Below are 57,671 nucleotides of genomic sequence, written 5' to 3'. Positions count from 1 at the left end.
TCGAGGTCGTTGCATCGGAGGGACCTCCGGCGGCACGAAGTGGTCGCCTTGCCGTGAATCGCGGCGGTCAAATTCCGCTTCAATCTCTCGACGAATGTTTTGTTTGTCCGCGCACCATTTCGGTTCGATCAGATAATTGGGCGGTGCGTCGCCACTGACCCGTTCGACGATCACCTCTGGTGGAATGCGTTCCAGGAAATCGACGACGGTGCGAACGTAGTCTTCACGTTTCATCATCTGAATTTTGCCCGCCAAGACTTCTTCCCCCAGCGGCGTTCCGCGAACGCTGTAGAGATTGTGAAGCTTGATCGCATCGAAACCCAGACGACCGATTTCAACCGCCGATTCCATCATCATCGCGTGATCTTCGCGGGGGACACCCAAGATGATGTGTGAGCAGCATTCAAATCCGCGACCTCGGGAACGGTCGATCGCGTTGATCATATCGGCGTGGGTATGAGCCCGGTTCATCCACTCGAGCGATTCGTCGTGAACGGTCTGCATCCCAAATTCCAGCGACACGTCGTGGTCAACGGCCAGTTCTTGGAGCAGATCCAGGACACTGTCGGGAACGCAATCGGGCCGAGTGCCGACGGCCAAGCCCACGATTCGATCGTCCGAATGCAACGCGAGGTCAAAGATCTCTCGCAATTGCTCGATGGGAGCGTAGGTGTTCGTTGCTGGTTGGAAGTAGGCAATGTAACCACGGACGTCGTTGTAGCGTTTTTGAACGCGGCCGATTTGTTCGCTCAGCTGATCCGCGACGCGCTGCAAACGCACGCGTCGGGAGGGACTGAAGGACCGGTTGTCGCAGAAATTGCAGCCGCCCGTCGTGACCGCTCCGTCCACGTTGGGGCAAGTGAATCCCGCATCGATGCTGACACGCTGAATCCGCCCGCCATGTCGTCGACGAAGCGACTTTCCAAATGCATTGAACCGAGCACCCTCTGCCTGCCAAGCCAACCGGGAGTGATCGAGAACGATCGCCGAATCGAGGGCGGGGGTGGCGGAACGATCGGGGGATGATTGCTCAGAGGGTGATTTCATCGCGGAATTGTACCGTGGAGACGTCGGAAACCAACCGGCGACGCCGAGGGGCATGACAGACGCTTTGCCCGATGATTTTCAGCGTCGACTCGCTGGGCAGCGTCCCTTTCGGTGAAGGTGGGTTCGCTCCCCTGCCCGCTTTGGAGGTCGGGCCGTTTCGAAGTCTTGAATTGCCAGGCGTTTGTCATCACCCTCGCCTTGGGAGGGTCGAGCGAAGCGTGGGGAGGGTGGGGAGGGTGAAGTAAAACTGCACGACCTCTTTCGGGGACGGAAGTTGGTTTTGGGCCAAGCAATCAAATCGCACAACCAAACTTCAAAGCGAACGCGCCGGGGGATGGACGCTGCCAAGTGAAGCGGTCGGTTGAGTCGGTCGCTGACGGCCGTTTCGGAGAATCTTCCATTTTCCGCGAGCCTTCCAATCAGAACAGGCGTCAAAATAGGAAAAGAAAGCCCTGTGATTGCCTTCCAACCTTCCCCGTCGGGGGGCGTGAAGGCTGGCCCGTCGCTCATTGCGAGAATACAATGCAGCGTTTCAAGTCATCATCCCTCCTTCTTTGAAGCTCAACGTCATCATGAGTGCGGAAGACGCCCCTCAATTTGCTGGTGCCTTTGGTCAACTGACGCCTTTGGGCGGCGGGGACCCGATCCCGCTGGTCAAAGACAAATTGCTTTTTGGTCGCCGGCGACACTGCGATATCTGCTTGGACTTCTCCAACGTGTCCAGCCAACATTGCCGAATGACCCTGGAACAGGGGTATTGGTTCATCCGTGACCTGAACAGCCGCAACGGAACCAAGGTCGATGGTCGTGCGATCATGCGCAAAAGAGCGGATCCCAACTGCAAAATCTCGATCGCAAAGCACCACTACACGTTGGAGTATGAACCGCAATTGTTGGGAGCTTATGGGCCACCACCTGCGGATGACGATTACATCGAAGAAGTGATGAAGAGTTCGTTGATGGATCGGGCTGGGATCAGTCGGCGGGATCCCAAGAAGGGGTTCTTCAACCGAAAATCGGAAGACTGATCGCTCGCGACGGGAATCGGCGGCGGTTTTCGCCGTTGATCCGTTCGGATGGCAACACAACAAAAAAGGCACGTGCGAACAATGCTCGCACGTGCCTTTTTTATGAATTGGGCTGTTGTGCTTGGGATCGCCCTCTCGGGCGTTTCCAAGCGAAGCCTTGATCAACCGCGACCCAAGGTGGCGGTGACTCGTTTGATCAGGGAGCGAACGGGCTGAACCGGTTGGTATCCCGTCAACTTGCGGCGACTCCAACGACCGTCTGCCGTTTTGCTGTAGAGGATGATCTGCGGGATCATCTTTTCGCCTTCCATCAACGTTTCGGCGAGTTCTGGTTCCGCATCGCGGTTGACCAAAGCAACACTGACTCCGTCAAGTTCGCCACTGTTTTGCATGTTGGCGATGGTTGTTTTCTTCAACGTTTCGCAAGCGGGGCACCACGGTGCTCCGACCACGACCATCAGTGGTTTGTCTTCCTCGACCGACTTTTTGTAGGCGAGTGTGTAGTTCTGGTCTGGCGTCTGTGTGGACGCATGATGGGTGACCTCGGTCGTAACAGAGCCGTTGGTCGCCATAGCGATTGTGAGACCCAAGAACAGTGACAGCATCCCAAGCTTCCTCATACAACGTGTGAAGCGTCGACGGTTGCGGCACCATGCCGGCATCGAGCTGGGCAAGCGAGTGACTGACAGCCTCAGAGTCCCTGAGGGCGGCAGATCATCCGCAATCCATGTCCTAGCTCAAGAAAAGTTCGATGAGTGGTACCGCCGAAACGCTTGTGCAACGAAACACGCCCAACCCATTTCGAGTTCCTCTCGAAGGCACTGGCGAATTCGCAATAAACGCTGAAAGTCGGCTCCGGTCGATGACATCCTGATCGACGATGGAAATGACCTCGGCCCGAAAGGAAAACGTCTGACGCAGTTCGGTCCCCGTTCAGGGGGGATGGCCAAACTGTGCCGATCGCGTTGACCGGACAGGCTGGGCGGGATTCTAGGACTGCAGCAAATGCGTGCAAGTATCCGCACTCGCCTTTTGGCAATTTCATGGCAGGGGAGGAATGTGGACCGCTATGGGGCGATAAAAGAGTCGCGTGCGACGCTCGTGTGTGAAAATAGGCAAGTCTGGTGAGTGCGAGATGGCACGAGCGAGCGGAAGGTGGCAGTTTTCGCTCGCTGGACGCCTCTCGGGCAGACGTTTCGCGGATTCGCTTTCGAGGCGTTCACACCGCCGTCCCGGACGCTTGTTAATCGCTTTTTCCGTTTCGCGGGTTGAGAAATGGCGGGATTGCTGGCAAGTTCTTCGATTGTTCCGCCGAGTTGTTCTCCCTCATCCACCAGTAGCTCCATGCAACCGCCCGCAGTCCCGGCCGTTCCCCCTGACCACCCCGGCCTCGAAGCGTTGCTTCGGCGGATGGGCGAAGCCGTCGGGATCATGGACGACACGGTTTTTGAGAACGACAAGTTTCTCGGTTTCTTTCAGTCTTTTCGTCCCGATGGACGTGGCTTGGACGGCGTGTTTGACGAGCTGGATTGCGGGCCAGAACTGGGACAGCGCCTGGAACGCTTGTTTGAAATCGCCGGGGATGACCGGCGGCCTCAGGGCGGTCGCGATGCATTCTTCTTGGTTCGATCGCCTGAACCGATCGATCCAGCGGTGGTCGAGTCCAAGGCGGTGGAGTGGACGGAACGCATGGCCGAATTGGCCGACAAGCTGGGGGATCCCGAGGCGGCTGGACGCCTGCGATCGATCACCAAGCACCGGGTTTTGGAAGGCATTGCCCCCAAACACCCTCGGCAAGATCATGAGAAAACGGAGCTGCTGAAAACGTTCCAGAATGTTGTCGAGCAACTGGTCACGCGAATCTCGACGCCTGAACCCTTCGCAGAATCACTTCGTGCTCCTTTTTACTTCATTAGCTGCGACGCTGGTGTTCGTGATCATTTGATGTGGCCGTTGTACCGGGACCACTTGGCGGCAAGTTTGGTCGGTGTGGATCAAGGGGAGCTGGAAGAACCGTTTCAGCCTTACTTTGATCTCTGGTCCCACGGCGTGAAATTTCGCGTCTATCAAGAAAATCAAGTCGACTGGTACATGCCACGTCTATAGTGGGCCCGATGTCACCCTCGTCTTCTCAGCCAACGTTTGCGAGCCCCGGTTCCGCGGTTCCCGACTCGGTCGTCGCTTCCCTGGATGCGGCGGAAGCAGACGCGTTCCCGGACGGTGACATGGGCGCCATCCATGAAGTTGAGCCTCCTTCCGGGAATGGCCCCAGGTCTTCCTCCGGTGACGGTGGTTTCATTCACGCGATTGTTTTCGTGGTTGTGATGATGGCGATGTTCATCAACCCCATCGAACCGAAGACCAGTGCCGAATTCGATCGGGCGACCAGCAGCCTGAATGTGCTGACGCTGGCAAAACTTGCCATCGCCGCGGCCGCCAGCGGTTTGGGAGGAATCGCGTTGTTGGTCAGCCCGCGAACCCGGCTGTTGCTCGGCAGTCTCCCGGGACTTGGACTGCTCGCACTCGGCGGTCTGTTCTGTATCACCAGTCTGTTTGCCATCGAAAGCAACGCGACCATCAGTCGCGCGTCAGCATTGATCTTTGTTGGCTACCTGCTTTTCACCGCGATGGCGCTGGCCACGTTGGGACCACGACGCATGCTGGCGGCGATCGTTGCAGGAACGTCGCTGTACATGTTGGTGACCTGGGGCCTGTTCGTGCTTGTTCCCGAAATGGGGACGTTCGAGGAATACATTAGCGCGACCGAAACGGTCCAGCGAATGGGCGGCACGGGGCACCCGAACAACATCGCGAAAACGGCGATCGCAATTGGGTTGGTTGGCGTGGCCATGTACTTGGGACGCACCGATTCATTGATCTCCGTGGGCGTCCGTGGGCCGTGGCAGCGACTGGTGTTGATCGCCATCATGGTGCTTGCCGCAGCCACGGTCGTGGCAACGCTCAGCCGAACGGCCATGCTGGCGGGGATGGCCGCCGGGGGCGTTTTGCTGATCGATCGTCTTTACGGACGAGGCGGGTTGGCCCTTGGGATCATCGGAATCGCATCTGCCGCGGGGCTGGTTCTGGCGATTTCACTGTTCACCGGAGAAGGCCCTTTCTCGGAGTTCGCGGTCAATGCGGTGACCAAAAGCGGTGATGTGGAAGAACTCACCTCGCTCACCGGCCGAACCACGATCTGGGAAGAAGCCATTGGACTGATCGCGGTGCGCCCGCTCACTGGATACGGGATGGACAGTGCCGCCAGTGTCATGAGCCGCGAAGCAACCGGGACTCACAACTTGTTGTTGCACGTCACCTTTTCCGCGGGAGTCTTCGCCTGCTTGCTGATGCTGTTGATGCTCGGATGGTCGTTGGTGTTTGGAGCGACCTCGCCACAGGAATGGATCCGCACTGTCCTGACCTACGTGTTGGTGTCAGGACTCGTCGAGGACACGATCATCGAGTCGTTTCCAACCACGCTGACCGTCCTTTGGATGGCCGCGTTGTTGGCACCGGCGTTAGCCGGTCGTTCCCAATCCTGACGCGATCGCATTGACGCTCAACAGCAAGGCGGGGAGCAATGCATCGGCTTGTTTGTGCTCGCCCATCTTGTTGTAACTACGCCAGCGCTGCAGCAGGGAGATCTGTTGGCGGTGCAGCAAACGCAGACCCTCGCTTCGCAGTGCGATCATGCGTTGCACGTTGGGACGCTGGGTTTCCAGCGGTCCACCATAAACTGCTTCGACCATCTCGCAAGCCAGCGTCCATTGCGATTCGATGTCGCTGACAAAGTGTTCTCGCAGTGTTTCGTTTTCAACCAGCATCGCGTATTGCTTCATCACTTCAATGTCGACCGCTGTCACGCTGGTCGCCACGTTGCTGATCAAGTAGTGGAGTGGCGCCCAGTCGCGGAGTGCTTCTTTGACGGCCGCGAACTCATCGGGGCATTCGGTTTGCAACTTTTTCAGAGCGGTCCCGACGCCGTACCAACCTGACAGGTAGCAACGGGCTTGACCCCAACTGAACACCCACGGGATGGCTCGCAAGTCATCCAGCGTTTGCTGGCCGGTTCGACGGGCCGGACGCGATCCGATGCGGCTTTGTTCAATTGCATCGATCGGCGTGGCTTCGCGAAAGAACTCGACGAAGCCGTCGCTGTGAAGCAATTCGTGGTAGGTCGATCGAGCCCAGGCGGCCAGTTTCACCAGCGTCGGTTCCAGCGGATGTTCAGGTTCCTCGGATCGCGAATCGGCCAACGATTTTCGCGTGACTCCCGCGAGGAACAGCTCCAGGTTGTAGATCGCGGTCGGTTCGTGAGCGTACTTTTGAGCGATCGTCTCGCCCTGTTCTGTGAGCCGCATGTCACCGCCGATCGTGTGATCGGGAAGACTCTTGATGAACCGGTGCGTTGGCCCGGCACCGCGGCTGATCGTGCCGCCGCGGCCATGAAAGAATCGGGCGCGAACGCCGTGGGAACGAGCCGCCTGAGTCAGTTTTCGCTGAGCGTGACGCAGCCCCACGAGGCTGGCCAGAATCCCGCCATCCTTGTTGCTATCGCTGTACCCAATCATGACTTGTCCGACCGGAGTCGTCGCCCCTTCTCGTTGGGCAATCGCAGCCAAGCTGTTTCGCGTGATCGGGTGTTGAAGGAATCCGTCGTAGATCTCCGGCGAGCGTTCGAGGTCATCGATCGTTTCGAACAACGGGACCACCGGCAGCGGGCAAACCACTCCCGATTCGGTCCGTTGCAACAACCCGACTTCGCGAGCGAGCAAGTAGACCGCCATCAAATCCGATGTCTTGCGGGTCATGCTGACGATCAGCGCTCCCAGTCCATCGGCACCATGTTGCGAGCGATACTCGGTCACCACGCGCAGCGCTCCGAGCACCGCATCGGCTTCTTCGCCAGCGGATGCATCAGGGTGCGTCAGTGGTCGCGAACTGGCTAGTTCCTCGTTCAGGAAAGCCATCCGTTTGTCTTCATCCCAGCTGGCAAATTTCCAGTCTGCCATGCCAGCGGCTCGCAGAAGTTGTTCGATCGCGGTGTCGTGTTTGGCGCTGTTTTGCCGGATGTCCAGCACTGCCAAGTGGAAACCAAACGTTTGAGCGATTCGCATTGTGGGAGCCACAGCACTGGTCGCCACATCGCCCAGATCGACCGCCACCAAGCTTTCGTGCAGGCAACGGAGATCCGCCAGCAATTCGCGTGAACGTTGGTACGTGAATTGTTCCTTGCCGTTTGCCCTCGTCGACTCGGATGGCAAACTGGCTAGCATCAGGTTGATGAACTGACGCCAAGGTTCATTGGGGTTCCGCGAAATTGCGGCGGCTCCGGTGCTGCCCATCGCATGGGCTCGTTCTGCAATGCGGGTGAGGAAATCACTGGTCGGCGGCAACCAATAGGCCGACACGCTGGTCAAACGCGCCAGTTGAACCAGCTCCTCTCGCATCAGTTCGACCGCACCACGGCGAAGCTGCATCAGCGTTTCTTCGGTGACTTCAGGCGTGACCAATGGGTGCCCGTCGCGGTCGCCGCCCACCCAGGTTCCGAACGTCAATCGCGGCAACGCCAAGGGATCTGCGATGGCCTTTTCGCTCAGTCCGACCTCTCGCCAAGCTTGCCGCAAGCGTTGATCAAGTGGTTGCAAGGCTTTGGGGAAGACGACCGTCAAGTAATCCATCACATTGCGGCGTTCGGATTGCAGGTCCGGTTTGTCGAGGTAGATTTCGCCGGTTCGCCACAGGATGCTGAGCACCGATTCAATCGCTTGCTCGTTCTCAGATCGCCGCCATGGGGGAAGGTCTTCCTGGTGTCGAAGTTGGAAACGGCGGAAGAGGCGACGGTGGTGAGCCAACACCGTGGCTCGTTTGGCCTCGGTGGGGTGTGCGGTCAGCACGAGTTCGACTCGCATCGATGGAAGTTCTGCGGCAATCATGTCCGCGGTCCATCCCTGGTCGATCAGTTGTTGCAGGCTCTCGCCCCACAGCGCGGGGAGATCAGCCATGCCGGTCTCAGATTCAATGCGGTCTCGAAACTGAGCGGCAGACCCCTGTTCGGCCATGCTCAACAATTGGAAGGCAATGGAATACGCCTGAGTCAGCTGAACCGAATCAGCCGGAGCTTTTGCGGGATCGAGCTTGCAACCCGGGACCGGCAACAGCTCTGCCAGTTTCTCGTCGCCCCCCCGCTGCAGAACCGTCTGCAGCGCGGACAGCATCCACTGCCAGTCACGATTCAGTTGGTCGACATCAAGGGCGAGAATATTGGCTGATACCATCGGGGCAATTCAATGTGGAGAATAGGAGAATGAGGTCGCGACTCAATTGCATCATCGGGTCTCGTCAATCAAACGAATCGTCGGGTATCTCGCGTTCTTTGCCAATGGTGACAGCGCATAAAAAAACGAGCGCTGTTCGTGAACAGCACTCGCTCTTATTCTCGGTCAAACGTCGATTCCGAATCAGGTTGGGAATCAACGATGTCCGGTGATTCAGTTGCAGCAAGGGGTTGGGCAGCACTTTTTGGCTGCGAAACGAGCCTTGATCTTTGCGAACAAGCCACATTTTGGCTTGGCACATGGGTCGCAGCAGACAGGTGCTGGTTCGCAGCAAACTGGAGCTGGTTCGCAGCAAGGAGCTGGGGCAGGTTCGCAGCAAGGTGCTGGAGCTGGAGCTGGTTCGCAGCAAACGACTGGTGCAGGTGCTGGTTCGCAGCAAACTGGAGCTGGTTCGCAGCAGACAGGTGCTGGTGCTTCGCAGCAAACTGGGGCTGGTTCGCAGCAGCTGTTCTTTTTGAAGCATCCGAACAAGCCAGCTTCGGCTTGTGGAGCAACGGCAACGCTGGAAACAGCGAACAGGGCGACAACCATGATCGATCGAATCATCTAAACTCTCCTAGACTAGGTGGAAATGCCTCAAACACGCGCGGAGGCAATTTGGGCAGAGTTTAGGTCTCACGCAGCTTGCGTCAACCATAGCAATTGCACCGGGAAAAACGATTAAAACGTCTTTTCGGGCAGTTCGCTTGCGGTTTTTGAGCGTTTTTACGCGACTGTGTTCAAATTGGGAACGCAGCCGCGTCAGGATGCCGCACCGGGCCCCTTAGCAAGATTTCCTGCCTCAACCACCCAATTTCAACATTTTGACGCTGATTGAGCCGGTTCACGAGGCAATTTCTACGCTTTTCGACTGAGGGAGGCAGCGAAAATCAAGCCGCACGGCGACCTGGGGTCGCTGTGTCTTCGCGTCGGGTGGGCTGGTCCAAGCGTCGTCGTGGAATCGCCAAGGGGCCCCGTTCATCTGCTCCGGCGTACGAATACCAGGCCCGTTCATCGATCGCGTCCAAGATGGAGCTGGCAACCTTCACGGCGCGAGCCCCGGCGGAACCGTCAACAACCGGTGAGGATCCGCTTTCGATGCTGATGACAAAGTCATGCAGTTCGTCCAGGATCGCGTTTCGAGGTTGCAGTTCGTTGACTTCGCAATGCAGGTGCTCGCTGAACAACGCGTCGGCGTAACCCAGGGGGTTCTCCGTTTGTTCGTTGAGCTCGAATTGTCGAGTCGTGAGCGTTTCGCTGGCGCGAACGGTCGCCAGGGATGGCTTGCCGAAATCGATTTGTGCAAAGCCAGCGGGGCTGAACAGAGTCATGTCGCGAGCAGGCAGTGGGCTGACGCGAGAAGCCTTGAGGTTGGCGACCATGCCGCACTCGAATTCGATGCGTGCTTCCGCGATGTCTTCGTGGTCGCTGACAACCGAAATTCCGCTGGCGGAAATGGATCGGACGGCGGACTGAGTCAGTGACAGGACGAGGTCCAAGTCGTGAATCATCAGGTCCATCACGACGCCGACGTCCAAGCAGCGGCCTGGGAATCGAGAGGCCCGTGTGGCTTCGACGTACTTCACGTCGACACCAAAGTCTTCCAGCGATGTGAACGCTGGGTTGAATCGTTCGACATGGCCGACTTGCAACACGACGTTTCGTGTGGATGCCATCAATGCCAGGCGGCGTGCGTCGTCGGACTCAGCAGCCAGTGGCTTTTCAACCATCAGGTGTTTGCCCGCTTTGATCAGCGTCGAGGCGATCTCGGCGTGATAGTCGGTGGGGGCCGCGATGATGGCGGCGTCGATGTCTTCGATGACATCGCGATAATCAGAGTGAGCTACAACGCCGTGCGTGTCGGCGACTGCCTGGCACGCGGCCTGGACGGGATCGCAGACGGCGACGAGGCGAGCGCCATCGACTTGTGAAATCAATTTCGCGTGGATGCGGCCCAGATGACCTGCACCGATGACGGCGACTCGCAATTCCCGGTTCATGCTGCTTTCTTTCTTCTATCTCGGCCTCGGCCGGCACGACCAAGGCAACTGTTGTCTAAACAATCAAATAGGTGCCGCAACACGGGGCGGATCGGACCTGTCGCAAACAATTCATCGCGAGCGGGTTCCACGCCGATACGTTTCCGATACAGCAAACGAAAAGCCTGTGTCAACACAGTAATGTCATCTTCCGTGTAGTCATGGCGTTTCAGTCCCACTGTGTTGATGCAGCGAGGACGAGCGTCAGCTCCATCGACGATGACAAAGGGAGGCACGTCTTGAAGGATGCGAGTCATCGCACCGACAAAGCTGAGCGTTCCGATCGAAACGAATTGATGCACGCCGGCTCCGCCTGCAATGGTGACGTCGTCAGCGATGTGGGCGTGACCGCCAATCATGCAGTTGTTCGCCAGCACGATTCGCGAACCGATGTTGCAATCGTGCGCAATGTGGGTGCCGGTCATCAGGTAGTTGTGATCGCCGACGCGAGTCACACCGTCTTCTTTTTCGCTGGCGCGGTTGATCGTGACTTGTTCGCGGAAGACGTTGCCGTCGCCGATCTCCACACGCGTGGGCGTGTTCCGATAGCTGACGTCTTGCGGGTTGGTGCCGATCGAAACGTGCGGGAAGATTTGGTTGTCGCAACCGATCGAAGTGACACCATCAAGGGTCACATGATCTCCCACTCGTGTGCGGTCGCCCAACTTGACATTGGGGCCAATGACACAGAAGTGTCCAATTTGGACACCTTCGCCAATTTGCGCACGAGGATCGACCACGGCGGTTTGAGCGATACTAGCACTCATAGTTGGATCCTTGGTGCGTTGTTCTGAGGTTGAGTTGCGAGAGGGAAGTGAGTCAAAGTTCCGAGTTGATCTATCATGCGGCTCGCCGTTGCTGCAGGCCAATGGTTTGATTGGCACGTTGATTCCGTTGTTGTTGCTGAGCAAGTTCAGCCAAGCGAACGGCAACCATGCCGTTGAGTTGGTGCCCACCTCGGACGGAAGAAAACTGTCCTATCAAAGTGACGCCCGCCAAGGAAAGGTCACCGATCAAGTCCAGCGTTTTGTGCCGAGCGCACTCGTTGCGGAATCGATATTCGTTGTCGACCGGTCCTTCGTCGCTGATCACCAAGAGGTCTTGGTGGGTGACGTGGGAGGCGACGCCGGACTGGCGGAGTTGCAAGGCTTGATCGGCAGTCACGAACGTGCGTGCGGAGGCGACTTGTCTTGCGAACGTGTGCGGTGTGGGAACGCAGCGGAAGGATTGCTCCCGAATGGCACTGTCGGGGCCGTAGTCCAGGTGGTATTCGTAAGCGGCTTCGCCTTGCGTGGTGGGCGAAACGTCGATGTACCCGCCACCGTGTTCTGTGCGGAATGAGTCGCGAATGATCAGGGGTTGGGAAGCGGCGGCTTGGATGACCAGGCCTGCTTCTTGCAACGCCTCGACGTAGGGCAGGGAGCTTCCGTCTAACCCAGGGAGTTCCTCGGAGCTGATTTCGACACGGCAGTTGTCGATTTCCAGGCCTGCGAAGGCGGCCAGCAGGTGCTCGACCATTTCAAATTTGGCCGGACCGTTGGCAAGGTTGGTTCGGAACGAAACGCCCGTGGCGAAGTGAGTGTTCGCAGGGCATTCGGGTTCGCCAGGCAAATCGGATCGCACGAGAACGATTCCGGTTCCGGCAGGCGCGGGGCAGCAGGTGACGCGGACGTCCTTGCCGCTCCAGTAGCCGCGGCCGCTGATCGCACAGTTCGAGGCGATAGTGTGTTCGTTGCGAATCCCCATCACGCTGCGAGCCTCCTTGCACGCGAGCGAAGCCTGATTGTCATCAACGGAGTGACGATGTGCCCCATTGGTATTCTTGGAGAGCGTCACGAATCCTTGTGGCGCTCGGTCGGTGGCTCAAGCGATGCTCGAGCCACCTTTCAAATTGTCAGTCAGGGCGACTGGATCACTGGCGGTTTGGCGTTCCGCCAGGCTTGACAGCCAACAGTTTCTTGTCGAGGTAGCTCATGACCGCACCGGTCATGTCCAGTTGCTCGTCGTGATAGACGATGTTTCGCATCACGCCACGGATGACCGACTCGCCTTGTGCCAGGTCCATGTCTTCGCTGTTGTAACGCAAAACCAAGTTGATTTTGTGGTACTCGGCGATCGCTTGAACGCCGGAAGTGATGAGTTTGTAGTTGTCGTAGTAGATCTTGGCTTCGCGGTCGGCGAGCTCTTTGCGTTTGCGAGCCATGTCCAAACGAAGTTTGGATTCCATGGATGCGACGCGTTCTTCTTGAGCGGTGTACTCAGGGGAGTTGGGTTGGAAGGTTTTCAGCTTTTCAGCCGCTGCCTTCAACTCTTCTCGTTTCGCTGTCAGTTCGGTGTCGAAGGACTTCAAATTGTCCTCCACCGCCTTGACTTGCTGTTTGATACCTTCGTTGTTTTTGAAGATGTACGCGACATCCACAACGGCGATGCGATGGCCTGCGTCTTGGGCGGATGCCGAAGTCGGTGCCAATACGCTGACGGTGGTCATGGCCATGGCGATGGCCGAAAGAACGATGGTTCGCACGTCCGCTACTCCTTGCGTGGTGAATGCGATTGTCTGATTCATGCCCGCTTGATTGGCTCCGGTTTCCTCACCGAAATCAAGCATTGCTGCCGGTCATTGTGTCAATCCGTTCCAACCGCTTCAAGGCGGATCGGGGCGGTTTGCACAGCAGTTTAGCATTTTTCTTGGCGTTTTATCTTGTTCATCTTGCCCGAAGTCGCACCATCAATTCCATCTCTTCTTCATCACGCTGGATTGTCAGTCGCAGCGAGTCTCCGGGTGACTTCGGTCGAAGTTCTTCCCGCAGATCGTTGACAGTTTGAATGGTCCGGTCTCCGGCTTTGATCAACTGATCGCCCACTTGGACGCCACCTTCCTTTGCAGCACTGGGATCCATCACTCCGGCGACTTGGTTGGAATTGGGATCCATTTGGATGCCCAGAACCACTTTCATCTGATGCCGAATCTGAAAGTCTTTGTTGGTCTGCGTGTACGGAGGGCGCTCGTCCATCGTGGCGACACGATTGGCGGCCTGAGAAACGATATCGGTTATGCGGGTCATCCCGTCCAGGTTAAGTTTCTCAAAATCATCACTTGGACGGTGATAGTCACTGTGCAATCCGGTGAAGAAGAACAGAACAGGGACGCCAGCTTCGTAAAACGAGGCGTGATCGCTGGGCCCATATCCGGTTGAAACGAGGTTGAGTTTGAACGGTCGCGAGGTTTGCTGCATGCCTTTGTTCAGGCCCAGGACCAGTGATTCGAAGCCCGTGGCTGTTCCGGTCCCGTAGATGGTCAGTTCGTTGTCGCGAAGTCGGCCGACCATGTCCATGTTCAGCATCGCGACCGTGTTCGAAATCGGGAATCGAGGCTGGGAACAGTAGTGCTTGCTGCCCAGCAATCCACGTTCTTCGCCGGTGAAGGCGATGAACACGATTCGTCGGTGATCGGTCGTCCGGTTCAGTTCATCCACGACACGTTCAGCGACGGCCAGCATCGTCGAGGTGCCTGAGGCGTTGTCATCAGCCCCGTTGTGGATCTCGATCGTTCCAGGGGCAAGCGAACCCATGCCGCCCATTCCAACGTGATCGTAGTGAGCCCCGATCACGATGGTTTCATCGGCCAGCTTGCCTTTGCCTTCCAGCACACCCAACACGTTGGGGCTGGTCGCGGTTGCTTTCGTCAGTCCCACCTGGAGACGACCACGCAGTCCGGTGGATGCAATCACTTTCGGCTTGTAGTCCGCGTCAATGGCCTCTTCGACCGCGGTCAGACCCTTCGCAAACAAGGCTCGCGAGTCGTCGTCCTCGTTCGTCGATGGCAGGGAAGCCATTTGCTTCAGCAAGTGATCGGCGGCTTCCCTCGAAATCGACGCGACGGGGATGGCGGGACGGCGAGATGACTTGCCCGTCTGCGGGTCGGTGACCTTTTCGTTGCCCTGGAGAGGCCGCATCCCGGCTTCGGCGACACCGAGCATTCCCCACTTGGCTTGCGCCACTTCCTGTTCACGATTGCCCAGCATCTCGTTGACTCGATCAAGTTGCTTGGTCAATGCCGTTCGCAGATTGGTGGCTTCGGCAGGCAACGCGTTGAGCTGAGTCGTTAACGCTTGGAGACGTTTTTCTTCGGCTCGATAGCGTTGGTGGATCGCTTGCACCATGCGTTCTGTGCTCACCGGATCGTTGACGAGCAGCACGCCCACGGCGCCCTGGTCGATCGCGGTTGAAACTTTGGTGTCAAAGAAGGCATGGCGGGTGTTCTTCACGCCATCGAAGGGGCTGTTTGGGTCCGCGAAACCAGGCTCTTTGCGAAGCATCATCACAATTTTGCCTTCGACGGAACCGTTTTTCTCGGAGGGTTGCTCGCCGCTGGCCAGTTGGAAAGCCGCGTAATCGTCGTATCCCAGATCTGCTGCGCGGATGCCGTATCCCACCCAAACAATGTGGGCTTCGACGTCGCCTTGGGTGGTGCCAATTGCCAGCGGCATGAATTGGTTTTCCAGTTCGATCGCGGTCGGTTCCGTCCCGGGGGACGACCAGCGGAGGCGATTGTCAGCCGACGAAGTCGGTTGCGATCCCGTGGCCATCTCCACCGGTTGCATCGGGGAATCGCCGTACAGGCGCGTTTCCAATCCGATTTCGCGATATCGTTCGGCAATGTAATCCGCCGCTTTCAGGATCTCGGGGCCCACCGCGCTGCGCCCGGCCAGTTCTTCGCTGGTCAGGTACCTCAGGTCCTTTGCCAGTGATTCGGCTGACGCCGCCGGAGAGCGGGTGCCCTCTGATTTCGCGACGGATTTTGGCGTCAACTCTTCTGCGTTGAGGGAATGCATCGCCATTCCAAACCCGAGCAGGGCGATTCCCAAGCGGTAAAAAGCGAGCGAGGCTCGGTTCCCAGGCGTGCCAATCGTGTGCCTTCGCGTCATCATTTGCTTCCAGAGGTAGTGACAGAGATCGTTTCGCGAGAAGGTGTGGGGTGCACCTCGTTATACCTGTTGAAGTCGGCTGTTTGTTCGGTCGGTCCAGTCGACTTGCTGTGCCAGATTGAAACTTAGTTCGAAGCAAACCTGCATTCTCGTTGCCAAAACACCCGTTTCCCAGATAGAATTTGCGTTTGGAAGAGGGAGATGCGATTGCTGCATTGGCGATCATTCCCTCCCACCAGTCGCTCACCGGTGGCCGAGACAACCTCTTGTTTCGGTCACCGGCGCGGGACTGAAGATTTGACACTCCTGTCGTTTCTTCCCCATCCCACTCTCTGAGGTCTCCTTGCGCGTGTCACCCTCGTCACCGAAATCTTCTCGTGATCCATCACGAGAATCGCTGTCGCCATCGGCGTTGGAAACGAAACTGGCGAACTCCAACGAGTTCTCTCCCTCCTCGGATGAAGCTGAGGATCAGGCCATTCGATTGGTGGACGCTTCTGACGACGAACCGTACGCCGATGCCTTCGCAAAGATTCAGCGTTGCCAGGAGATTCTGGGCTACGACTTTCAAGACCTGGATCTGCTGCGGTCGGCTTTGACCCACGCTTCTGGGGCATCCAATCGATTGGCCAGCAATGAGCGTCTGGAGTTTCTCGGTGACTCGGTTCTCGGGCTGACCGTTTGCGAATGGTTGTTCAACGAATACCCCGAATACAGCGAAGGCGATTTGACGAAGATTAAATCCGCTGTCGTCAGTCGTCGTTCGTGTGGCAAAGCCGCCTGCAAACTTGGGCTGGATCAATGCCTGATCGTTGGCCGTGGTGTGACCCGAAATCGAAGCTACCCCAAGTCACTGGTTAGCGACGTCTTCGAGGCTGTCATTGCAGCCTTGTACATTGATGGTGGGCCTGAGATCGTGCGCAACCGATTGAAGGATTGGTTGGCCGATGAAGTCAACTTGGCCGTTGACACGCAAGGGTCCGGGAATCACAAATCTGTTTTGCAGCAATACGCTCAGCGGGAATTGTCCGCGACGCCTGTCTACAGACTGATTCGCGAGACGGGACCGGACCATCGCAAGATGTTCTTGATGGGCGCGATGGTGGACGATCGCAGTTTCGCTCCCGCGTGGGGCAACAACAAAAAAGACGCCGAGCAGCGTGCCGCTGCCAACGCGTTGGCTGAGTTGCACGGCAATTCAGTGCCGTACGACAGCGATCAACCACCGGTTTAGTGGACGGCTTGGGAGTCAAAGCGAAGCCGGGCCGAGCAGCTTGCTTTGAGTGAACCGAAAAATCCAACGGGGTGTCACGTCTGTGGAATGTGGACGGGTTGCGACTTCTTTGTCGCGTTGCGACTCTGACGCCACTCCGCCCGCAGTTCGTTCAATTGAGTCCTTCCGTGACCACGGAAACCACCGCCGCTGATTTGACACCCACCTCCGATTGGGTCCCCGTGCGATTTTCATGGGGAGTGATGTTGGCCATCGTGGGGACATTTCTGTTTGCACTGAAGTCGATCTTCATCAAGTTGGCGTTTGCCGCGGGGGCTGACGCAACACTCTTGTTGGCCATTCGCATGGTGTTGGCCGTTCCCTTTTATGTGGTCGTGTTCGCCACGCTCTTGAGGAGGAGATCATCGGCAGACGCCGAATCTGCTTCGCCCGCCCTTCCCGTTTCGATTGTGATTCGGTCATTGTTGCTTGGTTTTTTGGGCTACTACCTCGCGTCGTACTTGGATTTGTCGGGGTTGGAATTCATTTCAGCCCAGTTAGAACGGCTGACGTTGTTCACCTACCCGGCCATGGTCGCGGCTTTGGCATGGATGTTTCTTGGCGAGCAAGTCAACGGAAAGATTCTGGCGGCGATCGGGTTGTCGTACCTGGGCGTGTGGTTGATGTATGGCCAGGAGCGTTCGTTCACACCTCACGCCAATACAGGTTGGGGGGTGTGCTTGGTGTTTGGTGCGGCGCTGAGTTATTCACTGTACGTGTTGTTCGCCAAACCGGTGATGCAGAAGATTGGCAGTCGAGAATTCACCAGCCTGGCGATGATTGGATCGACGTTTTTCGTCGTGATTCATTTTCTCTGCACGCATTCGTTCAGCGATTTTTTTGATGCCCAGCCAATTGTCTACGTGTATGGATTGGTGCTTGCCTTTGTTTGCACCGTGATCCCAAGCTTCATGATCAACGAGGCAATCTTGCAGATCGGAGCGACCCGAACCACCGTCATCGGTTCGGTCGGCCCTGTGCTAACGATGTTATTGGCGGTCATGGTTCTCGAGGAGCCATCTTCCTGGCAGCACTTCGCCGGCATGGCGATCGCGATTGTCGGCGTCAGCTTGGTCGCCAAAAAATGACCCTTCTTCCATTCGGTGCCAGCCACCTTCCGGATTGAGCCACCTTCCGGATTGGCAATCCCAATTGGAGACTGGGTTCCCGCTAATCCCGGCGTTTTGCGGCTTCGATCAGGGCATCAATTTCCAGAACGTGCGAATGCGGGAGGCGATTCCGCCGATATTTGTTGTTGATGATTTCGTGCAGGGTCTCGAGATCATCCAGCGGGATGGCAGGAAACGTGGTCCACTCGGTTTCCGACTTGAGTCGGGACCGAAGCTGCCATTTCCCGGCATGTCGCGTCACAGTGACCAGACGCCTCTCGCCTTCGTCAGTGGTCTCGTACCATTCGTGTTTCTTCATGAATCACCGAGCCTAAAGGCCTGCGACTCAGAACTCCTGTCGCAAGCGTGAGATGAACTGCAAAGAGAATCCGCAGCAGGAACGGACGAATTCTGGATTCACAGAATGATGTCAACGGAGCAGCATCAAAGACACGTAAAACAGTCCCCGGTTTCACTTCGCGCAAGCCGTGATCACGAATGCACATCGCTCGCTCTGCCGCCGAAAAGGATATCAATCGGCGGCTTCATTGGATAGCCATTCCCTGCGCGAGATCCGCAGGGCAATCACCGAGAGATGCACACTCCAATTTGAGCGACGGAAACTGATTTTGGTGGGTGGCACCAAACAGGAGGAGTCATGACACGTTTCGGGGCGTGATAGAATCAGGCGGGACGGCAAGCCGTGTTGTGCCTGCCGTCAGCGAAAAAATGGTCTCCCGGAGTCTTCGACGTGAACCAGAACCAAGCTTTCATCGACCAGGATCGACGTAGGTTCCTTCGAGCTTCCGCTTGGGGCGCCGTCGCGACAACCGTTGCCGGCATCGGAATGCCCCGCGTTGCCTCCGCTGAAACACAGGGGCGAAACGCCTCCGTTCCGCTGCCAACCCGCCCAGCGAACGTTCACGTGCTGATGCCACGCGACCGAGTGCCGTTGTCGTTCATCATCGATGACTCGACATGCCTGGTGAACATGGGCCATTTTTGCAATCCGCAATTCGCTGCCGCTTGGCCAAATCGCACGGAATATCAAAAGCCATGGAAATCATGGCCGCGTGAGATCCCCGATGCCTTCGTTCGTCAGTTCGGAGAATGGTGTGCCGAACACGGGGTGAAGGGCAAGTACAGCATCGTTCCGAACCCGGCCTGCGTCGGTTGGCTCGATCGCGAATTGCCGGGGTGGTCGCGATCCGAACTGCAGTCCAGCTTGAACTTGGTCCGTGAGTTGATGCTTCCCAACTGGGACATCCATCCGGAGATGATCACACACACTCGCGTGATCGATCTGAAGACCGGCAAGCCGATGGAAGCGATCAGCGCCGCAACCATGGAAAATTCGTACCCGCAGGAAAAGAAAAGCGTGGACGAATTGGCGGCGTACCTAGCCTATGCACTTCGCATTCTGAAGAACTGTGACCTCCCCTGCGAAGGTGTCACCACTCCCGGCGGATTTGGCAATGCGGTGAAAAGCGAATTGCCGATCGCGGTCGACCAAGCGGTTCGTGACGTCTATGGCGTCGAGTTGCCTCACTACTTTAAATACGTCATCTCGGGCGACGAGAGCACTGAACCCCAACTAGAAAATGTGCGAGGAATCGGAACCGACGACGTGCAACTGACGGTGAACGTGCCCGCAGGAACAGGCGATTGGTTTGGCGGTTGGCAAGGCGACTCACTCTCGGAACCAGATCGCTATTGCAATGCCGCTGCGACCAGCGGGCGGATGGTCGAGCTGATCCAGCGACGTCAACCAGCAGTCATGCTCTGTCACTGGCAGGGGATGTACAGCAACGGGAGCCAAGAGGGTTTCCGCTCCTTCCAGCGCGTGGTGCAGTCGCTGGCGTCACAATACAAAGACGACACCATTTGGATGAAGGTCAGCGAGATGGCTCGTTATTGGGCTGCCAAGCTGTTGACCGAGATCGAACAGGTTGGCAACCAACTGACGCTCCGGGCCCCCTTCGCGACGGAGAGGTTCACGTTGCAAGTCGACGGTGCCTCGGGACCGGTCAGCGTCCAACAAGGAAGCGAGCGGACCGTGCTGAAGGAAGCAACTGACCGGTCGACGCTGAATTCAGGAACATGGGTCTCCGATGGCAAGACTCTCGTCGCTTGTTTTGACTTGCCGAAGGGAACCACCCATGTCCTGCTCGGCCAGACCCCTTCGAGTTGAATCCCAGAGTCTCTCAATGCAATCAAACGAAAGGCAATTCTCTGTCGCAAGCTTGCTCGTTCTGGTCATTCGTCGCGATTGTTCTCTTTTTCGTACTCGGGAGGACCATCATTCGGGCAAGCCTGTTTGGGAACGAACGCTTGCTGACTCAATCCCTGGTTGTCTCCACTACGATTTCCTGTTTTCTTGCGGTTTCGGTGGTGGGTGGGTATTTTGGCGGTCTCGCTGCTGAACTGGAATGAGTCTTGTCTTCGCCAAGCATTTCGACTGGCACATCACACTGAATCCACAAGCCACTCTTATGAAACGCATCCTGCTATTTCTTGCCTTCCTGGCCTGCTCGACTCACGCCGGAACTTCGCAAGATGCGGTGGAAGCGAATGCGTTTGAATCGGACGTCGCGAAAACTGCGATTGCCAAGTTTGACGAACGGTTGCGATTTCTTGACCGGAAACTCAAAGAGCAGATTTCACTTGCTCAAGAGACTTTGCGAAGCGATCTTGAGGCAGCTCTTTCCACGGTCGTCGAAGAGAAGGACTTTGCAGAAGCAAATCGCATCTCGGCTCTCCTGGATCGCAAGTTGGATTCGTTCGTTGAGCAGCGAACCCAAACAGGCTCCCAGGCAGAAGATGCTCCCGACGACGACAAGCAACTGATTGCGAACTTGAAGGAACACATTGCCGAGTTGAAAGCACAACGAAAAACTCCAGAACCACCGGACCCAGTGGTAGGACGCTGGGACTACGGCAACGGAAATGTTTGCGACTACACCCCAGATGGTCTCGTCGTTCTCCGCGGAAAGCCCATCGGACTTTGGGCCAAGGTGGGCAACAAGCAGTACCTCGTTGCGTTTCTTCGCAATTTTGCGGACGGTTCGTCAGAGGAAATCATGCTTCATCCCGATGGAAAACACGCGACGTCGGTCGGGAGCAAATCGAGCGTCCAACTCACCCGGATCGGGAAATAGGCCGCGACGAAACGGCAAGTTGACTCAATCACTCCGCCGTCATTGAACCATCACCCCGCCTGCACCACTCTGGGTCTCATGGCTGCTTGGCCATCGGCCCGATGTACTTCTTGGCGATCACCACGTTGTCCAGAAAGATGTGCTGGTCATGAGGCGATGCGGTTTTTCCGCCATGGTAGAGGTTCAGCCAGATTTGCTCGATTCGAAGTTCGTCCGTCAATCGAAACCGCACATCTGTTTTCTCAAACGCCAACTGCCCATCGACCCAGGCTCGCAAAATCCCATCCTTGTCACCGGGAGTGTTGAGTCGGCACTGTTGCTCAATGGCGTACCAGCGATTGGTTGTCAGGTACCCGCGGTACCCTTGGCTCCAAACCCAATTCGCTCCATAGGTGCCTTCCATGTCAGCGTGATAGCAATAGAACCCAATCGGGGTTCGTCCTGCCAAAGGATTGCCCTCTGGAATTGTCTGGCGGAACAATCCACGAGCCGACCAGCCGTCCTTGCCATTGCTCTTTCGTCCCCCCCAGCCAGCTCGACCGTAGGTCCCACTGATCCCCGGTAGCTTCCCGCCTTGGATGGTTTGATTCCAATCATCTGCCAACCGCAGGTAGTACCGAAAATAGACCTCTTCGGGCTCACTGCCGATCCGCTCCTCAAACTTGTACAGCGTGTTCAGGGCGGTGAACTCTCCTTGGGCGATTCGAGAACGCAATGCCATCCCTTGCAGAGGAAGAAAACCTTCTGACCGAGTGTCGGCATCCACCGTGTCCACTTTGCTGTCGGGTCCGGCCTGAGTCCATTCATTCTCCCAGTTCGGTTGTTCGAAACCCGTGGCGAAGATCACGTCTGGATCGTCCTCGATCCGGCGATCATTTTCGTACTTCGCCGCGATGCCGAAAACAGGCGAAGAAGGCAAAAAGCGTTCGCCCTGATTGCAGCGAAAGACACCCACACTGGCGGAACCAAATTGCTGAGTCGACTGCAACACCAGCTTGGCGTTGGTGATTGTCCCGATATCGGCCGCTTGGTTCATGTTGAATCGGATCAAGAGATTCTCCGACTCGGAAGAAACTCGCAGTTCGTCGGCTTGGCCCTGGCAACGATAAGTCGACTTGGGCAGGAACGTGTCAGCGACTGCGTCCAAACGGACTGCCCCCCCTTCGCCGGTCAATTCAAGCTTGGGATGCAGAGTCGCGTCTGAACTCTCACGGCTGCCAAATGCAATCCGGCCACTCCCATCGATGACACGTAGGAACACGCCTTGATCCGGGTGTGTTGCATCGCCCCACTGCTTCACCAGATTGGTCACATCCCAACGAACGGGTTTGCGAATGTCGTCGTCCACCACTTCGGCGACCGCATAGGCTACCTCACCTTGTTCGGTCCCCTCGGCGTCACACCAATCGCCCAAGAAGTGTTTCCAACGCAAGGATGCGGCCAGGTTGTAATGTTCGCGATTGGCTCCATCGTTGTGCTCGGCGGTGCCTTCCGCCCAATCGGACTGCTCCGCCATGGCTGAGAGGGTTCCTGTCGAAACCAAGACCGCGAAGAAAAAGAAAACCCGGCTGAGTGTGGAAGGCTGCATCGGATATCGGTATGGTCACGGGGGTGCGATATGAACAACGAACAATGTACCCCACCTGATCACAGCATGGCTGGACTCTTCCTGAAACCACAGCTTACAGTTTTCGATGGCCGTCGCTGTTTGGCTTGGCTCATTGTGCCGTGGTTGGCGTTTGGGTGGGTGCAATTGAGATTGCCGACCCGTTCCCTTGCGGAAGCTCCCAGCAAGGTGGAGACAGAACGTTGGCGGAACCAAACGCTTGCCTCCATCGCAACGAAGATCCGGGAAACCAAGTCGGATGCTGAACGCCTGGAATATTCAGCGAGGCAATCGTGGCTCCGTCGATGGAAACCAGGGCAGATGCCTTTGGCTCCCGCAGACGCACCGGATGAATCGGGGCTGGTGGAAGAGCCTTGGCTGCAAAAGCTGGAGCGTCCCGAATCCGTTGCCACCGATGCTTGGCAAGCGATGATTGATTTACAGGATCGGTTGCTCGCGTCCGACACCGACGACGACCGCAAAGACAATTTGCGGGCCACGATTGAGCTGGCCAGCCAACTGGAAGCGACCTTGGCCGCGCATCTTCCGGCTGATTCGCAATCGCTGACGACGCCGACGTCATGGGCTCTCGCGTTCACTCGTTACCGACTGGGGCGGGCGCTCGCGTATCGCGAATTGCCCGAAGTTCGAGAGCGATGGCCAATTGCCGATCCGGATCAATATCAAGCACAATTGGTCGCTGCCTTTGAGCGGTTGACCGAGCAAACGAAGGGGGATCGTCACGAATTCATCCTGCTGCAAGACCGGATGTTTCGGCGATCGGGCAAGAAAGGGCGAGCTCTGGAATTGCTGGAGGCCAATCGACATTCAATTGAACCGAAATGGTACCTCAAGAAGCGACGCGATCTGCTACAAGAACTCGGTTGGGATCCGCCCTATCGAGAAGCCGCCCAACGGTACCTGCAAGCCGGCTACGATGATGAATCGTGAAGGACCGATCCGAAATGAGCGACGAACACCTTGCCGCTCACAAATGAGATGCCCAAGCGGGTAAGTTGAAGACTGTGTCAGGCAACTTGACGTTTTTGTTCACTCCAACAAGCGGCCATTCCTCTGAATGATGCTTTCACTCTCCAGCACTGATATCCAGCTTCCTTCTCCCCGTCCGCACGGTCTTGCCAAGTACAGCGATCTGACCGAAATGGCTCGTGGCGGCAATGGGGTGTTGTACTCGGCTTTCGATCAAATCGTCGGTCGAACCGTGGTGCTCAAGATGCTGTTGCCAGAGCATCGGCTGGACCGCGGGTTCCGACGTCGCCTGCTCCGTGAAGCACGAGTGACCGCCCAACTGGAGCACCCTGGAACCGTCCCCGTGCATGAGATCGGTGAGGATGACGAATTCGGGATCTACTACGCGATGAAACGCATCTCGGGGGAGAATTTCTTCTCCGTGCTTCGTCAGCTCGCAAAGGGCGAAGAGAGCGTGGCCGCAGCATTCCCGCTGCACCGACGGATCGAGATCGTTCGAGACACGTGCCAAACCCTGGTCTTTGCACACGCGGCGGGGGTGATTCACCGTGACGTCAAACCTGAGAACATTTGGGTGGGGAACTTCGGTGAAGTCACGCTGCTGGATTGGGGCGCGGCCAAGGTTTGGGGCGAGCCGACGCTGGACGATGGTCGCTACCCCACCTCCCCCGTCCGCCATAGCCACGCCCCACACAGCGAGTCGGACAAGTCATCGATGCACGTCAAGCACGAAGAGAAGACCTACGAGCTACCGACGTTGACGCCTGCCAATCAACTGATTGGCACACCGACTTACATGTCGCCAGAACAGATCTCCAATCGCGAAGTGGATGAACGCAGCGACGTGTTCTCAGCCGGTGTCTGTTTATACGAGGCCATGGCGATCGCCGAGCCGTTTCGAGGAAAGAACCGTGATGAAACGTTCGACAACATTTGCATGCGTCAGCCAACGCCACCAAGCGAACGCTCCCCGAAGCAGCACATCCCCGAGGAAGCCGATCGCATCGTTTTCAAAGCAATCGCCAAACAAACCACGAGTCGATATCAATCGATGCGTGAAATGATTGCCGACCTCGACGAACTGTTGCTGATCGTCCGCCAAGACGAATCGGACTGACGCCCCAATCACCAACGTGACGATTCAATTGGAAAGTGGCCAGGACCAGTCCCCAAGGCTGGATTCGTCCAGGATGAGCTCGTGCAGCTTCGTGTCCTTCGTGCTTGAAAAGCCCTCTTCCTGTTCAGCACGTCCGTGTCGGCGATCGGTTCAACGCTGGAAAGATGGTTCCAGGACAGAACGGCCGAGGCAACAGAATCGTTCTGATTGGAACGCTGGCTGTTGCTCGCAAAATCGCGTTGGATGGGTGGCGTTTGACTCATTTTTTTGTCAGAAGAATGAGGGCTGGAGGAGTGGTCGGAGGATAGCGTCGCGAGAAAAACAACGAACCGAGTGAAGGAGTTGCCGTCAAAATGAAGGAGTCATTGAAAACACGGATGACGTTTGCACTTGCGTTCGCGATTGGAGCACCGTTGGGGATGTTCCTGATCGGTTTGCTTGACAACGAAGCGGGCCTTGATCGAGATTTCGTTTTGACGGGCGTTCCAACTTGGATGAACGTCGTTGGTCTGGTTGTGACCGGAGCTGTTTTGATCGCTGTTGCCAATTGGCCAGTGCGAACGATTCGACGACTACTTTCGCGGATGCTCGGCAGAGCGATGACGGATCATTCCGATCCCAAATTTGGCGACAGCGAAATTCCCCGTTGGATGTTTCCGGTGCGTGGCTACATCGCCGCACGTTGGTGCTTGGCATTGTCGACTTGCCTGCCAGCCATTGCGATGCTTTCAGATGGCCCGATGGATGACGGCAAGATCGCCGCTGCTTCATTCGGTTTGGGGATCCCGTTGGTGCTTGCCATCTTTTTTGGATGGCGAGGCCTCGCGGAAGCGTCCTTGTATCGGGAAGCCGAGAAAGGTCAACGATTGGCAGTGTGGCAAATGAACGCCAAAGAAAGCCAGCTATGCCGACGATGGTTTTACCGTGATTTGTTCCAGCGGATCGCACGTTTCGTCGGGATACCGATGGCGATCGGCATGACCGCGGCCATCTCCACGATGCTGTACTTCTGGTATGAAGGCGTGGAAGCCTGGGCGACCTCCGGTGGCCGGCTGATCGCGACGGTGCTGGCGGTCGGAGGCATGGTCTTGATGGGGTGGTGCCTGCTGCTGATTCCGAACCTGGTGATCGTCAGCCGCAATCACATCGGAGCCTTGTTTTTGAAGGATCGGTTTTGCTTTGCCGGCCATTCGATTCGAATGACGACGAATCATCACCGACGCAGAGTCGCATTCGTGGATCAGCCAGATCAGAAGCTTTTGAGCATCACATTGGTGTGGCTGCACCGCCGTCGCTCTTCGAACCACGGCACCGGACTGATTCCCTATGTCACCGACACCACCACGCAGCGGGTCTATCGGATTCCGGTTCCCACCGAAAGCCTTCCCAGCATCCCTCGCCTGCAGTCGAGCTACCAACGCTAGGCGGATCAGCGGAATCCCACTTCGGTGGAAACCAAGGCACCGCGTTCATCGGTCAACGTCACCAACCAAGTGTTGGCTTCCGGAGGAAGTCCCTCGGCTTCGACTTTTCCATCCGCAATCACGCAGTCGACGGTTTGCCACTTTCGCTTGGATCGCAGGCCCGTTTCGGTCGTGAAATGCAATGCAGATTGAACGATCTTCGTATCGGACTGAAAGGGCACCGTGACGGTCCCGTTGTCGCTGACCTGCAGCGTGCCTACGGATGCCAAAGGTGTGGTGTCCCTCAAAATCGAGTCCACGAAAATCTGGATTTCGGGCGGGTTCCAACCTGCCTGGTGGCCGTGTGGCATTCGCGGTTCGATCCGCATCGTGCGCGGCCCCTGCACCTTGGCGTAGGACTTGGCATAGCTGTCGAGTACGTAGTGGATGTCGTGCGTGCCATTGACCCACAGCGTGGGGACCGTGCATTTCGGAAGGTGACTTCCGGGGTCGTAAGCCGCAACCCAGGCATCACGGCGGTCGCCAAGGCCGTCAATGGATGGTTTTTGGACCGATTCGCCTTCGTGCAGGAATCCGCATCCGTAGACAGGCACTGAGGCTTTGAATCGATCATCCAGCGAAGCGGCCAAGCAAGTCGTGTAGCCGCCCCAACTGATCCCGGTCACGGCGGTGCGGTCAGCATCGACCTCAGGGAAACTGCGGATCAGTGTGTGAGCTCGCATCACATTGGCTGCCGCGTGGTACGGCCAATCGTCATCAATTCTTCCCCCGATGCTGTCAAACTTTTCGGGGTGTCCGTCCAGGGGACCGCCTTGTGCAAGTCGAACGCGAGTGTCTCGTTTGTGACCCGCGTAGGGTTTCAACTTTCCTGAAGAATCGAATTCAGGATCGGGAGCTCGGCGTCCTCCGAGGTCCATTGCGATCGCGGCATAACCGCGGTTCGCCCACATCCAAACCCAATCGGCGAAGGCAGTTCCACCGCCACCGTGAATCAGCACAATGCCTGGATACTGCTCGCCCTCCCTGCCAATGCCTAGCGTTTTGGGCGAGGCGTAAAATGAGAAGACTTCCGTCGCTTGGCCATCAACCATCTCGCCTTCGTAAATCAGCGTCTGGATCTTTGCGTCGGGATCTTCGATTCGGTAGGCCGGCACCTCCGACTTCAGGCGGTCAATCGGCCAGATTCCTGGTGTTGAGAGGCTCGCCCCTTCCTCAGCTTGGACGCAAGGAGTCAACCAACAGATCGCAAGCAGCAAGACACTGAATGAACGAGAGGAAGTCATGCAAGGGGAACCAGGTTGTGGATATGAACGGAATCAATGGAGGCGAAACGGGCTGCCTCCAAATCAAGGATCACCCAGAGCGACGCTGCCTTTTGCAGGCGGTCGAGCCAAGCGTCATCCGGATCGTCACAGTTTATCAGAACCCGCCGTGCTCGCAGCGTTGGCTAACGGACGAATGGCGATCCTTGACGTTCGACTAGCTTCCCCAACCGGGCGTTGACGCCCGATTCAAACATCCTCCCCCATTCAGGCTGAGCCGACGCTACGCTAGTTGAGAACCAGCGTGATGGATGGGCCCGATCAGCACTTGGATCCTTCCCAGGTATCGATCCACTCAACCGTTGCGACAATTTCCTTTCCCTTTTTCGCTATCAAGCCAATTTGGGCAACTAGCGGTGGTGTCGAAAGCTCGTGATCTTTCAGGTATCTCATCGGATTCATTTTCGATACGACCAACCGGTCGTCATCCAACCGCTCACGATCCGACTGCGGCCCCGCAGCGACGGAGCGCAACGTGTGCTGTATTGGAATTGTCAGCTCAGTCCCGAGCCATCATCGTCCAACTCAATTTTGGATGTGTTCGGCAATGTGGCCCAGCAGGTTTCATTTGAGGGCAGTCATCGCGAACTCACCCTGGATGTGAATTTCGAAGTCGAAGCGTCGCGGACCAATCCGTTCGACTACCTGTCCCTCGACTCGCGAGTCACCAATTTGCCCGCTTACTATGACTTGCGGATTGCCCAAGCACTGTCTCCGAACCTGCATCGACAGATGATGGACCGCACCATCGGTCATTGGGCAGGCGAGATATCTGCGAGCGTTGATTGGCAAACACAACCCTTTTTGTCGAAGCTGTGTGAGATCATCCACCGCGAATACACTGCGGAAACCCGGTACGAGGGCGCTGCTTTCTCGCCCAGCCAAACGTTCGCGGAAAAACGGGGTGCCTGCCGAGACTTGGCCGCACTGTTCATGGACGCGTGTCGCACGCAAGGCTTGGCAGCCCGGTTTGTCAGCGGCTATGTCTATGAGCCCAACCGAACTCACGGATCCGAGCTCCATGCCTGGGCGGAGGTCTACCTGCCCGGTGGTGGATGGCGTGGTTACGATCCAACGTTAGGGATCGCCGTCGCGGACGCTCATATCCCGGTGGCTGCCGGCCCTGAACCGGAATGGGCTGCCCCGACGGAAGGCTGCTACATCGGCGAAGGCCGTTCCGAAATCGTCTACGAAGTCCAAGTCACACGTCGCTAGTCCGGCCGTGATCGAGGTGCCTGCCAGTTCGTTGGTGCCAGTGCTAGACTTCGCCCCCAGCCAGAATCACAGAGACTGGAATCACAACCCCCTCCGCCAACGGAAGCCCAAGGAATGTCGAGTCGCCCCATGGACTGGGAAAATGTACTGAACGAAATTGATTCGATCATTCAACCTTCTCGGGGCCAGGGACGTGTTGCCGACTACATTCCCGCGCTGGCAACGGTGGACCCAATGAAGTTTGGGCTGGCGGTCGCCCTTGGTGATGGCAACGTCCACACGCTCGGCGACGCCGACGAATACTTTTCGATTCAAAGTATTTCCAAGGTGTTCACCCTTTCGATGGTGCTACGTAAAGTTGGCGACGAGCTCTGGGAAAGCGTGGGGAGAGAACCGTCGGGGTCACCCTTCAATTCCATTGTGCAGCTTGAACTCGAAGGCGGGATCCCTCGCAATCCTTTGATCAACGCGGGCGCGATCGTCGTGACGGATCACTTGGTCCAACAGCAAGGAGCCGACGCTACGATTGCCGAACTGATCGAGCGGATGCGAACGCTGGCCAGTGATTCTGCGATCCATGTGGACCAAGCGGTTGCGTATTCCGAGTCCGAGGCGGGATCGCGAAATCGGGCTCTGGCCTACTTTCTGAAGTCGTTCGGGAATTTGCGGAGTCCGGTCGAGGAGACTCTGAAGGCGTATTTTTCACACTGCGCGATTGCGATGAATTGTCGCCAACTGGCACGCGCCGCCTTGTTCTTGGCCTTCGACGGCACCGATCCCATCAGCGGAATCCAGATGGTTAGCAGTAAGGCGTGCCGCCGGGTCAATGCGGTCATGATGACATGCGGGCACTACGACAACAGCGGTGATTTCACCTATCGAATCGGCTTGCCCGGCAAAAGCGGTGTGGGAGGCGGCATCTTGGTCGTCGCCCCCGGAAACGGTGCGATTGCCGTCTGGTCGCCGGGGCTGAACGAGGCGGGGACATCCGAAGTCGGCAGCCTTGCTCTAGAAACCCTGGTCCGCCAAACGGGATGGTCCGTTTTTGTCTAACGGAGGATCGCCAGCGAAGCGGGTGCCATCTACGCGGATGATCGTCCGCGTGGCGTCAGATGATGCCGCTGTGACGCTGGCTCGGCGACCTTGTCGTGGTCTCGTCAATTCTAGAATCTGGTGGCCATCAAAACACCGTCCGTTCCCATGCTTCGTCCCTCTACAGCCTGGCAGGTGGCGATGGAACTACTGCGAGACAGGGCCAGTGGTCAGGCGATAGACGCACGCTGAATCGCCACGTGTTTCGTGATTGAAGACCCCGATGTCCAGGCCCTTTTCGTGTGGCGTGAGAAAGTACGGGACCACTTTGCTGGGCAGCAGGTGACTGAGGTCTTCCCAAGTCCCCTTTTCAAAATCTTGCCAGGTCTGGAAGCGGATGAATTTGTGTTCATCGCAGTTGTGTTCGCCTGCATACGATGGGCAAAAATAGCTGGTCGCGTACCAGTGACCGTCGTGGAAATCGACGTCGTTGAGGACCAAGCCAGTGCCCTGCCAGCTGCCTGCGGGGGCGTTCCTCTTCTTTCCGAAGCTACGGTGGATCTTGAACTCTTGGTTTTCGAAATCCGTGACTTCGACCACCACGCCATGACTGGAACCGACCACGTACAGCGTCCCATCGGAAATCGTGAGTGCACGTGAATACCCCAACTGCTTGGAAAGATCCAACACCTCCACCTTGCCGTCGGCTCCTTGGAACCGAAACACCTGGCTGCTGTCGGGATTCAGCGTGTACATCCATCCCGTTGCCGCATCAAACAAGATGTCGTGTGGACGCTGCAGCTTGATCTCTGCCAGTGATGTCGCAAAGCTCGCCCATTGATCGCTCGCCGGATCTGCAAAGGTGATCAACCGGTGGTTCCCGGTGTCGGTTGCGTAGTAGCGTTTCTCAACAGCGTTGAATGCGACGGAGTGGGCGTCGACCAAGACGCTGATCGGCGACTGGCGAAACGGTGACGTCGAATCCGTTCGATAGAACAGTCGGTCGCCACTGGTCACGATCTCGATCTTTCCGCTGTGGTCGATGTGCGTGCACGCCGGAAAAGAACCGCTTTGCGGCGCGTATTTCTCGATCGCAATCTTGTTCACTGCCACGGTCTGCGCGTTCACCGACAAACCATTGAACAGGCTGGCAACAAGAATCCCAGCGTAGATTGATTGGGGCACGTTCATGGAAGGGGCGTCCGGAGGAAAAACAGCCCAGCATACAATCTGCAACCCGCTTCGGGGCCCGATCGCATGGGATCCAACTCGGATTTCGGGATCGAGGAACGTTCATTTTCCAATCCGCCGGATGCAACGTTGGAGGGCACCGCCAAAGTCGCCCCAACCTGCGAGTTGACCTCGCTCGGCCCCAGCGCAACGAAACGATTTTGAGCGGGCGGAGCACCAGGCTGGTTCTGTGTCCTATCATTTCGTTTGTAGACGGGCGTTGGGTTTTCGAAACGAGCCCCATGCATTGCATTCTTCCTGTCAAATCTCCATCCGTTACGAAGATTTTTTCATGCTCCGAAGTTTTCGTCTTTGCCAGACAATCGCGTTGACCGGTCTTTTGACTCTCTGGGGCACCTCTGCCTCGGCATGCACAGGGATCACGATCCGGCCCGCTGACGGTTCCGTTGTTTTCGCGAGGACCATGGAGTTTGGGATCGATCTGCGATCGAACGTGATCATCGTTCCTCGAGGTCATTCATTCGAAGGCACTGCCCCCGGTGGAAAACCAGGCATGCAGTGGACATCAAAGTTTGGCATCGTTGGCACCAACGCATTTGATGAGCCGCTCATCGCAGACGGCCTGAATGAAAAAGGGCTTCATGTCGGCCTGTTTTACTTCCCCGGCTTTGCGAAGTATCAAGAGGTGAAGTCCACGGACGCTGAGCGAACGCTCGCCCCGTGGGAACTTTGCTCCTATTTGCTCGGCATGTGTGGCAGCGTGGACGAGGCGGTGGAAGCCGCCAACCATGTTCTCGTCGGCGAAGTGGTGATGGAGAAGATGGGATTTGTGCCACCGCTTCACTTGGTCGCAACCGACTCCAGCGGTGAGTCCATGGTGTTTGAATACGTCGACGGCAAACTGAACGTCCATGCGAACCCGCTCGGCGTGGTGACCAATTCGCCTCCGTTCGACTGGCACATGACCAACCTTCGAAACTACATCAACCTCACGCCTCAAAATTCCGGCGGATTGGATTTGGCCGGAAACAAGATCGAGGCACTCGGGCAAGGGAGCGGAATGCTCGGGCTGCCGGGGGATTTCACTCCGCCGTCACGGTTCGTGCGGGCGGTCGCCTACACTCAATCGGCTTTGCCGGTCGAAACCGCTGAACAAGGAGTCTTGCAGGCCTTCCATCTTTTGAACCAGTTTGACATCCCCAAAGGGGCAGCGACGAGCACCGAAAATGGCAAGGAAGTGGCGGACTACACCTTGTGGACGAATGTCGTCGATTTGAAAAACCTGCGTCACTATTTCCGCACCTATGAAAACAGCCAGATCCGGATGGTGGACCTTCAGCAACTTGACTTCGATGCCAAAACCATCAGCACGGTTTCGATGCGAGGCGATGAAGTCATCGAAGATCTTTCCAAAACCGCAAAGTGAATCCAGTCACCCGAAACAAATGGATCGCCTAGTGGTCTGTCAAAGCTAAAAGTTAGGGTTGTTCGTAGTGGACGAGGCCACGAGTCCTTGGATTTGACGCCAGTTCAGGACTCGTGGCCTCGTCCACTACCCTAAAAACAAGTCGTGACAGACCACTAGCTTTTAGCTTTTAGCTTTTAGCTTTTAGCTTTTAGCTTTTAGCTCCTAGTGCTCGTGCTCGTGCTCGTGCTCGTGCTCGTGCTCGCCAATCATGCGAGCCACACCGGCCTCTAACCCTTCAGCGCGGCTTTGATCGCCGAAACCAATTCATCGTCGGAAGGTGCGACCTTCGATTTGTAACGACCGATGACTTGACCATCGCGACCGATCAAGAACTTTTCAAAGTTCCAACTGATCGGGCCCTTCCCAGCTGGTTTGGCCTCGACGCTGGTCAACTGCTTGTACAGAGGAGACGCTTCGTCACCGTTGACGTCGACCTTGCCCATCATGGGGAAGGTGACGTTGTACCGAGCGCTGCAGAACTCCAAAATGTCTGCGTTTGTCCCTGGTTCCTGCGATCCGAATTGGTTGCAGGGGAACCCGAGGATGACCAAACCGTCTTCCTTGTGGGCTTCGTACAAGGATTGCAGGCCGGCGTACTGCTTGGTGTAGCCACATTTGCTGGCAACATTCACGATCAGGACAACTTTGCCTTCGAAATCGTGCAGATCGACTTCCTTGCCCTCAATCGTTTGGGCTTCGTGAGCCAAGACGCATTCGTGGTCGGCCGTCGAATCCGCGGCGGAAACAGGTTGAGAAGTGTTCATCAAACAACCCAGGGCGAGCGAGAGAAGCAAAAAACGTGACATCGATTTTCCTGTGGAAAACAAAAGTGGGGACGGGACATTCAACGCGAACACTATAACCGTCTCGCCAAGGGGGGATTGCGAAATGACTCCCGCAAATCGAAAATCGAAGTTGTCCCCCCTGAACCATTCCCCCACATTTGCGATCCACCATGAACCTGAAAGACAAAGTCGTTGCCATCACCGGCGGAGGCACCGGAATCGGGGCAGGAATCGCTCGCGAATTGGCCATGGCAGGCGCGAAAGTCACCGTTGGCGGACGTCGCGAAGCCCCACTGAAAGAGCTCGCCAGCTCCATCGATTCCCCCAACCCAGTCCGCACCCACACGATCGACGTCGCTGACAACGACAGCATCGAAGCGTTTTTCCAAGACATCCGCGCAAGCGACGGCGATGTGGACATTTTGGTCAACAGCGCCGGAATCAACATCGCCAAACGAACCATGGCGGACATGGATCCCGACGAATGGGATCGCGTCCTGCGAATCAACGCCACCGGTGCCTACCGCTGCATCCACCAAGTCATCGGTGCCATGCGCGACCGCCACGACGGCCTGATCATCAACATCTCATCCGTCGCTGGAAAACGAGCGATCACATTGGGCGGGGTCGTCTACTGCGCCAGCAAGTTCGCGATGACCGCGATGGGCACCGCCGTTGCCAACGAAGTTCGCCACGAGGGCGTTCGGATCACCAACGTGTACCCCGGCGAAGTCAACACGCCGATCCTGGACAACCGTCCGGTTCCGGTCAGCGACGAGCACAAGGAATCGATTCTGCAACCCGAAGACATCGCTTCGGTCGTGCTCTCGATCTGCCAGTTGCCACCGCGCGCTTGCGTTCCCGAAATCGTGATCAAACCCACCACGCAAGAATGGGTGTGACCCCGCCAACGAAGACTCCCTCCGCGATCGTCACGGGAGCATCCGCGGGTTTGGGCCTGCACGTCTGCCGGCAATTGCTCCGCGAGGGCTACCGGGTCACGATGCTGGGGCGAAATCCAGAACGACTCCAACACGCTGCGGAATTGCTCTCGAAGGAACACTCCGTTGACTCCATCGCTGTGTTCGCAGGAGACGCCTGCGACACCGAATCGATGCAAACCCTGGTCGATCAACACGTCGCCCAGTTCGGGTCGCTCGATGCCTTGGTCAATGTGGTCGGACGCAGTGATCGTGGACTGCTGATCAACAGCGACCCAGCCGAACTGGAATCGTTGTTTCGCGACAACGTGGTCTCCGCTTGGACGTGCTGCCGCGCCGCATACGAGGAACTGAAGAAGTCCCGCGGCACGATCGTCAACCTCGGTTCTCTGGCCTCCCGAGTCGCGCCGCGTTACCTCGGCGGCTACGTCATCGCGAAACATGCCTTGGTCGGTTTTTCGCGTCAACTTCGAATGGAACTGGAAGCGGACGGAATCCACGTCGGCGTCGTTTGCCCGGGCCCGATCCGTCGCGACGATGACCAACCGATCGACCGCTACCAAACCGACAAAAAGGCCGGCGTGCCCGCCACCGCAGCGCAACCCGGCGGTGGCGCCAAATTGAAGGGCTTGCCACCCGAAAAAGTCGCAGCCGCCGTGCTTCGATGCATCCAAGATCGCAAGATCGAAATCGTGATGCCGCCCAAGGTCCGTGCCCTGATGGCGATCAACGCGGTCTCGCCAAGACTCGCCGATTGGCTGCTCAGCAAAAGCACCGCCTGAGCAGGTGTCTGCCGCGGCCCATTCAATCCAACCAGCCAACGCCTGGGCTAACAAAACTGTTGGCAGGGCGGTAAGTGTGCGAACTGAATGCAACTCATTGAAAAAGTTAAATTGACAATTGAAAAATGCAAATGGATGCGATTTCCCCCAAGCATTCCGGCATTTTGCAACTGTCAATTTACACTTTGACTTTTTCAATAACGACTAACGCCGTATCAATACCATTCGCCGGAAACCGCCTAAACTGCCTGGTTGATTTCTTTTTTTCAGCCCGGCCAACGCCCCACGTAGGCCAGGTCCCACCTGGCATGGTGAAACGCCAAACCACAACGCCCTCGCGCCCCCACCCAAATTGATCGCCTCGCTTTTGCCAAAGCATCGGCTGGATCGCCAGGTGGTACCTGGCCTACGGGGCAAGTTCAAGCGTCGATGACGACTTCGCTGACCGGTTTGGCGACGCACAACACCACTTCGTCGTCTTCCAGATCGCATTCCGGTGACTCGTCGTATTTCACCTGGCCCGAAACCAAACGACAAACGCACGCACCGCAATCACCTGAACGACACCCGGAATCAACCTCCACGTCCAACGATTCCGCCACGTCCAGCAAACCGTCCATCCCAGCCTCAAACGAGGCCGACTTTTTGCTGGTTTGAAACGTGACGCTCCAACCGACAGACTCGTCTGATTCAGGGCCATCCGCCCCCGCTCCATCGGCACAGGGATCGCAAGCCGGAACGGCCAAGGCTCCCGCCGACTTTGACTTGCCTCCGAACGATTCAAACATCACTTGATCAGCCGCGGCACCGCGTTCGATCAGCCCATCCGCGATCGCGTTCATGAACACATCGGGACCGCAAATCAGATACTCGCCGCGATGATGCCCGAGGCGATCCACAATCAAATCCGCCGACAATCGCCCCACTGCGTCGCCGGGTTGGATGTCGTCGCTTTCCGGTTTGCTGAACCAAAGGTGCACGCGGACGCCTGTGGTCGTCTCCAACATCGTTGCGATTTCACGAATCGGAGTCAGGAACGGTGCGTCGATCCCGTTTCGGACTTGATAGAACAAATTGACTTCGCGATCAGACCGCTCGTTCAAACTTTGAAACATCATCGACAACATCGGGGTGATTCCAATGCCGGCCGCGATCAAATTCAACGGTTGCGGATCGCGACTCAGACTTTCGGCCAGCGAGGAGTGGAACTTTCCTTTGGAGACCTGAATCTCGATCTGGTCGCCCACACCAATGGTGTCGTGCAACAGGTTGCTCATTTTCCCGCCCGGCACCCGCTTCACCGTGATCCGGTAGTGCGGTTCATCAGGGCCACTGGAAAGGCTGTAGCAACGCGAGACCTTTTTGCCCGTCGATGGATCGTTCAGTCGCACGGTCAAGTATTGCCCGCCCAAGAATGGTGGGAACGGTTCGCCCTCGCTGGGAACAAACACGAACGAGCGACAATCCGGCGACTCGTCTTTGATCGATTGCACGCTGACCGAACGCCATCCTTTCCATCGCAAGGGATGCTGCGACACGTCCGGTTTGGCAACGGTCCGTGCTTGTTCGGCAGACTCATTGGCAACAGTTTGGAGCCGATTGCCGCTCCGAAGTTTCGGAAGCCGTTTTCGCGTCAGCCGCTTCCACTCCCATTCCTCGATCGCATCGGCGCTGCCGACGAACAACAGGAAACAGCTTCCACAGAAAATCGCGGCGAAAAACAACGATGGAGACACGGCTCAAACGCTCAGCAAAAATCGGAAGCAATCAAATTCAACAGGTTCGTCTGTGAATTTGTTGCTCCGCCAAGCCCGCGTGCACGCAACGAGCATCGGAATCCAACGCACTCCGTCTTCGGCCGGTCAGCTTGCAACGGTCGTGACGGTTGAGCCGCAGAAACGCAGAAACGCAGAATCGCAGAATCGCAGAATCGCTGGTGCGTCACTGGCGAACGCTCGCCGAAACGCTCAACGCGATTGAGAACAAACTTTTTGACGCAGAGGCGGGGAGACGCGGAGGCGCAGAGGCTCGCCGTTGTTCAAAACCAACTTGGAATTTCCAGGCGATCAAATCCGCCGAAACGCGTTCTTCCTCGAGCGATCCCATGCGTCTCCGCGCCCTGGCGTCTCTGCGTCGAAACAAATCCTGACGCCCGACGTTCCCTCACGACCGAATTCTCGGCGAATCCGGCTACCTTAGAGTGGAACCGTTCTCCTCAACTGTTCGCGTGCTGGCATCAGAGCACCGAAACGCTCAACGCGGCTGAGAACAAACTTTGACGCAGAGGCGGGGAGACGCGGAGGCTCGCCCATTGTCCAAAACACAATTTCGATCTTCCGAGCGATCGAATCCGCCGAAACGCGTTCTCTCTCGGGCGATCCCGTGCGTCTCCGCGCCCTGGCGTCTCCGCGTCAAAACAATTCCTGTCGCCCAGCTTTCCCTCACGACCGAATTCTTGGTGAATCCGGCTACCAGAGTAGAACCGTTGTCCTCAACTGTTCGCGAGCTGGCGTCAGAGCACCAAAACGCTCAACGCGATTCAGAGCAAACTTTGACGCAGAGGCGCAGAGGCTCGCCATTGTTCAAAACACTCTTTCGATGCCCGAACGATTGAATCCGCCGAAACGCGTTCTTCCTCCAGCGATCCCATGCGTCTCTGCGCCCTGGCGTCTCTGCGTCGAAACAAATCCTGACGCCCGACGTTCCCTCACGACCGAATTCTTGGCGAATCCGGCTACCAGAGTAGAACCGTTGTCCTCAACTGTTTGCGTGCTGGCGTCAGATCACCGAAACGCTCAACGCGGCTGAGAACAAAATTGACGCAGAGGCGGGGAGACGCGGAGGCGCAGAGGCTCGCCGTTGTTCAGAACACTCTTTCGATGCCCGAGCGATCGAATCCGCCGAAACGCGTTCTTCCTCGGGCGATCCCGTGCGTCTCTGCGCCCTGGCGTCTCTGCGTCAAAACGATTCCTGACGCGTCGCGATTCTTCACGACCGAATTCTGGGCGAATCCGGCTACTAGATTGAAGAGCGAATCCGGCGACAGGTCTGCCTACATCGCGTTGAGCTGTTGGGCTCGAGCCATCGCGTCTTCGGCAGCAGCGATGTAGGCCTGGTTCTGCGTTCCCGCCCAAGCCCGTTGGTACGTGACGCTCATGGCGGTGAAGTTGAACGCGTCGTCGGGCTCCAACTCGCAAGCCTTCTTGCCGTGCTCGATCGCTTCTTCGTGCTGGCCCGTTTTCGTGTAAACACGAGCGAGCGCTAAGTGAGCGATCACAAACGTTTCGTCCTCTTCCACCAACGGCTTCAAACCCGCGATGGCTTCTTCGAATTTTTCCTCGTCGATGATTTTTTCGACTTCGTTGTATCGTTCGTAAAGTTCGTCGCTGGCCATGTGAATCTAAATCAGAGAACTAGGTGGATTGAAAAGCATTCCAAAAGGAACGCCACTGCAACTCATTCCTCGGGTAGCGAAACTCGTCCCTCGAGTAGCGAAACTCGTCAAGAGTTTCGAGTTGCATGGTGGTTCGCCGAAAGTCTTGACGACTTCCGCTACAAATTGGTCCCGAAAACCAAGCGAAGACAGAAACCTATTGCTTGGCGGCGATCAGGTCGTCGAGTTCCTGCTTCAACTTAGGCAGGATCTCGTCGTACCCAAAGGCACCGAGAGCTTCCGGGCCACGCTTTAGATTGACTTTTGCAGGCCCGCACCACAACCCGAGGTCCGCGTCATCGGTTTCGCCGGGCCCGTTCACGCGGCATCCCATCACAGCGATCGTGATCGCATAATCTTGGGCAAATGCTGTCATTTCCTTGACCTTGGCAGCCAAATCGATGAACGCCTCGTTCTCCACGCGTGAACAACTCGGGCAACTGATGATGTTCAGCTTCGAATCGTCGAACTTGACCACGCTGCGAACGCGGCCCGCATGAATGTCGTCGACGATCTGCTTGCCCGCATCGATTTCTTCGGGTTTGCGAGGGTTCGGCAACGTCAGCGAAACGCGAACGGTGTCGCCAATGCCTTTGCCGATCAATTGCTCAAACGCGATCCGCGTTTTGATGATTCCGTCCGGCGGCATGCCGGCTTCTGTCACGCCCAAGTGCAGCGCCACGTCCGGGCGTTTCTCAGCAAACAACGTGTTCACCTGGACGACCTTGGACGGGTCACTGTCCTTCAGAGACACGACAAAGTTATGAAATCCCAACGAGTCGACCAGTTCACAGTGTTCCAGTGCAGATTCCAGCATCGGTGTGATCGAATCGTCGTGGTCGTACTTTCCCTTCTTCGCCGGATCGACGCTGCCGCAGTTCACACCGATCCGCACCGCGCAGTGGTTGCTGCCGGCGATGTCGATCAGATAGCGAACCTTTTCCTGCCAGGTCAACTCGCGAGCGTGGTGATACAGGTGGCCGGGGTTGTACCGAATCTTGTCAACGTGCGGCGCGACCTTTTCAGCCAGTCGAAAATTCTCCTGCAAATCGACGGCCAAGTTCGCCTTCGTTTGCTTGCGAATCTCCGCCAACGCTTCCGCGTCCTTGTCACTGTCGACCGCGATCCGGACGACGCCCGCTCCACGAGCGTGCAAGGCTTCGGCTTGTTCGACCGTCGCATCGATGTTTTGAGTCTTCGTCGCCGTCATGCTTTGAACAGCGATCGGGTGACCGTCTCCGATCGTGATCGATCCGATGGTGACCGGGCGAGTCGGGTTGCGGCGAATTTTCATGTACGAAAGCAATCAGTCGAGAAAAGAGTGAGCCAAGAAACAGTGAGTTTTCAGACGAAACCGGGTCTGACAAGCCACCCTGTTAGAGAAACCGCAAGAAACCATGCCGGATCACTCCGTCATCTCGGCCAATTCGCGTTCATAGAGCTGCCGAATGTGGTCCAAATCCACGTCCACTTTTGGCAACTGCGGGTCCATGTCACGCAGCGTTTCGCGAACAATCGCGGCAACCGACGCATCTCGGTACCACTTCTTGTCCGCGGGGATCACGTGCCAAGGAGCGATTTTCGAGTGGCATTTTTCCATCGCGTCCTCGTACGCCTCGCGGTACGCCGCCCAATTGTCGCGGGCTTCGTAATCCCCCGCGTTCAGCTTCCAGTGCTTGGTTGGATCGTCCAAGCGTTTTTTGAATCGTTCGAGTTGTTCTCGCGGACTGATGTGCAGGTAAAACTTCAAAATCCGAGTGCCACGATGGGCGAGCATCTTCTCAAAGTTGTTGATGATCTCGTAGCGTTCTTTCCAAACCGACTTCGGCACCAGATCCTCCACACGCACGACCAACACATCTTCGTAGTGCGAGCGATTGAAAATCGAAACCTTGCCCGCCGCAGGGGTCGCCTTGTGAATTCGCCACAAAAAATCGTGCGCCCGCTCTTCTGAAGACGGAACCTTGAACGGGTACGTCCGGCACCCTTGCGGGTTCATCTGGCCAAGCACCTTGCGGATCAGCCCATCTTTGCCGGCTGCGTCAGGAGCCTGCAGAACAACCAGCAACGACTGCTTGCCCTCCGTGTACATCCGGTACTGCAAATCACGAATTTCGATGTTCGCTTGATGCGTGAACGCTCGACCGTGAGCCTTGCCTTCGAACGGCCCAGAACACTCCGTGTCGATCTTTTTCAGCGACACTTTGTCACTCGAAAAAGGCAGGCGATGGGCGTCGACGAAGTCAAACTTCGGATCGAGATCCCAATGCGTTTCGTTGGTTGAATCTTCGTCCGTGCTCATGCTGTTCCTGTGGTCGAATGGAGTGGCTTCTCGTTATCCTTGTTGATTCGGAACCTCCAAAACTTCACCCTCCCGCAGGGAGGGTCGAGCGAAGGGAGGGGAGGGCCGAGCATGAACTCATGCATCCAACTCCCCCAGCCCAACGCGAGATCCGTCATCAAAATCGTCAGTCCATTTCACGGACAACCACATCATCGAACTCGTTCAAGTCATCGAACGAGCCCAGCCCGATGCGACCGGCTCCGAACGTTTTGTCGACAACGCTCATGTGAGGCGTTTCCATGTCGTCAAAGAACACCTCGATCTTGCCGCTCTCAACATCCCGGCGAACCAACACGTTGTGCCAGTCGTTGTCCCAGGGCGTCAGTTTTTCGTTCTTCGTCAGCGCCAATCGCGGGGCTTCCTTGACGATCATGATTTGACCGCTGTGCGGGTCAGGCTTCGCACCCAAGTGAACGTAGTAAAAATGCGAGGAGTCCTGGTACCCAAAGAACACGCAGCAATCTCGGTGATTGCCGGTGTCCAGCGTGCTGCGGACACGAAATTGAATCTCGCAACTGCCAACTTCCAAGTCTTTGACCAAGGCCACGTGACCAGGACTTCGAGTCGGAGGCGCGTACTCGGATTTTCGATCCGTGATCTCGATCGATCCGTTCTTGGATTCGCCGGTGGGTGAATTGAGTTTCCAAGTCTTGGGATCCAGGAATTCCCATCGATCGTCGCCATCTTCAAAGTCGTCTTGGAAAACGACTTTTGCCGGACGAGCGTCCTCGGCCGACACAAGCGGGGAATACGCGGAGAGGGTGGATGCCGCCAAAGCGGCCGACAAGACATTGACAAAAAGAGGTCGCATGTTGGTGAAAATCAGGTGGGGAAGGGGTGGGGAAACTCGTCGATTCAAATAAACCATTGGCCGAACGGATTCGATCTTCGGATCCGATGGGTCCCTGGGCGAAAACATCGATTGGATGTACCGCCGTGAGATGGTCCAGTGTAATGCAACGAAAGACATGGGTGGCCGGGCTCGCGGGGTTCGATCGAGGGGGCGAGCAAGCCCCGTTTTGGTTCCAATTGCGGTGACTGAGTCGATTGCAACATTCGGAAGGGATCCGAACCCAGAAAAAGTTCTCTGTGTCCGCCTATCAGAGGCCAGAAAGGGTTGCAGCGGAAAGCGGAATGAAGCACAATCCCGCCTGACCGAAACACGTCACGCGGCGGCAACGTCTCGTGAGCACGTTTCCACCAGGAGCGGTGGCTGAGTGGTCGAAAGCGCCGGTTTGCTAAATCGGTGAACCGGGAAACTGGTTCCGCAGGTTCGAATCCTGTCCGCTCCGCTTGAACTCGGTCGGCCGGATTGCTTCTGCAATTGGCAGCTTTTTTTTCTGGCATTCGCTCTGGAATGTTGGTGAATCTCGCTCCACCGTTTCGGTTCAGTTCAAACCGACGATTCGTCGTCGGTCGAGAGTGTAGCTCAGTTGGCAGAGCATTCGACTTTTAATCGAATGGTCCTGGGTTCGAGTCCCAGCACTCTCACTTCTTTTTGGCCCCAGCGTGGGCGAGCGGCCTGCGTGCCAAATTTCCCTCCGAGGTAGCCGGATTCGCCGAGAATTCGGACAGGCACAAACGGTAGCCGGATTCGCCAAGAATTCGGACAGCAACTGAAACGCGGGAGTCAGGATCTTTTTCTGACGCAGAGACGCCAAGCCGCAGAGACGCATGGGGTCGCTCGAAGAAGAACGCGTTTCGGCTGGATCGATCGCTCGGGCATTCCAGGGCGGTTTTGAACAACGGCGGCCCCTCTCCGCCTTCGCGTCTCCCCGCCTCTGCGTCAATTTTGATCGCAATCGCGTTGAGTGCTTCGACGATTCGACGCCAGCACGCAAACAGTTGAGGACAACGGTTCGACTCTGAGGTCGCCGGATTCGCCGAGAATTCGGACTGCACTCCAATCATCCTGCCCACCGTCTCTAAAAGTCGGCCTGGATGACCTCGGAACCATCTCGCGTCCCCAATGCCTGCCAGAGTTGCGTGTCGATGGATTGATTGATCACGCGAACTGCGCCGGCCGCATCCACGCAATGGACCAGGTCACCGTGCACACTACTCGGGGCAAACAATGCGTTGTTGTACGATGTTCCATTCTTGCAATTTCGAGGTTGCTTGGGAAAGATCGCAATCAAACAAGAGACTCCCAACGATGCCTCATACCACACGCCACCCAGACCATACGAAGCGAGGCCTGAGGACTCAGAACTGCCAAAGCACTCTTCTTGAAACGCATCCAACTCTTCTGGGATTTCATAGCGCCGCGTGGTTGACGCAGTCCTGCCGTCGAAACGGTTGGGCTCACCGGGAAAACTCCTGTACGCGAGTGACTCGGTGATTGCCAAGGGGTTGCTGAGCCCATCGGTGATGCTAGCGGCCGTGACGGCAAAGCCGTTGCGAACAGAACCGCTGTAGATCACACCGTTGTAATTGGGTGTTGGCGTCCCGCCGCTAATGCCAACGTAATTGATGCTTTCGCGTCCCTCCGTTGTCGAGTGAAATGAATCGGAGGGGCACTGGTACACGACCGGAGGAGGCAGTTGCCAAGAAGAGTTCAATTGATCGTAAGGACGGATACTCATGTCGATGGAATCATAGCGATCGGTCTCTTCCAAAAAAGGAAGCAGACGGACCTGAAATGAAAACCCGTTTCCATTGCCCCTCGGATAGCATCGGTGAACCGACTCGTAGTTCAGCATGGCCAGCCCCACCTGACGAAGCCGGTTCGCACAGGTGACTTTTCGTGCGGAACCTCTCACGGCGAGAATGGCTGACGCAAGAAGCGAAATGGCCACCGCCACGCAAGCCAAAGTCACCATCAGTTCGAGAAGTGTGAACCCGTTTCTTCTGCCTTGACGCATTGTTGGCCCCTTAACTCAGACGCTAAGCAGGAATGATTGGACAAAGCCCCGCTAGCCGCTTGGGCCTCACCACGTAGCAGCGTCCCCCAAGACGTTGCCATTTGCGAGTCTCCGAGAGACTCGCCTACGTGAGGTTTTGCCGATAGACTCCTGCCTACCCGCTCAACACCAAGAAGTAAGAAAGGCGGAGTTGTACGGCTTCCGATCGTATGAACGCGGCGGAGCGTTGGGAATCGCAGAAAGAGGACGGCGAGTCAAAAGGGGCCATGCTTCACGGCATCTTTGCTCAATCCACACCAACCATCACCGGATATCAAATATCCGATGAAACATCGCGTGTGAACCAAACGCCGGAACCCCGCTGGCCCTCCAGATTGGCCCACGTTGGGATGCCCCGCGGCAGGCCGGCTGAACGAATTGAGCGACGGTCTCAAACGCTCGTTGACCCGCCGCACAAACCAAACGGGATCACTCGTAATCCCACTTCATGATCCAGGGATCGTCGTACTTTTTCTGCAGCTTCTTGAGCTTCGCCTTGTAAGCTTCCAAGACCTCCGTGTGGCTGCTGCTGATCGCCAAGTTGGTCGACTCATTGGGATCGGCCTCGATGTCGAACAGCTCAAACTCGGGTCGGTGGATGTACTTGCCCACCGTTTGCTTTCCGTACGGTGCGTCCATGCCCTTGGCCAACTGAGCCTGCCACGAACTGGCTGCCCACAGGTCACTGGCGAAGGGATAATCCAGCCCGTGAGCGATGTTCCAAATCAACTTGTACTTGCCATCCCGAATGACTCGCATCGGGTAGTACATTTGAATTTCGTGGAACGTGTGCGATGCAAAGATCTCTTCGTGATGTGCCTTCGCCGGATCGGCCAACACATCCATCCAACTGCGACCGTGGTAATGATCCAGCGGCTTGTTGCCGTTGTGATTGTCCATCGGTGAAACGCCCAGCTCGTTGCGAAGCTTCTTGGCAGGAACCAACTTCTTCGGCGCGTTGGTCTTCCGGTCCAAACCACCAGCAAAATCAAGCAGGGTCGGCGTGATGTCGATGTGGCTGATCATCGCACCGCTCTCCACACCACGCTCTTCTTGGTAGGGATCACGAACAACCATCGGGACGCGCAGTCCACCTTCGTACACGGTCGTCTTGCCGCCGGCGAACGCCATCCCGTGATCACTTGTGAACACGATCATGGTTTTGTCGTAGAGGTCCGCCTCTTTCAGAATCTGGACCAATCGAGCCACGCCTTGATCGACGCGGGCACAGGCTTGGTAATACTGAGCCAACTCCGAACGAGTTTCAGCCGTGTCCGGCAAAAAGTCGGGTACGACCACATCCTTGGGATCAAAGAAGACTTCTTCGACACCCGGGTAAGCACCTCGACGCGGTTTGTTACCGAACAAATCAGGCTTGAGCTCCAACTCGGACGTCTTGTCGACGCCACCACCACGGTGCGGGTCCGAGGTTGCGAAATACAGGAAGAACGGACGGTCGTCTTCTTGGTTCGTCAGAAAATCCTTCGCGGTTTCTGCCATCTCGACCGCGCTACGCGAATTGGCTTTCAAGTAGGTTTCGTAGTGATAAACCGATTCGGGCGCGACGTGATATTTGCCAATGTGTCCGGTGCGATAGCCGGTGTTCGCCATCACACGCGGCAAAGCCAACCCAGCGACGTCGTTGAACGAAGCAAACTTGTGATAATGATGTTGATGTCCAAACTGTCCGTTACGATGGTTGTGCAAACCGCTCATCACCACACTTCGGCTGGCACTGCACGAGGCCGTGGTGGCAAACGCGTTTCGAAACACCATCCCGTCGGCGGCGACGGCATCAATCGCGGGAGTCACCGCCGCGGGATCACCGTAACACCCCAGCGTGGGACTCTCATCGTCCGTGATAATGAACAAAACATTTCGTTCCGCCGCGTGCAGCGTCATCGATGCGAACAAGCAGGTGGCGGCCGTCGTCACGACAAGGCAGCCGCGAGCCACCAAGGTCCAGAGATTTTTCATGTGGAAGAAGGTGTGGGGAGAGAGGAAGGTGGGGAAGGTTTTCGCGAGCATGCCCGCGAGAGCACCACTATACCTGATCGTTGTGATTTTATGGCTGATTCCTGCCGTTCCGTCCCAGGTGCCCGCCGACGACACGCCGATCACCACGCCCCCGCCAGACACCGAAACGCATGCGACCGGGCCATCGACGGCGACATCGACCGAGCAAACTAAGATCGACCGAGTCACCGCGTTCATCCCGCTGCCGCCGGCCGCTGATCCGCCCCCGCTGGAATCGCCTTCCCAGCCCTTGGACGCTGCCGGATACCAGACCGCCGATTTCGCCACACGGGCCGACTCGCCCAACCCCGCCGATGAGATCTGGTCCGCCTACATTGACCTTTGGAAATCTCACTACAAATCCCCCAGCCAACCGGAACTCCGATCGCTGTTCGGATTCCCCGTCGACGCAGACGTGCTGATCACAGATCGCCGTGGCCGGGTGGCCCCCAGCGAACTGAACTGGCGTCCGGGTTCCTTTCGCGTCTGGCAAACCGATCACTTCGAGATCCTCAGCCAAGCCGATGACGTGTCCTCCCGGATCGTTGCCGAAGCTCTCGAACGAGAATACTGGGTCTGGACTCAGATCTTCTTCCCAATCTGGTCGGGACGAAACCAAGTCGCAGCAATCGTCCGGGACTGGGAACGCGAAAACACATCGGCCGCCGACCATTTGAAGTCACGGTCGTCGCCCGCTCGGCTTCAACATGGTCAACGTCACCGCGTCGTCTTGCTGGCGGATCAGGAAAGTTATCGAGCCACGATCACCACCGCATTCCGCAACACAGACACCTCGGCGGTCGCCGCCTCCACCGGGTTCTACAGTGACACACTGCGACTCTCGTTCTTTTTCCCACAGCCCGACCTGGCGAGTTTGCATCACGAGATCTGCCACCAACTGTTCACCGAAGCCTCCGCCAACGCATCCCGACGTCGGCCAACTCGCGGGCAAACTTTCGCGACCGCGACCACCGAAGACTTTTGGTTGATCGAAGGCATGGCGGGATACTTCGAATCGCTTCGCTACGAACAATCACTGGCCTACGTCGGCGGTTGGGAATCCCCGCGGTTGCAATTGGCTCGCTACCAAGCCCTGATTGGCGGAGTCCCCATTGCATCGCTCGAAGACCTGCGTGGCACTCGCGATGACGTTCAATCCAAACCCGACCTGGCTCGCTGGTACTCCCAAGCCGCCTTGCGAACGCACTACCTGATGGACAACGCCGGCCCAACCAAGCGTCGTGGTCTGCTCAAACAGTTGGCCGACCTCTATTCGCAAACCAAGCCAAACGCCGAGACTTCTCCAACCAGCAACGATGCCGCGAACGAGACCAACCCGGCGGCCATCTTGCGTGCTCTGCGAGTCGACGATGCTCACGTGACACGCAATCCCGCCAAAGGAGACCTGACGACGTTGTGCCTGGCCGGATGCAACCTCACCAGCCAGGGCCTTTCCAAACAGAAACCGCTCCACGGCCTGACCTGGTGCGACCTCTCGCGTTTGCCACTGACCGACGCGGACGTCCTACGGCTAATCGTCGACACCCAGCAATTGGATCAATTGAGCCTGGAGGCCACCCAAGTGACCAACCAAGTCACCACGTTGCTGCGTGGCGCGAACCAATTGCGAGAGCTGGACCTCAGCTACACCGCCATCGACGACTCCGCACTGAAGTCGATCCCGCCGTCAGTCTCCACGCTTTGGCTGACGGGCACCAATTTGACCGACCAAGCCATCGACACGCTGGTCGCTTTGCCGCGATTGCAAACCATCGACCTTCAGCGCACCACGATCACCGAACGAGGCCTGCAACGGTTTCGTCAGCTCAAACCCAACTGCCAGCTCAACCCACTGAACATCCCCGAGTGATTCGCACGCCAAAGTCCAACGCCAATCCACCCGACCTGGACAAGGTCGTTTGGGATTCGTGGTGGTTGGCATCTGGGTTTCGCCCCGGATGGGGCCGTCGTGCTTAGGACCACGTGAACAACAAGTGACGTAGCGGAAGGGCGCGAGCCCTCCGGTTCCTCACCGGGCGGCTTGCGCCACACCGCTAACATCGTCACTTGTTGTTCACGCGTTGCTTAGCTCGGGGCGGAAGCCCCGAGAGACTAATGCCGGACAACAAACGGTCTCCCCGGATGGGGCCGTCGCAGGAGTTGAGGGCGTCCCTCGCTCACGCATCGGGTTGTGATGGGCACTCTTGGCCGACTCTGACGGGCAAGAGTGCCCATCCCACTGACTAGAACGGCAGCTCAGGCAACACGACCTCAACGGCGCGTCCGTTGGTCGGGTCTCGAAACGACAACTGGGCTGCGACGAGCTGCAAGGCGGACTCATCCTCCGCGTTCCCATACAGCGGATCACCCACAATCGGGTGACCACGATGAGCGCACTGGATTCGCAATTGATGCATTCGTCCGGTGACGGGACGAAGCTCGATCCGAGAACGATTCGACGCCGCATCAAAATCCAGAAAGCTCACCTTCGTTTCGGCGGAGCGTGCATCGGCGGTTTCAGGCTCCACCACTTCCACACGAGCCTGGTCGGGTGTCTTGGCGATATAGTCCTGCCATGGCTCTTGCTTGCAAGCCTCGCGAGCGTCGCCTTCCACCACCGCAACATACTTTTTCTGAACGCGTCGCAACCGAAACTGCTCGCTCAGCAAACGCGCCGCTTTCTTGCGGAGTGCGATCAGGACCAATCCCGACACGGGACGGTCGAGCCGGTGCACGGCTGTCAAATAGCTGGTGGAAGTGCCGGCTTGTTCAAACTGCTCGCGCAGCTTGGATTGCAGACACGGTGTGCCCGGTGGCGATGTGGTGGGAAGGCCAGCCGGCTTGCACGCGACAACGCACGAATGTGAAGCCCAAAGAATTTCAATCATCGGCATATCGTGATCTCAGCTCACGACTGTCGCAACGCCAATCGCCCCGACCAACCCAACTTTTCGCGGAGCGTCCGATAGTCGTTCTGGCCGGGAACTCGGAGCATTTCAAACGCCACCGGAGCCCGGTGCACACGAACACGATCGCCGGATTTCAACTGGCCTAGAATTCGACCATCCACCACGATGCTGGTCGATTCATTGGGTTCCGTCACCGCCAGTTCCAAACGCGTGTCCGCGGAGTCAACCAGCGGACGGTAGGTCAACGTGTGCGGGCTGATCGGCGAGATCACGATCGCCTGCAATTGCCGTCTCAAGATCGGCCCCCCGGCGGATAAGTTGTGAGCGGTCGACCCGACCGGAGTCGCCACGATCAACCCATCACATCGATACTGGGTCGCCAGCTCATCGTCGGCGTAGAGATCAATGTCCAGAATTGCGAACGGCGGCCCGTTCAAAATGGCCGCTTCGTTGAGAGCCATGGATTGAGCGATGACCTGGTCGTCACGAACCAGTTGGACTTCCAGCATCAGGTGCCGAATGATCGAAAAGTCACCATGACAGACCTTGGGCCAAGCGTCCAAAAAATCTTCGGGCGAAAGAGCGGCCAAAAATCCCAAGCGACCGCAATTGATCCCCAGCACCGGTGTTTGATGACTGCCCATCTGACGGGCGGATTGCAGAATGGACCCGTCACCGCCAATCACGATCACCAAATCAAGGTCGTCATCCGAGAAGTCATAGGTGAATTCAAAGTCAGCCGCGACCAATTCCGCATGCGACTGAATCGTCGGGCGAAGACGCTTCCAAGCGGAGGACACGTTGTTCTTGTTAGGAGCCCCTAACACAACAATTCGCGGTGGCCGACCACAGCCACACCAATCCGGAGCTTCTCCGCTGGAAGATGACATCAGACACCAACCTGCGAACCGACCTCAGAAGCCGCTTCACGACACACCTCAATCACCTTCTGCGCAGACAAAGTGGATTCGTCCAGCAACTGCGAACGGTCGCCATGCAACACAAACTCGTCGGGCAACGCCAACCGATGAACAGCTCGTGTGTCCAAGCGTTGATCCACCGCTGATTCCAAGAACGCGGAACCAAACCCGCCCACTCGAGTGCCTTCTTCCAACGTCACAACAAAGCGACCGCCGCTCAAGGTTCGATGGACCATCTCGGCATCAATCGGTTTGACAAAGCGAGCGTTGACGACGCCGATTTCCAACTCACCTTCGAGTTGCTCGGCCGCAGCAATCGCTTGTTCCAACATCGCACCATAGGCCACGATCGTTCCGTCGGCTCCCTCGCGAATCCACTCGGCTTTGCCAACTTCGATCGGTGCCGGCGTGTGAGTCGCCTCCAGCGCGGACGCCTTCGGATAACGAATCCCAGACGGATGATCGAGCGTCAGTGCCGTGTCCAACATCATCGACAACTCTTGGGCATACCCAGGAGCCATCAAGACCATGTTCGGGAATAAACGCATGTAACCGATGTCGTAAACGCCATGGTGAGTCGGCCCGTCCGGCGCGGTCAGACCAGCCCGGTCCATCATGAACACGACCGGCAAATCCTGCAGGGCGACCTCTTGGAAAATCTGATCGTAGCTGCGTTGCAAGAACGTGCTGTAGATGTCCACGATCGGACGCATGCCGGTTTTGCATTGCCCAGCGGCAAAGGCGACCGCATGCGATTCACAGATGCCAACATCAAAGAATCGATCCGCGAATTTTTCGCGAACGGGCTCCAGCTTGTTGCCTTGGCACATCGCCGCGGTGATGACCGTGACTCGCGAATCGCGATCCATGGCCGCACCGATCGCGTCGCGAGCGTGCGTTGTGTAAGGAGGCTGGCCATCGCTGCCCCGAGTCACCGGCGTGCCACCGCGATCTTCGAAAGCAGGTGGCGTGTGGAAGAACACCGGGTCTTCCGCGGCGGGTTTGTAACCGTGTCCCTTTTCCGTCACCACGTGCAGCAGAACCGGACCGGGCGTCTCCCGGCACAGACGCAGGTACTTCTGCATCAATGGGATATCGTGACCATCGATCGGACCGATGTAGCGGATCCCGAGTTCTTCGAACAACATGCCGCCCAGCAATCCGGCTTTGACGCCTTCTTTCATCTGAGCCAACAAACGTTCGGCTGGGTCGCCAAACATCGGGACTCGGTCAAGCAATCGGGTGACTTCGTGCTTCAGCCCCGTGTAGAAAGGGTTGCCGCGCAACCGGTCCAGGTACTGAGCCACGGAACCGGTGCGATGACAGATCGACATTTTGTTGTCGTTCAGAACGATTGTCAGATCATCGCCGAGTTCGCCCGCGTTGTTGAGCGCCTCAAAGACAACTCCACAGGGAAACGCCCCGTCGCCGATCACGGCCACGGTTCGGCGATCCTCTTGGTTCATCAAGATGTCGCCACTGCGCAACCCGACCGCGGTGCTGACGCTGCACCCGGCGTGGCCCGTCATGAACAGGTCGTAAACGCTCTCGTGGGGGTTGGGGTACCCCATCAACCCGCCCGCGGTGCGGATCGTTTCGAAGCGATCGTAGCGGCCGGTCACCAATTTGTGCGGGTAGACCTGGTGCCCCGTGTCCCAGATCAATCGATCCGTGCGAAAATCGAATTCGCTATGCAGGGCCAAGCAAAGCTCCACCACGCCCAAGTTGGACGCGAAGTGAGCCGTTCGGGTCGCGAGCAAATTGCACAGCACGTCGCGGATTTCGACGGCCGCGTCGCCCAGTTGCGCGGGGGACCAATTGGCCAGCGGAGTTGCATCCTGCAAACCTGCCAGCAGGGGGTGTTTGTGATCAATCAATTTGTACGCTCCAAAACAAAGTCCGCCAATTCTGTTAACCGCTGCGCAGTCGCTCCGAACAACTGCAGCGATTCGTGCGCCGTGCAAATGGTCGCTTTGGCGTGGGCTCTCGCCCGATCCAGTCCCATCAATCCCGGGTAAGTCAGCTTGCCACGGCCGTCGTCTTTGCCCGTTCGTTTTCCAAGTTGTTCGTCCGTGGACGTGCAATCCAGCAAATCGTCCGTGATTTGAAAGGCGAGTCCAAACGCTTTAGCGTAATCGGTCAAGGCCGAAACCGCCCGCGAATCTGCTCCGGCGGAAATTGCCCCCATGGCCGCACAGGCCATGAACAAAGCCCCCGTTTTACGTTGATGGATCGCTTCCAGGTGCTTCAGCGCCGAATCGGGACCGCCAAAGTCCTCCACGGTGCGTTTCTCCGCATCCAAGTCATCGGCCTGGCCGCCGACCAACCCAGCTGGCCCCGATGCGGTGACCAACGTCCCAATCAGCGCTGCCGAGCGTGAAACGTCGGGGGTGCTTTGGTGCAGATGAGCAAATGCCATCGATTGCAGTGCGTCCCCCGCCAGAATCGCCGTGGCTTCGTCAAACTCAATGTGCGTTGTCGGTCGCCCACGACGTAAATCGTCGTCGTCCATCGCAGGCAGGTCATCATGGATCAGCGAATAGGCATGAATCATCTCGATCGCCACGGCCGATGGCATTGCGCCAGCGACATCGCCACCGCACGCTTCCGCCGCCATGATCGTCAACATCGGACGAAGCCGCTTTCCCGGCGCCAAGACGGCGTACCGGATCGCAGCCGCCAATCGTTCTGGAACTCCAGCCCGATCCCGGCAGGCTTCTTCCAAAGCCGCTTCCACCGCCGGACGTCGAGCGTCCATGTAGTCTTTCAATGATCGGTGGGTTTCCACCGACTGTTCACGGTGCTCACCCGATGCATCCACGCTCACTCATCATCCTCCAAGGTTTCCGCGCCAGATACTCCGCGACGTTTGCCGCGAGACGCCTGCTTTTGAATCAACGACTCGCCGCCCGACATGTTCTCAAGCGGTTCCGTCACCGGACGCCCCTCCGCATCCACGCCCGCTAAGACGGAGATCTTGCGTTCGGCCACGTCGAGCAACTGGTAACACTGTCGCATCTTGGACACCGCCACCTCGTACTGCTTCAACGATTCATCCAGCGTCAACGCCCCGGATTCCAGCTTTCGAACGATGGATTCGACATCACCCAACGTTGCTTCGAAATCCGCGAGATCCGTCGCAGACGCGTCGACTGTGCCGGTCTCGTCCGCCGGGGGGTTCCGTTTCTTCTTAGCCAAAACTTGATTTTCCCGGATTGGATGAGGATGGTCGGTGCGATTTTTTGACCAGCAATTGTTTGTGGTCTAGTGTTCCGGAGAAGCGGTGTTCTTGAACTATAGCAGACAGTGCATCGCACTCATCAGGCCACGCCTGACCCGATTTTGCCCCGGAATTTGAATCTCCAGCCACATGGCTCGAAACAACCGAAAACGAAAGCGACGACTGACTCTTCCTGCTCCGCAATCGCGGCCACAGGTGGAGCAACTCGGTGCTGGCAATATCGAAGGGACCCAAAATCCTTGCGAGCAAGTCCCTGAATCGACTGCAATGTCAACCAACACATCCACTCCAAACGATCCGAACGACAAAGTTCAAGCGAAATCCGCTTCAAGCGGCGCGGGGCTGACTCGCGCTGACATCGTGGATGTTGTTTCCGATGCTGCCACGCCAATCGATCTTCGCTTGCAAGAAATCGTCTCGCTGCTGAGCGAATTCGAAGGCCGCTTGACCACTCGCTTGGACGAGTTCGATCTGCTGTCGGGGACTCCCTCCGAACAAGCGGAACTCTCGCTCAAAGCGGAAACACCCTACGAACCTGACGAACTCACCTTCGCGGAAGAACCCGACGACGCGGAAACGCCCCCTCCATCGCCCGAGATCGCTTACGACGATTACTTGGCCTATGACGAGAACTCTGCGTACGAAGAAGAGCCGACCTACGCCGAAGACACCTCTTTTGCAGAAGCCTCTGCCTTCGAAGACTCTGCGCTGGCTGACTTAGCAGCGATTGACCCAGCCTACGACGAGCATTCGGAGAACCCGGAACTCGAACCGGAGCCCACCACCGAACCGACCGCTGGCTCCTGGCAACCGCCAATGGCGGAGGAAGCACCAACCGACTACGTCGACTTGGTCTCGCCCGAAGTCCATCGACTGGAGGAAGAACTGCAGTCGGAACGCATGCGTTCGCACGAACTGCAAACCCAGAATGAAGAACTCGCTGCCCAACTGGCATCGTCCGGCGTCACTCGCACCGTGTCCGACACGCAGGGCTGCGACGATTCGATGTCTTGGGAAGAACGCAAGGCAAAGATTCTGGAACAGATGGAGAACGACGACTTCAACGCGGAGTCGTTCCTGGAATCCCTGTCGCAGTCATCTCAAGACATTGCTGCCTCGATTGATCCAGATTGGATCCACAACCCGGTGGCGTTCATCGACGATCTGGTCGATCGACTGTCGCAGGCAGAACAAACGATTGCCGAACGCAACGCTGAGATTCACGAATTGCAAATCCTGCTGCAAAACCGAGCCGACACACGCAATGACAATGTCGCCTTCGGTGCCGCCGCCATCGCTGGCATGGTCGACTCCGATGAATTGGTGATGGCCGAACGCGCCCGACTGGCAGAATTGAAAACGGAATGGGAAGACAAATTCCGCACGGCCGAAATCGAAGTTTCGCTGGAACGCGCCAAACTATCGCGGGAAAGACAAACGCTGGCTCGTCGTGCGGAAGAGCTGGAAGAACAGATCGAACAGCTGCAACGCGAGAAACGCGATGCCCGAGATTATCCCAAAGCCGGTCGCCGATGGCTGGCCGAGCTGGGCCTGCAATCCGAGAGCGAGTGATCCTTGGTAGCGCGAAGCGTGACGGCGAGTCGACTGAGTCGTCAACGACGCTCCTACACATGCGGGTAGGATAGGCACTCTTGCCCGTCAGAGTTTTGGATGTCGGCCAAGAGTGGCCAACCTACAGCCAGGCCTCCCCTCCATCACTCCATGCAAAAACCGCTCCAAGCGGAAATCCACTTGGGCGGCGATCAGATGAGGCGACAACCAGGCGGCGAAAAAATCAGCCCGCCAGCAAGGATTATTTCTTGCGGTGACGAATCTTGGCTCGCATCCGTCGTTTCTTGCGGCCTACTTTACGTCGTCCCTTGCCAGATTTCTTGGTACCCACCTAGTTCGCTCTCCTGGAAAAATGTTCGTGTTTTGCGTGCATGGCCAGATTTCGCAGTGAGGCATCGCCAATCTTTGGCGTTCCAAACAGGGGCGAATCAAACACCGGCCGGATCGAATCGCGTAGCGTAGCAGAACACCAGCGACCGACAAGGTGAGTTTCCGCTCAGGTCTGCGAGGAATCTTTCCATGGCAGGTCAATTTCGCTCTTTCGCCACGCCGCCACAAATTCAGGCAAGCTAGGCAGTGTCCCACGTGCTTGGACGATTTCATTGGCCGTCATCCAGTGCACCTCCGAAACTTCCTCAGGATTTGGCACCGGATCCACCTGGTCAGGAAACTCCGCCAGCCACCAGGCCAAACGAGTTCCCCACGGCGTGACACTCCGCCAACACAATCGCCTTGGCGTCACATCGATCGTCAACTCTTCTTGCATTTCTCGCACGAGTGCTTCTTCTTCACTTTCCCCGGCCTCAATGCCTCCGCCCGGCAAACACAATTTGCCTGGCGCATTGACGGTCAGTGAACGGCGAATGATCAGCAATTTCTCTTCGCGAAACATCACACCGATCACACCGCGTTTGCGGCTGCGATGCTGGGAGTGCGGTTGTTTCGCGTGGGGCAATCGAGTCATGCTTCGCTTCTACCACTTGAGCGACGACACAACAAGGGAACCAAAGCAAGTTTCAACGGTGAGTTGCGGACGTGATCACACGCCAACGAACGGCACCGGCACCAACAAAGCGTGCTGGCGCACCCAGGTTTCCACCCCATCCCAGCTGGTGAATTGACTGCCCAACAGAACCAACATGTAAAAGCCCACGATTGCGGGCATGACCACCAAGCGGACCGCCCAGCGAGAAACGAACCACCATCGCCCCGCCCAAACACTCGGCACCCAATCGCCGGATTCGGCCTCGGCCCGTCGCCGCCGGCATCGACGCAGCGCCAACCCTTCTGCGATTCGAGCCGGCAGCATGAACGCGACGAACACCAAACAAGGCAACCAGGTGATTTCTTGCGGGGTGGCTTCGATCTTCAACAAATACAAGGGGATCGGCATCAGCACCAACCCGACCAACATCGCCCCGGCCCAAGACCAGGGTGCATAACGAAAATCGCTTCGGACTTGCCGCCACTGGAACATCGCTCGCCAATTGTTTTGGGCTGCAAAATGAGTTTGCAACATCGGCAGGTACAGCAACACGAACGCGAGCGCAATCAAAGCCAACACACCCAAGACTCCATCGGCCGCGTTGTCGCCTTGCCGAGTCACGCCCATGATCACAAACGCGGGAACCAACCAAACCAACGTCAAAAGCGCTCCGCGAATCCCCATCCAAAACAAGGCGGGAATTCGCAGGTCTCGCAGGAACTCCCAGACTTGATCGGCGAACCGGGACCAAGTCGATGGACGCCAAGCCTCTCGAAAGAAGCGTTTGGGCTGGGGCCACAGGTAGTGCTTCAAACGACCGCCACGCACCCACGCCCAACCCAAGTAAACGGTCAAGAACGCCGACAGCGCGATCGCTCCCATCCTCAGCCGAGTCGCATCCGGCGAACCGGGATCAATGACCGCGGCGACGGATTCCCAATGGGCCAGCAAACGGGTCGGCGCAGAGGCAATCGCCAAGGCCAAAAACGCCGCCCCAAACACACCCGCCGCGTTCAAATTCGGCAAAGCGTCCTTGAGCAGCCCCCCCGAGGCCAAATGCCCGGCGACAGCCAGCAAGTATCCCAGCGTGATCAATTGCAACAGCGGCAGCGCGGTCACAAACGCCAAGATCAACGCCAACGACGCGAGGCAAAACAGCGTCCAGATGGCTTTTCGAATGGATTGAAAAATTCGTCGCATACCCGGTGTTCGAAGTCTCGCGTGCGATCTTGGCAATCCAATCCAGCAAGGCTGGAAAATGATTGAGTGGAAAGGGTCTTGGTAAGTGGAAAGAGGCACAGAATCACAGGGCCACAGAGCCGCGGCCCAGAATGAATCCTACCAGCCCCAAAAAACCGCAGCACGGTGGTCCCCCACCGTGACCCGAGCACCACCAGAGTAGAACAATTGTCCCCAATTGTTCCGTCAACCAACGCTCTGCCCCAAACCGCTCCCCACCCAATCCAAACTCCAGCTCGCGCACACCGCACGCCTCCAGAGCGGAGAGCATCGCGCCAGCGTCCCTCGTGGTGGAGGACCACTAGCTACAGCTTGGCCGCATAACCCGCAGCACGGTGGTCCCCACCGTGACCCGAGCACCACCAGAGAAGAACAATTGTCCCCAATTGTTCCGTCAACCAACGCTCTGCCTCAAACCGCTCCCCACCCAATTCAAACTTCAGCTCACCCACGCCGCACGCCTCCAGAGCGGAGAGCATCGCCCCAGCGTCCCTCTTGGTGAAGGACCACCGAGCTACAGCTTGGCCGCATAACCCGCAGCACGGTGGTCCCCACCGTGACCCGAGCACCACCAGAGTAGAACAATTGTCCCCAATTGTTCCGTCAACCAACGCTCTACCTCAAACCGCTCCCCACCCAATCCAAACTCCAGCTCACCCACACCGCTCGCCTCCGACAGCCAGCTTTTGGGCTGTCGTTCCAATCCGCAGAATCGTTACGACCGTCGTTTCCGCTCAAGCCGGCACAACCGTCAGCCGATGATGTTCGCAGCGGTTGTCGCGAGTGTGACGATTGCGCCGATTAACCGGCTGGAAACGACCAGCGAATTTGGCTCGCCCAAACATTCGCGTCGTTTCGAAAAATCCGGTTGTTTTTTGCATTCGCGCCATGCATGCAAATCGTAAAATTCGCGCACCGTCATCGCCCGTTTCACGACGTCCTTCCACACACTGAATCCCAGCGCCCATGTCGCCTCACGTTCACCTTTGCTTGGTCCTTCACAACCACCAGCCAATCGGAAACTTCGATGGCGTGTTTGAACAAGCCTACCAGGACAGCTACTTGCCGTTTCTGGAAGTGTTTGAACCGTACGACGCACTGAACATTTCCCTGCACACTTCCGGCCCGTTGATGCTGTGGATGGCCGAACGCCACCCCGAGTACCTCGACCGCGTGCGTTTGCTGGTCGAAGCAGGACGCATCGAAATCGTGGGCGGACCTCAGTACGAACCGATCTTGACGATGTTGCCACGTCGCGACCGTGTCGGCCAAATCCAGTCGTACAACTCGTGGCTGCAACGCAACTTGGGCGTCACGCCCGCTGGCATGTGGATGCC

48 protein-coding genes and 2 tRNA genes (2 of these 50 running past the window's edge) are annotated in these 57,671 nt (G+C 57.2%); 21 read left to right on the top strand and 29 right to left on the bottom strand.

Annotated elements, in window-relative coordinates:
- A protein-coding gene (locus tag RISK_RS06620) for a TIGR01212 family radical SAM protein (protein WP_053061082.1) crosses the window boundary here: on the bottom strand, nt 1-1,101 show its 5' portion. The gene continues 78 nt to the left of window position 1, outside the view; only the first 1,101 of its 1,179 coding nucleotides appear in the window; its start codon is at nt 1,099-1,101; its stop codon lies beyond the left edge, outside the window.
- A gap of 518 nt (nt 1,102-1,619) precedes the next feature.
- On the opposite strand from RISK_RS06620, the gene RISK_RS06615 reads away from it, so the two are divergent.
- Complete coding sequence (locus RISK_RS06615; RefSeq protein WP_047813579.1) at nt 1,620-2,075, top strand: FHA domain-containing protein; 456 nt, start codon at nt 1,620-1,622, stop codon at nt 2,073-2,075.
- A 161-nt stretch (nt 2,076-2,236) separates the two neighbouring features.
- Here RISK_RS06615 and RISK_RS06610 read toward each other — a convergent pair whose 3' ends face one another.
- Complete coding sequence (locus RISK_RS06610; RefSeq protein WP_047813467.1) at nt 2,237-2,680, bottom strand: thioredoxin family protein; 444 nt, start codon at nt 2,678-2,680, stop codon at nt 2,237-2,239.
- Nucleotides 2,681-3,419: 739 nt separating this feature from the next.
- Between RISK_RS06610 and RISK_RS06605 the strand changes: the two genes are divergently transcribed.
- Both RISK_RS06605 and RISK_RS06600 read left to right on the top strand, forming a co-directional pair.
- Complete coding sequence (locus RISK_RS06605) at nt 3,420-4,181, top strand: hypothetical protein (protein ID WP_047813466.1); 762 nt, start codon at nt 3,420-3,422, stop codon at nt 4,179-4,181.
- 8 nt (nt 4,182-4,189) lie between these two features.
- Nucleotides 4,190-5,617, top strand: a complete 1,428-nt coding sequence (locus tag RISK_RS06600) for an O-antigen ligase family protein (protein ID WP_047813465.1) — start codon at nt 4,190-4,192, stop codon at nt 5,615-5,617.
- On the opposite strand, the gene RISK_RS06595 is transcribed toward RISK_RS06600, so the two are convergent.
- A complete protein-coding gene (locus tag RISK_RS06595; RefSeq protein WP_047813464.1) occupies nt 5,594-8,353 on the bottom strand; it encodes a phosphoenolpyruvate carboxylase in 2,760 nt (919 codons plus the stop codon). The genes RISK_RS06600 and RISK_RS06595 overlap by 24 nt on opposite strands.
- Nucleotides 8,354-8,652: 299 nt before the next feature.
- Between RISK_RS06595 and RISK_RS32135 the strand changes: the two genes are divergently transcribed.
- A complete protein-coding gene (locus tag RISK_RS32135) occupies nt 8,653-8,871 on the top strand; it encodes a hypothetical protein (protein WP_047813462.1) in 219 nt (72 codons plus the stop codon).
- 411 nt (nt 8,872-9,282) lie between these two features.
- On the opposite strand, the gene RISK_RS06580 is transcribed toward RISK_RS32135, so the two are convergent.
- The 5 genes from RISK_RS06580 to RISK_RS06560 all read right to left on the bottom strand — a co-directional run bounded on the left by RISK_RS06580 (nt 9,283) and on the right by RISK_RS06560 (nt 15,362).
- The gene (locus RISK_RS06580; protein ID WP_047813461.1) at nt 9,283-10,392 is read right to left on the bottom strand and encodes a Gfo/Idh/MocA family oxidoreductase; all 1,110 of its coding nucleotides are present in this window, start codon (nt 10,390-10,392) and stop codon (nt 9,283-9,285) included.
- Nucleotides 10,389-11,198, bottom strand: coding sequence for an acyl-ACP--UDP-N-acetylglucosamine O-acyltransferase (gene lpxA / locus RISK_RS06575; protein ID WP_047813460.1), 810 nt, complete (start codon nt 11,196-11,198; stop codon nt 10,389-10,391). The genes RISK_RS06580 and lpxA overlap by 4 nt, the downstream gene beginning before the upstream one ends.
- Before the next feature lie 73 nt (nt 11,199-11,271).
- Nucleotides 11,272-12,180: a UDP-3-O-acyl-N-acetylglucosamine deacetylase gene (gene lpxC / locus RISK_RS06570; protein WP_047813578.1), complete on the bottom strand. Its 909-nt coding sequence runs from the start codon at nt 12,178-12,180 to the stop codon at nt 11,272-11,274.
- A 163-nt stretch (nt 12,181-12,343) separates the two neighbouring features.
- Entirely contained in the window at nt 12,344-12,997 is a 654-nt protein-coding gene (locus tag RISK_RS06565; RefSeq protein WP_047813577.1) for an OmpH family outer membrane protein, read from the bottom strand.
- Nucleotides 12,998-13,136: 139 nt separating this feature from the next.
- Nucleotides 13,137-15,362 carry a M28 family peptidase gene (locus tag RISK_RS06560; RefSeq protein WP_047813459.1) on the bottom strand — a complete coding sequence of 742 codons (2,226 nt, stop codon included), beginning with the start codon at nt 15,360-15,362 and terminating at the stop codon, nt 13,137-13,139.
- A 346-nt stretch (nt 15,363-15,708) separates the two neighbouring features.
- Here RISK_RS06560 and rnc point away from each other — a divergent pair, with 346 nt between their 5' ends.
- Together rnc and RISK_RS06550 are read left to right on the top strand one after the other, a co-directional pair.
- Nucleotides 15,709-16,593, top strand: a complete 885-nt coding sequence (rnc, locus tag RISK_RS06555) for a ribonuclease III (RefSeq protein WP_047813458.1) — start codon at nt 15,709-15,711, stop codon at nt 16,591-16,593.
- Between the two features lie 167 nt (nt 16,594-16,760).
- Nucleotides 16,761-17,720: a DMT family transporter gene (locus RISK_RS06550; protein WP_047813576.1), complete on the top strand. Its 960-nt coding sequence runs from the start codon at nt 16,761-16,763 to the stop codon at nt 17,718-17,720.
- A gap of 82 nt (nt 17,721-17,802) precedes the next feature.
- Here RISK_RS06550 and RISK_RS06545 read toward each other — a convergent pair whose 3' ends face one another.
- Nucleotides 17,803-18,060: a hypothetical protein gene (locus RISK_RS06545; RefSeq protein WP_047813457.1), complete on the bottom strand. Its 258-nt coding sequence runs from the start codon at nt 18,058-18,060 to the stop codon at nt 17,803-17,805.
- 432 nt (nt 18,061-18,492) lie between these two features.
- Between RISK_RS06545 and RISK_RS06540 the strand changes: the two genes are divergently transcribed.
- The gene (locus tag RISK_RS06540) at nt 18,493-19,932 is read left to right on the top strand and encodes a hypothetical protein (RefSeq protein ID WP_236696086.1); all 1,440 of its coding nucleotides are present in this window, start codon (nt 18,493-18,495) and stop codon (nt 19,930-19,932) included.
- Nucleotides 19,933-20,170: 238 nt separating this feature from the next.
- Complete coding sequence (locus RISK_RS06535; protein ID WP_150122507.1) at nt 20,171-20,899, top strand: hypothetical protein; 729 nt, start codon at nt 20,171-20,173, stop codon at nt 20,897-20,899.
- Between the two features lie 76 nt (nt 20,900-20,975).
- Here RISK_RS06535 and RISK_RS06530 read toward each other — a convergent pair whose 3' ends face one another.
- Nucleotides 20,976-22,487 carry a polysaccharide lyase gene (locus RISK_RS06530; RefSeq protein ID WP_047813455.1) on the bottom strand — a complete coding sequence of 504 codons (1,512 nt, stop codon included), beginning with the start codon at nt 22,485-22,487 and terminating at the stop codon, nt 20,976-20,978.
- Nucleotides 22,488-22,826: 339 nt separating this feature from the next.
- Here RISK_RS06530 and RISK_RS06525 point away from each other — a divergent pair, with 339 nt between their 5' ends.
- The 3 genes from RISK_RS06525 (at nt 22,827) to RISK_RS06510 (ending at nt 26,036) form a co-directional block, all read left to right on the top strand.
- A complete protein-coding gene (locus RISK_RS06525; protein WP_236696085.1) occupies nt 22,827-23,456 on the top strand; it encodes a hypothetical protein in 630 nt (209 codons plus the stop codon).
- A 127-nt stretch (nt 23,457-23,583) separates the two neighbouring features.
- Entirely contained in the window at nt 23,584-24,612 is a 1,029-nt protein-coding gene (locus RISK_RS06520) for a serine/threonine protein kinase (protein ID WP_047813453.1), read from the top strand.
- Between the two features lie 377 nt (nt 24,613-24,989).
- Complete coding sequence (locus RISK_RS06510) at nt 24,990-26,036, top strand: hypothetical protein (protein ID WP_047813451.1); 1,047 nt, start codon at nt 24,990-24,992, stop codon at nt 26,034-26,036.
- Nucleotides 26,037-26,041: 5 nt separating this feature from the next.
- On the opposite strand, the gene RISK_RS06505 is transcribed toward RISK_RS06510, so the two are convergent.
- On the bottom strand, nt 26,042-27,319 hold the full coding sequence (locus RISK_RS06505; protein ID WP_053061081.1) for an alpha/beta hydrolase family protein: 1,278 nt from the start codon (nt 27,317-27,319) through the stop codon (nt 26,042-26,044).
- A gap of 411 nt (nt 27,320-27,730) precedes the next feature.
- Between RISK_RS06505 and RISK_RS06500 the strand changes: the two genes are divergently transcribed.
- Together RISK_RS06500 and RISK_RS06495 are read left to right on the top strand one after the other, a co-directional pair.
- Complete coding sequence (locus RISK_RS06500) at nt 27,731-28,573, top strand: transglutaminase family protein (protein ID WP_047813450.1); 843 nt, start codon at nt 27,731-27,733, stop codon at nt 28,571-28,573.
- A 114-nt stretch (nt 28,574-28,687) separates the two neighbouring features.
- The gene (locus tag RISK_RS06495) at nt 28,688-29,626 is read left to right on the top strand and encodes a glutaminase (RefSeq protein ID WP_201778930.1); all 939 of its coding nucleotides are present in this window, start codon (nt 28,688-28,690) and stop codon (nt 29,624-29,626) included.
- 186 nt (nt 29,627-29,812) lie between these two features.
- Here the strand turns inward: RISK_RS06495 and RISK_RS06490 are convergent, their stop codons facing one another.
- Nucleotides 29,813-30,796 (bottom strand): NHL repeat-containing protein, encoded by a 984-nt coding sequence (locus tag RISK_RS06490; RefSeq protein ID WP_053061080.1) that lies wholly within the window; start codon nt 30,794-30,796, stop codon nt 29,813-29,815.
- A gap of 229 nt (nt 30,797-31,025) precedes the next feature.
- Here RISK_RS06490 and RISK_RS06480 point away from each other — a divergent pair, with 229 nt between their 5' ends.
- Entirely contained in the window at nt 31,026-32,222 is a 1,197-nt protein-coding gene (locus RISK_RS06480) for a linear amide C-N hydrolase (protein ID WP_201778929.1), read from the top strand.
- Nucleotides 32,223-32,491: 269 nt separating this feature from the next.
- Here the strand turns inward: RISK_RS06480 and RISK_RS06475 are convergent, their stop codons facing one another.
- Entirely contained in the window at nt 32,492-33,070 is a 579-nt protein-coding gene (locus RISK_RS06475) for a glutathione peroxidase (RefSeq protein WP_047813570.1), read from the bottom strand.
- Nucleotides 33,071-33,219: 149 nt separating this feature from the next.
- On the opposite strand from RISK_RS06475, the gene RISK_RS06470 reads away from it, so the two are divergent.
- Complete coding sequence (locus RISK_RS06470; RefSeq protein WP_047813448.1) at nt 33,220-33,951, top strand: SDR family oxidoreductase; 732 nt, start codon at nt 33,220-33,222, stop codon at nt 33,949-33,951.
- Nucleotides 33,942-34,772: an SDR family NAD(P)-dependent oxidoreductase gene (locus RISK_RS06465; protein ID WP_047813447.1), complete on the top strand. Its 831-nt coding sequence runs from the start codon at nt 33,942-33,944 to the stop codon at nt 34,770-34,772. Before RISK_RS06470 ends, RISK_RS06465 begins: the two co-directional genes overlap by 10 nt.
- A 419-nt stretch (nt 34,773-35,191) precedes the next feature.
- Here the strand turns inward: RISK_RS06465 and RISK_RS06455 are convergent, their stop codons facing one another.
- The 5 genes from RISK_RS06455 to RISK_RS06430 all read right to left on the bottom strand — a co-directional run bounded on the left by RISK_RS06455 (nt 35,192) and on the right by RISK_RS06430 (nt 41,288).
- Nucleotides 35,192-36,508 (bottom strand): FAD-binding oxidoreductase, encoded by a 1,317-nt coding sequence (locus tag RISK_RS06455; protein WP_047813445.1) that lies wholly within the window; start codon nt 36,506-36,508, stop codon nt 35,192-35,194.
- A gap of 1,316 nt (nt 36,509-37,824) precedes the next feature.
- Nucleotides 37,825-38,166 carry a tetratricopeptide repeat protein gene (locus RISK_RS06445; protein WP_047813443.1) on the bottom strand — a complete coding sequence of 114 codons (342 nt, stop codon included), beginning with the start codon at nt 38,164-38,166 and terminating at the stop codon, nt 37,825-37,827.
- A 196-nt stretch (nt 38,167-38,362) separates the two neighbouring features.
- Nucleotides 38,363-39,511 (bottom strand): (E)-4-hydroxy-3-methylbut-2-enyl-diphosphate synthase, encoded by a 1,149-nt coding sequence (gene ispG / locus RISK_RS06440; protein WP_173442622.1) that lies wholly within the window; start codon nt 39,509-39,511, stop codon nt 38,363-38,365.
- Nucleotides 39,512-39,610: 99 nt separating this feature from the next.
- A complete protein-coding gene (locus RISK_RS06435) occupies nt 39,611-40,507 on the bottom strand; it encodes a polyphosphate kinase 2 family protein (RefSeq protein WP_047813441.1) in 897 nt (298 codons plus the stop codon).
- A gap of 166 nt (nt 40,508-40,673) precedes the next feature.
- The gene (locus RISK_RS06430; RefSeq protein ID WP_047813569.1) at nt 40,674-41,288 is read right to left on the bottom strand and encodes a hypothetical protein; all 615 of its coding nucleotides are present in this window, start codon (nt 41,286-41,288) and stop codon (nt 40,674-40,676) included.
- Between the two features lie 464 nt (nt 41,289-41,752).
- Between RISK_RS06430 and RISK_RS06425 the strand changes: the two genes are divergently transcribed.
- Nucleotides 41,753-41,841, top strand: a tRNA-Ser gene (locus RISK_RS06425).
- Nucleotides 41,842-41,967: 126 nt separating this feature from the next.
- Nucleotides 41,968-42,040, top strand: a tRNA-Lys gene (locus tag RISK_RS06420).
- A gap of 434 nt (nt 42,041-42,474) precedes the next feature.
- Here the strand turns inward: RISK_RS06420 and RISK_RS06410 are convergent.
- Complete coding sequence (locus RISK_RS06410; protein WP_047813439.1) at nt 42,475-43,413, bottom strand: DUF1559 family PulG-like putative transporter; 939 nt, start codon at nt 43,411-43,413, stop codon at nt 42,475-42,477.
- Nucleotides 43,414-43,881: 468 nt separating this feature from the next.
- Entirely contained in the window at nt 43,882-45,429 is a 1,548-nt protein-coding gene (locus tag RISK_RS06405) for a sulfatase family protein (protein ID WP_083434816.1), read from the bottom strand.
- A gap of 49 nt (nt 45,430-45,478) precedes the next feature.
- Here RISK_RS06405 and RISK_RS06400 point away from each other — a divergent pair, with 49 nt between their 5' ends.
- On the top strand, nt 45,479-47,338 hold the full coding sequence (locus RISK_RS06400; RefSeq protein WP_236696083.1) for a hypothetical protein: 1,860 nt from the start codon (nt 45,479-45,481) through the stop codon (nt 47,336-47,338).
- 373 nt (nt 47,339-47,711) lie between these two features.
- Here RISK_RS06400 and RISK_RS06395 read toward each other — a convergent pair whose 3' ends face one another.
- Genes RISK_RS06395 through xseB form a run of 5 tightly spaced genes read right to left on the bottom strand, consistent with a single transcriptional unit; the run spans nt 47,712 to nt 52,495 of the window.
- On the bottom strand, nt 47,712-48,356 hold the full coding sequence (locus RISK_RS06395; protein WP_047813566.1) for an RluA family pseudouridine synthase: 645 nt from the start codon (nt 48,354-48,356) through the stop codon (nt 47,712-47,714).
- A gap of 20 nt (nt 48,357-48,376) precedes the next feature.
- Nucleotides 48,377-49,267 (bottom strand): NAD(+)/NADH kinase, encoded by an 891-nt coding sequence (locus tag RISK_RS06390; protein ID WP_047813438.1) that lies wholly within the window; start codon nt 49,265-49,267, stop codon nt 48,377-48,379.
- Nucleotides 49,267-51,174, bottom strand: a complete 1,908-nt coding sequence (gene dxs, locus RISK_RS06385) for a 1-deoxy-D-xylulose-5-phosphate synthase (protein ID WP_047813437.1) — start codon at nt 51,172-51,174, stop codon at nt 49,267-49,269. The genes RISK_RS06390 and dxs overlap by 1 nt, the downstream gene beginning before the upstream one ends.
- Nucleotides 51,171-52,118, bottom strand: a complete 948-nt coding sequence (locus RISK_RS06380) for a polyprenyl synthetase family protein (protein WP_173442627.1) — start codon at nt 52,116-52,118, stop codon at nt 51,171-51,173. The genes dxs and RISK_RS06380 overlap by 4 nt, the downstream gene beginning before the upstream one ends.
- A 2-nt stretch (nt 52,119-52,120) precedes the next feature.
- Nucleotides 52,121-52,495, bottom strand: coding sequence for an exodeoxyribonuclease VII small subunit (gene xseB / locus RISK_RS06375; RefSeq protein WP_047813435.1), 375 nt, complete (start codon nt 52,493-52,495; stop codon nt 52,121-52,123).
- A 310-nt stretch (nt 52,496-52,805) separates the two neighbouring features.
- On the opposite strand from xseB, the gene RISK_RS06370 reads away from it, so the two are divergent.
- Entirely contained in the window at nt 52,806-54,110 is a 1,305-nt protein-coding gene (locus RISK_RS06370) for a hypothetical protein (protein ID WP_236696082.1), read from the top strand.
- Between the two features lie 496 nt (nt 54,111-54,606).
- Here the strand turns inward: RISK_RS06370 and RISK_RS06365 are convergent, their stop codons facing one another.
- The 4 genes from RISK_RS06365 to RISK_RS06350 form a co-directional block, all read right to left on the bottom strand.
- On the bottom strand, nt 54,607-55,074 hold the full coding sequence (locus RISK_RS06365; RefSeq protein ID WP_047813433.1) for an NUDIX hydrolase: 468 nt from the start codon (nt 55,072-55,074) through the stop codon (nt 54,607-54,609).
- Between the two features lie 75 nt (nt 55,075-55,149).
- Entirely contained in the window at nt 55,150-56,295 is a 1,146-nt protein-coding gene (locus RISK_RS06360) for a DUF4013 domain-containing protein (protein WP_047813432.1), read from the bottom strand.
- 344 nt (nt 56,296-56,639) lie between these two features.
- Nucleotides 56,640-56,813, bottom strand: a complete 174-nt coding sequence (locus RISK_RS32130; protein WP_160311407.1) for a hypothetical protein — start codon at nt 56,811-56,813, stop codon at nt 56,640-56,642.
- Between the two features lie 272 nt (nt 56,814-57,085).
- On the bottom strand, nt 57,086-57,268 hold the full coding sequence (locus RISK_RS06350) for a hypothetical protein (RefSeq protein ID WP_236696081.1): 183 nt from the start codon (nt 57,266-57,268) through the stop codon (nt 57,086-57,088).
- Nucleotides 57,269-57,300: 32 nt separating this feature from the next.
- Between RISK_RS06350 and RISK_RS06345 the strand changes: the two genes are divergently transcribed.
- Nucleotides 57,301-57,671, top strand: partial view of an alpha-amylase/4-alpha-glucanotransferase domain-containing protein gene (locus tag RISK_RS06345; RefSeq protein WP_047813429.1) — the 5' end (the start) only. It continues 1,789 nt past the right edge of the window; only the first 371 of its 2,160 coding nucleotides appear in the window; it begins with the start codon at nt 57,301-57,303; the stop codon falls past the right edge of the window.

The organism is Rhodopirellula islandica, from assembly GCF_001027925.1.
GTDB lineage: Bacteria > Planctomycetota > Planctomycetia > Pirellulales > Pirellulaceae > Rhodopirellula > Rhodopirellula islandica.
This window is presented reverse-complemented; position numbering and strand designations above follow the sequence as displayed.

Bases quoted from the DNA above. Each gene is read 5' to 3' on its own strand.
- RISK_RS32135 (WP_047813462.1), top strand. From the start codon at position 8,653: ATGGGTCGCAGCAGACAGGTGCTGGTTCGCAGCAAACTGGAGCTGGTT.
- RISK_RS06475 (WP_047813570.1), bottom strand. From the start codon at position 33,070: ATGTCACGTTTTTTGCTTCTCTCGCTCGCCCTGGGTTGTTTGATGAAC.
- RISK_RS32130 (WP_160311407.1), bottom strand. From the start codon at position 56,813: ATGCTCTCCGCTCTGGAGGCGTGCGGCGTGGGTGAGCTGAAGTTTGAA.
- RISK_RS06470 (WP_047813448.1), top strand. From the start codon at position 33,220: ATGAACCTGAAAGACAAAGTCGTTGCCATCACCGGCGGAGGCACCGGA.
- RISK_RS06615 (WP_047813579.1), top strand. From the start codon at position 1,620: ATGAGTGCGGAAGACGCCCCTCAATTTGCTGGTGCCTTTGGTCAACTG.
- RISK_RS06520 (WP_047813453.1), top strand. From the start codon at position 23,584: ATGATGCTTTCACTCTCCAGCACTGATATCCAGCTTCCTTCTCCCCGT.
- RISK_RS06490 (WP_053061080.1), bottom strand. From the start codon at position 30,796: ATGAACGTGCCCCAATCAATCTACGCTGGGATTCTTGTTGCCAGCCTG.
- RISK_RS06445 (WP_047813443.1), bottom strand. From the start codon at position 38,166: ATGGCCAGCGACGAACTTTACGAACGATACAACGAAGTCGAAAAAATC.
- RISK_RS06370 (WP_236696082.1), top strand. From the start codon at position 52,806: ATGTCAACCAACACATCCACTCCAAACGATCCGAACGACAAAGTTCAA.
- RISK_RS06400 (WP_236696083.1), top strand. From the start codon at position 45,479: ATGCCCGCGAGAGCACCACTATACCTGATCGTTGTGATTTTATGGCTG.
- RISK_RS06395 (WP_047813566.1), bottom strand. From the start codon at position 48,356: ATGATTGAAATTCTTTGGGCTTCACATTCGTGCGTTGTCGCGTGCAAG.
- RISK_RS06405 (WP_083434816.1), bottom strand. From the start codon at position 45,429: ATGAAAAATCTCTGGACCTTGGTGGCTCGCGGCTGCCTTGTCGTGACG.
- RISK_RS06595 (WP_047813464.1), bottom strand. From the start codon at position 8,353: ATGGTATCAGCCAATATTCTCGCCCTTGATGTCGACCAACTGAATCGT.
- RISK_RS06390 (WP_047813438.1), bottom strand. From the start codon at position 49,267: ATGTCATCTTCCAGCGGAGAAGCTCCGGATTGGTGTGGCTGTGGTCGG.
- RISK_RS06360 (WP_047813432.1), bottom strand. From the start codon at position 56,295: ATGCGACGAATTTTTCAATCCATTCGAAAAGCCATCTGGACGCTGTTT.
- RISK_RS06610 (WP_047813467.1), bottom strand. From the start codon at position 2,680: ATGCTGTCACTGTTCTTGGGTCTCACAATCGCTATGGCGACCAACGGC.
- lpxA (WP_047813460.1), bottom strand. From the start codon at position 11,198: ATGAGTGCTAGTATCGCTCAAACCGCCGTGGTCGATCCTCGTGCGCAA.
- RISK_RS06560 (WP_047813459.1), bottom strand. From the start codon at position 15,362: ATGATGACGCGAAGGCACACGATTGGCACGCCTGGGAACCGAGCCTCG.
- RISK_RS06365 (WP_047813433.1), bottom strand. From the start codon at position 55,074: ATGACTCGATTGCCCCACGCGAAACAACCGCACTCCCAGCATCGCAGC.
- RISK_RS06600 (WP_047813465.1), top strand. From the start codon at position 4,190: ATGTCACCCTCGTCTTCTCAGCCAACGTTTGCGAGCCCCGGTTCCGCG.
- RISK_RS06580 (WP_047813461.1), bottom strand. From the start codon at position 10,392: ATGAACCGGGAATTGCGAGTCGCCGTCATCGGTGCAGGTCATCTGGGC.
- RISK_RS06495 (WP_201778930.1), top strand. From the start codon at position 28,688: ATGTCGAGTCGCCCCATGGACTGGGAAAATGTACTGAACGAAATTGAT.
- RISK_RS06505 (WP_053061081.1), bottom strand. From the start codon at position 27,319: ATGACTTCCTCTCGTTCATTCAGTGTCTTGCTGCTTGCGATCTGTTGG.
- RISK_RS06435 (WP_047813441.1), bottom strand. From the start codon at position 40,507: ATGAGCACGGACGAAGATTCAACCAACGAAACGCATTGGGATCTCGAT.
- RISK_RS06530 (WP_047813455.1), bottom strand. From the start codon at position 22,487: ATGCAGCCTTCCACACTCAGCCGGGTTTTCTTTTTCTTCGCGGTCTTG.
- RISK_RS06565 (WP_047813577.1), bottom strand. From the start codon at position 12,997: ATGAATCAGACAATCGCATTCACCACGCAAGGAGTAGCGGACGTGCGA.
- RISK_RS06465 (WP_047813447.1), top strand. From the start codon at position 33,942: ATGGGTGTGACCCCGCCAACGAAGACTCCCTCCGCGATCGTCACGGGA.
- RISK_RS06535 (WP_150122507.1), top strand. From the start codon at position 20,171: ATGAGTCTTGTCTTCGCCAAGCATTTCGACTGGCACATCACACTGAAT.
- RISK_RS06510 (WP_047813451.1), top strand. From the start codon at position 24,990: ATGACGTTTGCACTTGCGTTCGCGATTGGAGCACCGTTGGGGATGTTC.
- RISK_RS06545 (WP_047813457.1), bottom strand. From the start codon at position 18,060: ATGAAGAAACACGAATGGTACGAGACCACTGACGAAGGCGAGAGGCGT.
- RISK_RS06525 (WP_236696085.1), top strand. From the start codon at position 22,827: ATGCCTTTGGCTCCCGCAGACGCACCGGATGAATCGGGGCTGGTGGAA.
- RISK_RS06410 (WP_047813439.1), bottom strand. From the start codon at position 43,413: ATGCGTCAAGGCAGAAGAAACGGGTTCACACTTCTCGAACTGATGGTG.
- RISK_RS06605 (WP_047813466.1), top strand. From the start codon at position 3,420: ATGCAACCGCCCGCAGTCCCGGCCGTTCCCCCTGACCACCCCGGCCTC.